Source organism: Kitasatospora sp. NPDC059646, assembly GCF_042734615.1.
Taxonomy (GTDB): domain Bacteria; phylum Actinomycetota; class Actinomycetes; order Streptomycetales; family Streptomycetaceae; genus Kitasatospora.
On sequence record NZ_JBHWDS010000056.1, the window covers coordinates 1 to 54,618 of the forward strand.

Sequence of the window (54,618 nt, forward strand, 5' to 3'; positions counted from 1 at the left end):
ACACCCCCCCGTGACCCCACCCCCCCCACACCCCGCCGCCGCGGGGGGGGGGGCCCCCCCCCGGCCCCGCCCCTCGGCCCGTTGCCGCGCACCCCGTCCTGCGCGCCGCGACCGGGCCGCGCCCTACACTGCGCGCCATGACCGACGAACGCACCGACCCCGCAGCCGCCGAGCGGGAGGCCGCCGCCGCCTTCGGCGCCGAACTCGCCCGCTCCGCCGCCGGCCTCGGACTGCCGCTGCCCGCGCCCGAGCAGCTCGGCCGGTTCTCCGCCCTGTTCCGCGACGCCGGGACCGCCGACGCGGCGTGGATCCGCACGTTGGTGCCGGACGCGGGTCCGGCCCTCTCGCTGCACCGCGGCGACGTCGCCCTGGTCCACGGCCACGCGCCCGACCTGACGGCGGCGGTGCGCGCCGTGGCGACCTGGCTGGCCGGCGCCGACCTGGCCGCCCTGCGCGCCGCCGCGCCGTTCCTGACCGTCCACGACTGGGCGTTCGCGCACGAGCGCGCGCCGCTGGACGAGGTCGAACTGGCCTGGCGGCAGCAGCTGGGCCACCTGGAGCTGCACGAACCCCACCCGTACCCGCCGGGCTACCGGGCGATGTTCCGGGCGGCGTTCGCCGAGCCCCGGCTGCGCCGGCTGACGCCGGTGACCAGCCACCACACGCTGTGGTTCTCCACCGTCCCCCGGTTCCCGTTCCACCGGGTCGGCCCGGCCGTCTGCCCGCTGAACGACGGCGCGTTCCTGGTCCGTCAGCGGGACGGGGAGCCGGTCGAGGTCGCCACCGCGGAGCAGGCGGTCGCCCTCGCGGTGGCCGGCCTGCCGCCCGGCTGCTGACGGAACGTCAGAGCAGGCCGTCCCAGAGCTGTTCGACCACGACGGCCCACCAGTTCTCCGGGTCGCCGAACACCGTGCCGTCCAGCGCGGCCAGTTCGCGCTGGAAGGCCTCGACGGCGAGGCCGGCGGCCTGCGGGTCGAGGCCGCGCAGCGCGGGGTGGCGGGCGGCGAGCAGGGACAGGCAGCGCAGGTAGGCGGCGAGGCCGGTGTTGAGGTAGCGGCCGGAGCCGGTGTCGGGGTCGACGGCCCAGATCCGGCCGACGCCCGCCCCGGTGCCGGTGCCGCCGTCGCCGCACTGGACGGCGACCAGCGCGCGGCCGTCGTCGCCGAGCACCCGGTAGTCGGCGAGCACGGCGCGGGTCCGTTCGGGGACGCGGGCGCCGCGGCCGGTGGCGGCCAGGTGCTCGGCGACGTCGGGCAGGCCGGGCAGGTGGTGGAAGAACCCGGGGACGTCGGCGGGCAGTCCGGCTTCGGCGAGGGTCGCGGCGGTGGTGGCGGGCAGCGCGGCAGGGGTGTCGTCCTGGACGCGGACGATCCGCTCGGCGCCGAACTGGGCCGCCAGCCGGGTGCCGAGTTCGCGGTCGCTCTCGGGGGCGGCGGCGGGCACGGCGCGCGGGAACGGGATCCGGTTGGGCCGGGGCGGGGCGGGGCGGCCGGCCCGGCGGAAGGTCTCCTCGGTGGCGTCGGTGAGGGCGCGCACGGCGGCCGCCCGGCGGTCGTAGCGCGGACCGTAGTCGTGGCCGTAGTCGAAGGTGGCGGTGGGGAGTTCGGCGAGCAGCACGGGCGCGCAGTAGCCGCCGGGCAGTTCGCAGGGCCGCAGGTCGGTGTAGACGGACAGCACGTCCTCGGGCCGGACGCCCTGCTGCTGGAGGGTGCGCCAGGCGCGGACCTCGGGGTGGCCGAGGCCGGGGCCGGAGAGCTGGAACAGGCTCTGCTGCTCGCCGTCGGCGTCCCGGTAGGTGAGGACGGCGGAGTTGCCGGGGCCGGTCACCGGCGGGCGGGACGGGTCGTGGGTTCCGGCGCCGAGCTTGTCGCGGTAGAGCTGGACGACCTCGTCGACGGGCACGGAGGGCCAGTGGGTGAGTTCGCCGGTCTCCCGGTCGACGACGGCGCAGGCGGTGCCGATCTCGGCGGGCGCGCGGCGTTCGCCGACGGGCCGGTCGGCTTCGGCGTCGGGGATCGGCCACAGCACCCAGCCGAGGTCGAACTCGTGCACGCCGATCCGGTGCCACTGGTCCTCGGGCCGGGCACCGTTGATCCACTGGTGGGCCGCCTCGATGGCCTGCTCACGGGTCGTCACGCGCTCGTTCTCCTTCGGGGCCGGTTGGTCGGTGTTCACAGTAGTCGACGGTCGCCGGTCAGTGGCCGGTCGGCTGCGGGGCCTCGGGCAGCACCGGCTGGAGCGCGGCGATGCCGTGCGCGTCGGCGATCAGCAGCAGGCCGTCGGGGGTGAGGTCGGCGCCGGCCAGCGGTCCGTCGGAGAGGAACGCGGCGATCGGCCCGGTGACGGTGCCGTCGGGGTGGCGCTGCCAGAGCCGGACGTAGTCGCTGCCGGTGCTGAGGCCGAGGGCGCCGGCGGCGCGCTGGCCGTCGTCGGGGCGGGCGAGCTGTTCCGGCGCGGTGTGGTCCGGCTCGCCGGTGCGGGCGTCGTGGGCCGCCAACTCCGGTTCCTGGCCGGGTCGGTGGGCGACCAGCAGGTGGCTGCCGTCGGGGCGGACGGCGGCGGTGACGGCGCCGACGCCGGTGAGCGGCCGGGCCCACAGGGTGCGCCACGGCACATCCAGCCCGGTGGTGTCGATGCCGGGCAGGCCGTCCAGTCGGGCGGCGTGGTCGAGCAGCGCGGCGCGCAGTTCGATGCCGAGTTCCTGCCGGGTGAACAGCGGGGCCAGGCGCAGCCAGGTGCGGCCGAGCGGCGGCAGTTCGGCGCCTTCGGCGGCGAGCCGGTCGACGGCGGCGCGCAGCCGGTCCTGTTCGGCGTGCAGCAGGAAGCCGGGGTCGGTGAGGAGTTGGTCGAGCAGGCCGCCGTGGAGGGCGTGTCCGGCGAGCTGTTCGCGGACGTAGGGCGCGGCGGCGGCCCAGCGGGCGGGCCGGTCGCCGTCGAGGGTGGCGAGCAGGGCGGTGGCGATCCGGCGGTGGACCTCGCGGGCGGTCCGGCCGAGGCGTTCGCGGATCTCGTCGGCGACGGCGGGGTGGACGATGCGGACGCCGGGCGGCCGGTCGTCGTCGGCGACCAGGTCGAAGAACGGCAGCAGCAGGTCGCGGCCGGCGGCGAGGACGGGGCCGAGGTCCTTGCCGGCGACGGCGGAGGCGACGGGGGCCCACAGGTCGAGCGGGAGGGGTTCGCCGGGGCCGGCGAGGGCGAGCGGGGCGAGCAGCCGGCGGAGCGTCAGTTCGTCGCTGCCGCAGCGTTCGGCGTGCAGGTCGAGGGCGTCGCCGGCGCTGCGGGGCAGCGGCAGCAGGCCGGTGGGGCGGGCCTTGAGCGACCAGCCGGCCAGTTGGACGACCAGCGGGGTGCCGGCGACGGCGGCGAGTTGGCGGGCCGCGGTGGGTTCGGCGACGGCGAGTTCGGCCTGCCGGAGCAGGGCGTCGGGGTCGCGCCACGGGTCCTGGTCGAGGTCGAGGACCAGCAGCTGTCCGTCGGGGACGTCCTTGGCGAGCCGTTCGGCTTCGGCCCGGGGCAGGTCGGCGAGCAGCCGCACGCCGGGGTTGAGGGCGAGCGGCAGCAGGACCTCGCCGGTGATCCGGGAGGTCTCGTCGGTGTCGGGGAGCAGCCCGGCCCGGTCGGTGTCGGCGATCACCACGGTCTGCGGCTGCCCGTCGGCGCCGAGTCCGGCGAGCACGGCGGGGAGCCGGTCGGCCCGGTCGGTGCCGGGGGCGAACAGGTCGGCGAGCAGCCAGCGGAGCTGGACGGCCGTGACGCCGGTGGCGTCGAAGACGGGGGGTGCGGGCAGGTCGGCGGGCGGGACGGTGGCCGGGTCGAGGGCGGCGGTGTCGATGGCGGCGCGGTGGCCCGGGTCGCAGAGCATCAGGAAGGCGGTCAGCAGCCGGGTGCGGCCGCTGCCGCTGTCTCCGGTGATCAGCACCGTGCGCGGGACGTCGGCCGTGCCGGCCCGCCAGGCCGCCAGGGTGCGCAGCGCTGCCGCCCGCCCGCCGAGGTGCGGGTGGGGCTGGTGGGCGGCGGTGGTGTCGGTCACGTGGGTCTCTCCGGTCGGGGGCGGGGGCGGCGGGGGTCAGGCCCAGGTGTCGGGTTCGAGGACGTACTGCCAGCTGTCGGTGGCGGCGGCGTCGGGGTCGATCCCGGCGATCCGGGTGCGAAGTTCGGTGAGCAGGTCGTAGCTGTCGGCGGCACCGGTCCAGTAGACCGTCAGGTACTGGGTCAGCACGCCGATCATGGTGAGGAAGCTCTCCAGGCTGCTGCCGATCAGCGGCTCGCTCGGCGGGGTGTCGGCGGGCCAGTTCGCCGGCCGCGCCCGCAGCACCCGGCCGTTGGAGCCGTCGAGCACCAGGTCGGCTCCGACCCAGCCGCCGAGCAGGTGGAACGGCCCGGTGCCGGCCGGTTCGACGCCCTCGGGCCAGGGGCGGGCGGGCAGGCCCTCGTCGGGGGTGAGCCAGTAGCCGGTGCGGCTGTCGACGGCGGGCAGGCCGACGGTGGCGAGCAGTTCGCGGGTCGGCCGGTGCGTGATGCCGTCCGGGACGTTCTCGATCCGCCTCAACTGCCCGGCGCCGAAGGCCTGTTCGAGCAGCTGGCGGAGGTCGGGCGTCTCGGCGGGGTCGTAGCGGCGGGGCAGTTGCCAGCCGAAGCCGCCGACCAGCGGGACCAGGCGGTGCTCGGGGGCGTCGCGGAGCAGTTTGACGTCGGGTCGGACGGCGTAGGCGCCGCGCGGCCCGGCGAGCACCAGCAGGTCGCCGACCGCGCCGGCGGTGTCCGCGTCGGGGTGGTGGAACAGGCCGAGCGGGGCGCCGTCCGGGCCGTCGAGGACGATGGCGTACTCGGTGCGGGCACGGACCGTCAGGGTGGCCGTGCCGGGCTCCAGTTCGTCGTTCGCCTCGCCGAGCAGCTCCCCGGTGGCGGCGTCGCTGACGTAGCCGTTCTCGTCCTCGTCCTCGGTGACGACGACGGGCCTGCCCTGGAGCTCGGCGGGGTACACCCGGTCGATCTCCTCGGTGTGCCAGGGGCCGGTGCGGGGGGTGAACGCGCCGACGGGGCTCCAGCGCGACCACACGGTGCGGAACGTGAGCGGCTCGGGGCAGGCGGCGGCCAGCGTCTCGGCGCGGTCGAACTGGCCGCGGGTGTGGGCGTCGTGGGCGAGCCAGGCGACCCATTCGCCGTGCGGCGCCCCGGTCAGGCCGTAGCCCTCCAGGTAGTGCAGGGCGGCGGCGTGGGTGCCGTGGCGGAACCCGTCGACGTCGCTGTAGGCGGCGTAGAAGCCCTCGGTCAGCACGTCCTGCGGGACGTGTGCGAGGGCCCGGGCGTCGGCGAGCAGCTCGTCGAAGCGCCCGGCCGCGGCGGCGTGCCCGGGCAGCGAGCGGGCCGCCCACGGCTCGGTCAGGTCCGCTGCCAGCAGACGGTCCGTCATCCGGTCGTGGAACGCGGCGGTTTCGGCGGCCGGCCGGCGCAGCTCCTCGACCAGGGCGGGCCGGTCGAAGCCGACCGTGCCGTCCGGCTCGCGCACCAGCGGCTCGGCGGTGACGGCCGCCAGTTCGGCCTCCGTGAGGTCGAGCCCGGCGGCCCGGCACAGCTCGGCCCAGGCGGCGACGGGCACCCGGCGCAGCTGGGCGTCGGCCAGCACCCGCAGCGCGGCGAGCGTCCGCTCGGGGACGGCCGCGGTCAGTGCCGCGAGCTCCTCCGGGCCCTGGCCGGTGGGCAGGTGCAGCACGTCCAGCCCGTACGCGGTGGGCTCGGCGGCGGACCGCTCGGGCGGCTGCGGCTGCTCGACGACCAGTTGCAGCGCGCCCTCCTCCGCGGCGATGCCGATGGCGTCGCCGACGGCCCGGACCCGGTCGGCCCCGCCGCCGCAGGCCAGTGATCCGGCCAGCTGGGTGTTGGCGAGCAGCACCGTGCGGGCGGCCCGGTCGTTGCGCATGGCGCGCCGCAGGTCGTTCAGGGTGCCGTAGCCGCGCTCGCTCAACAGGCCGGTGCGGTCGATCAGTTCCTGCACCACCGACTCGGCGGTGCGCCCGGCGGCGTCGATCAGGATCGCCTCCGGGCGGGCCTCGGCGATGCCGGCGAGCACCGCGCTGCGACCGCTTCCGGCCGGGCCGGTCACGTAGAGCCGACCCCGCCTGCCATCCGCCAGCCGCTCGGTGGCGGCACCGATCGCCGCCGCCACCGCCGCTTCGTCGCGCCCGGTCATCCGGCCACTCCCTCACTCACTCGCTCGTGCTCACTCGCCCGTGTCCATCGCCGTGGCGGCGTCGGCCATGCGCTTCTTCTCCATCGCCAGCCAGACCCGGCCGACCTTGGCGACGTGGTTGCCGAAGTCCCGGTCCATTTCCTGCTTCGGCGTCAGCTGGCCCACGCCCGGCTTCACATCGGACCCGGGGCCCTTGCGGTACCCGGTCGCATAGTAGACCGGCACGCCGGTGTGTTCGCGCGCCAAGTACCCGGAGCAGTCCGCGTGACCTTGGGTTTTCTTGCTGCCGCAGGGCTCGCGCTCGGTGTACAGGCTCAGCACCTCCGGCTGGTCCTTCGGGTCGCGGGTGGCCTTCAGGTGGTCCATCCACGTGCCGAGGTGCGTCTCGGAGTGCAGCGGCGTGATCCCGGCGCGCGGGCCGCTGGGCGGCACCGAGTTGTCCACGACGAAACTGACCTGCTTCGTCTTGGGGTCGTACACCTCGATCACCGCGTAGTTGCGTGCGCTCAGGTCGGGGCGGTGGGCGGCGACCTCCGCCGCGCCCTTGATGCTGCGCTTCTCGAACGCCTCCCTGACCTCCTTGCGGACGTCCTTGAGGTCGGGGGACAGCTTGAGTCCCTCCTCGCCCTTGGACGTGGCGTGGTCGGCGGCGCCGCGGCTGATCGGGTCGGCCTCGCCCTTCCCGGTGCCCGCCACCCGCGGGTCGGCGTTGTACGGGTACGGCATCGACTCGGGGCTGGCGCCCACGCCGTGGTTCTTGTGGAACTCGTCGCTCATCCGGCCCATGGCCGCGACGGCGGCGCCCTGCTCGCCCGGGTTCATGTCCTTGAAGCCGGTCAGCGCGTTCTCCAGGTCCGCCCGGTGGAACGTCTTCGGGTTGCCGGCCTTGCTGCTGTCCAGCACGTGCCCGAGCTCGCCGCTGGCCGCCCACGCGTCCAGCCGCTGGTTGACCCGGTTCATGTCGACGGCGCGGACGGGGTTGGCGTCGCGCAGCGGCTTCTGGTTCTCGTCCTGCGAGATGCCGTAGATCTTGTCGTCCGGAGTCTCCTTCGGGGGGAGGTTCTCGTCCTTGCGCGCGTCCTCGTGGATCGGGTGCTCGGGGTCGTTCGCCCGCCGCTCCTCGATGATCTCCTTGTCGGTCTTCGGCTTGGACTTGTCGTCGCTCGTCGAGGACGGCCCCGCCTCGGCGTTCCCGTCTCCGTCGTCGTGCTTGCTCTTCTTCTTGGCCGCGCCGTCCTCGGGGTCGTCCTCGGCCTTGTGCTTGCCGGCCGGGTCCTCGGGCCGCCGCTCGGAACCGCCGCGGTCCGGGCCCGCGTGGTCGGCACCGCTCGGCCTGTGGTCGGTGCCGGTCGGGCGGCGGTCCGGGTCCAGGGTGATCGCGAAGACGCCGTGGTCACCGTTGTGCAGCGGCTTGTCGCTGCGCCGGCCGGTCTGGTTGTCCAGGTAGGTGATCTTGCCGTCGTGGTTGACGACGTTCCACGCGTGGGCGCGCCCGTTGGCGTCCTGCGTGATGATCACCGCCTGCGAACCGTGCCCGCTGTCCCGCAGCTGGTCCTCGATCCGCTTGAACGCCGGGTCGCCGTTGCCCATGTCCCGGAACGGCGCGCCGAGTTGGTTCTCCGCCCGGTCCCGGCCACCCCGCTCGCCCTCCGGGCCGCCGTCGCTGCGCGGCGCGGCCGCCGTCGGGTTCCCGCTGTACGTGTCCGCGGTCGACAGCGCCACGTCGAGGCAGTTGTTGTCCCGCCCCGGCGCCCGGTGCCCGTCGCCGTTGACCGCCCCCGGCCAGTCCCCGTTCGGGTCCGGATGCCGCTGCGGCGTCCCGTCCGGATTCCGCGGCACCCGGCTCTCCAGGTCCGCCTGGTGCTGCGGATCCGGCCGGTCCAACCCGCCGGGCGTGTCGTACGGCCGACTGTCCGCGAGCCCTCCGGGCGAGGAGTCGCCGTGCCCCGACGGCCCGTCAGCGTGCTTGCCGTCGCCGTGCGTTCCGTCGCCGTCGTTCGAGTCCGCGTGCGAGCCGTCCGTGTCGGGACGCGGCGAGTCGGACGTGTGATCAGCCTCAGGCCGACCCCCGTCGGGACGGCTCCCGTCCGGACGGTGCTCACTGTCGGGACGGTCTCCGTCGGGACGCGCAGCGTCAGGACGCGCAGCGTCAGGACGCGCAGCGTCAGGACGACCACCGTCGGGACGGTTTCCGTCCGGGCGCGCGGTGTCAGGACGACCCGTGTCGGGACGCGCAGCGTCAGGACGACCGCCGTCAGGGCGCGCCGAATCGGGACGGCCGCCGTCCGGGCGCGTGGTGTCAGGACGGTTTCCGTCCGGGCGCGCGGCGTCGGGACGACCCGTCTCAGGACGATTCGTGTCGGGACGCGCAGCGTCAGGACGACCGCCGTCAGGGCGCGCCGAATCGGGACGGCCGCCGTCCGGGCGCGTGGTGTCAGGGCGACCACCGTCGGGACGCGCAGCGTCAGGACGGTTTCCGTCCGGGCGCGCCGAATCCGGTCGGCTGCCCGTGGGGTGGCCGGTGTCCGGCCGGGCCGTGTCCGGGCGTCCGCCGCCGGGGCGGGCGGTGTCGGGGTTCGTGCGCTGACCGAACGCGGCTCGCGGGTCGGGACGGTTCGCGGCCGGCCGCGGGGTGAACGTGGAGTTCCCGTCCGACTGTTGCCCCTGCCGGGACGAGCCGGGGCCCGGCACCGTCGGGGTGGTGGAACTCGGTCCGGACGTCGGACGCCCGCCTCCCGGCGCGGATCCGGTGCCGCCGGTCGGCATCGCGCCGCCGCCCATCGGCATGCCGCCACCGGGGACTCCCGTCCCGCCGACGGGACCGGTGGTGCCGTCCGGACCGGACGTCGGACCCGGCCGCTGATCGGTGCCGGCGTGCGGCGGCGGCGCGGTGGCGGTGCCGCCGAGGCCGGCCACGTCCAGTCGCGGCGGTACCTGGGTGTGCGGCGCGGAGTCGGAGTCCCCGGTCCGCGAGTCGCCCCGGAACGGGGGCGCGCCGCCGGCCGAGACGGGCGCGCCTACCGGCGGCCGCATGTCGGTGCCGGAACTCCCCTGCTGCGAACCGTCCGTACCGGGCTCGTGCCGCGGCCCGGGCGTCCCGCCCGACGGACCCGGCTCACCCGGCGCGACCCCGGCCCGCTCATGGTGCGGCGTCTCACCGTGCCGCTGCCCGGGCACGTCGTTCGAACGCCCCGGATCCGCCCCGTGCGACGGACCCGACGACCCGTCACCACCATGCACGGACCCAGGCGCGGGGCTCCCGCCGTCCACTCGCGGCGGCTGATGCCCCTCCCCGGGCCGAGGCTGGTGCTCAGGCCCACGCGCCGGACCGTCATGTCCGATCGGCCGACCGGCATCCGGCTCCGTCCGATGCGACGAACCATCCTGCCCCGCCGGCCGACCCGCATCCGGCTCGGTCCGGTGCACTTGGCCCTCGTGCCCCGCCGGCCGACCAGCATCCGGCTCCGAACGATGCGACGAACCATCCTGCCCCGCCGGCCGACCCGCATCCGGCTCCGAACGATGCGACGAACCATCCTGCCCAGCCGGACGACCCGCATCCGGCTCCGAACGATGCGACGGACCGTCATGCCCGACAGGACGACCGCCATCCGGCTCCGAACGATGCGACGAACCATCCTGCCCAACGGGACGACCCGCATCCGGCTCCGTCCGGTGCGCTTGGCTCTCGTGCCCCGCCGGCCGACCCGCATCCAGCTCCGAACGATGCGACGGACCGTCATGCCCAACGGGACGACCCGCATCCGGCTCCGTCCGGTGCGCTTGGCCGTCGTGTCCCGCCGGCCGACCGCCATCCGGCTCCGTCCGATGCGACGAACCATCCTGCCCAGCCGGACGACCCGCGTCGGCCCCCGGCGCAGCGGTGCCGTCAGCACCCGTCCGCGTCGGGCCGTCGTGCGACGGTGACGGCGCCACCGAACCCGAACCGCCGTTGTGGCCGGGCGAATTGGTGTTGTCCGCGCCGCTCCGCGTCGGCCCGTCGTTGGACGGGGCGGGGGTGTTGGCGTGGTCGGGGCCGACCCGGGTGCCGAAGGGGTCGAGCGCCGGGCCGGAGGTGCTCTCGGGGCGCGGGCGGGGCGCCGTGGTCGACTGGTTGCCACCGTTCGACGCGTGGTCCGCCCCGCTGCCGGAGGACCCTGATCCGCTGAGGGTCGGGCCTTCGCCGCTCCCGCCGTGCTGCGACGAACCGCCGGTCGAACTCCCGCCGCCGGACGACGAGTTCCCGTGACCGGTCGCCGACGCCGTACCGCCGCCACCGCTCGAACCCGAACCCGAACCCGAGCCACCGGAACCCGAACCCGAACCCGAGCCCGACCCGGATCCGGCCCCCGATCCCGATCCCGATCCCGCCCCGCTCGACGACTCCCCGCCCCCGGAACGGTCGCCCCCGGAGCCGGAGTCACCGGAGCCGTGCTCGCCGGAGGAGGAGTCGCCGCGTCCGGCCGCGTGGTCGATGCCGCTGCGGGCGTGGCCGCCGGCCTTCGCGCCGAGGCCGTCGCGGAGGGACTCGGTGAAGGTCTGGCCGGAGTTCTTCGCGGCGTCGACGAAGTCCTCTGCGCCGCGCTTCGCGGTGCGGCCCAGGTCGTAGCCGTTCTGCGCGCCGAAGCCCTGGTTGACGGTCTGGGCGATCAGGTCGCTGATCATGCCCTGGATCGCCGAGACGGCCGGTTCCTTCAGGGTCTCCATGATCGCTTCCATCAGCGCTTCCCGGAGTTCCTTCAGGAGGCGTCGGACGATCATCTTGGTGGCGGTGGTCGCACCGGCCGCACCGAGTTCGGAGAGTCCGAGGGTGAACGGCGCGGCGGCCTGCGCGGCGATCAGTTCGACGGCCAGTGCGACGAGTTGCGCGATGACGGCGACCTTGCAGGTGACCACGATGACGGCCGCCGCCTCGAACGCGGCGGCGATCAGCCGGGAGGCCATCGCGGCGTCGGCGAGGTAGCCGTCCGAGCCGCCGCCGGAGAACTTCTCCCAGGTCTTGCCGAACGCGTCGATGCTGTCACCGGAGTTGGAGGACAGCACGTTGTTCGCGGCGCTCGCGCCCCGGTAGTGGAGTTCCTCGACCTGGTCGGCGAAGTCCCGCCAGACCTGGGCGGATTCCCGGAGTTTGTCCTCGTCGGCGGTCGGCCAGTCGAAGCCGAGCATCTCCAGGACCCACTCGACACTGTCCGGCAACATCAGCGACACTTCGCCAAAACCCCCTGCGCCTCACGGAAACGACCGGACAGGCCGTCGGAACGAACGAAACGAACGAACTATCGGGACGGACTGGCCGTCATGGATGGGACCGGCGGCGCGGAGATCGACAGCGCCGCCGACCGCGCCTCGCGGCGACCCGGGCCAGTGGCCCGGCGGCCGGTTGCTCAGTAGCCTCGCGGCCGGTACAGCGCCCGGACCTGGCTGCCGACCTCGCCCTCGCGGGCTTCGAGGGTGTGCAGGTCGCCCTCGGTCCGGCTCTCGTTGGACTCGTGGCTGGTGGCCATGCCCTGCAGCTTCTCGCCGATCTCGCCGATGCGGGTGCCGAGGGAGTCCATCGACTCCTTCATGCCGTCGCGCAGGCCTTCGTAGACGATGCCGAACTTCTCGCCGAGGTCGTCGTCGCCCCACGGGGGCGTGTCGCCCTGTTCGAGGCTTTCGAGCCGGCCGGAGAGGGTCTGCAGGGCGGCGAGGAAGTCCTGCCCGACGGCGGACATGTTCCTGCCCTCGGTCCGGAGGCTCTCCGGATCCACCACGATCTGCTGCGACATGCCCGCCCCCGTCTCGGACCGCCGGGGTCGTTCGCACGGCCGGCCCCGTAGTTCCGGACCCCCGGGCCGGTTCCGACAGCCGTGGGTCCATTGTGCTCACTGCATCATAGGACCCGAATTCATTGCCGAGCCACGTCCCCTACCGACTGCGCAAAAACCTGTCACCTCTCCTCCACCGCCGGGCGGTTGCGGCCGACGGCGGACGATCGGCCCGGCCAAGGGCCGGCCAGGGCCCGGCGTCCGCGATCGGAGCCGGCGGTGCGCCGGCGGGTCGCCCTTCCATCCCCTCCCCCGCCGACCCCGAATCACCACCACGCGACCACAAGTCCTTCACGATCGGGCCACGCGTCGTACAGCTGACGGTCCGTCAGGCAGCTGCCCCGCCCGCGTCCACCGGCAGATCGGCCAGTCGCCACTCCAGCATTCCGTCGTCCAACCGGATCGCCCGCCGACCGCGCGCGGTGAGCAGCCGGACGGCGTCGTAGGCGAGGGCGCAGAACGCGCCGCGGCAGTAGACGACCACCTCGGTGTGCTCGGGGAGTTCGCCGATGCGGTCGGCGAGTTCGTCGACGGGGATGGAGAGCGCGCCGGGGATGTGTCCGGCGGCGTACTCCTCCGCGGGGCGGACGTCGAGGGCGACGGCCCGGCCGGCGGCGATCCGGGCGAGCAGGTCCTCGCGACTGACGGCGTGCTCCTCGTCGGGGGCGTGGGGGGCGTCGGATCCGAGGTACGCGGTGCGGGCGGGGGCCACGGCGGCCTGGTGGCGTTCGGCGACCCGCCGCAGCAGGTCGAGCAGGTGGGCGACGTCGTCGCCGGCCAGCCGGTAGTGGATCCGGACGCCGTCGCGCCGAGTGGCGACCAGGCCGGTCTGCTTGAGGGTCTGGAGGTGCGCGGAGGCCGTGGTGAGGTTGAGGCCGGCGGCCTTGGCCAACGCGTCGACGGTGCGTTCGCCCTGGGCCAGCAGGTCGAGCAGTTCGAGCCGTTTCCCGCTGGAGAGGGCCTTGCCGGTGGCGGCGAACGCCTCGTACAGCTCGGTCTTCGCGGCCCGGTCCGCCATGCCTGCGGCACCCCTTTCTCGACAAATCTATGGAATGGAGCCTACTCCGCACCCGCCCCGCTCCGGCGCACGTCTCCAAGGGGCGCCCCGGTCCGGTGCCCCCGCGGGCGGCCGGACCGCCCTCTGCGGTGTGCAGGGCGGTCCGGCCGGGCGGCGACCCGCGCGGCAGCGGCCCGCGTGGCAGCGGCCCGCGCGGCGGCAGCTCACGCGGTGGCGGCTCACGCGGTGGCGGCCAGCACCTCCCGCAGGCTCGACGGCTTGAGGCCGAAGGTGTCGCGGATGTCGCCGTCGTCCACCCGGAACGGGAGGTCGGACATGTAGCTCATCTCGATGAACTCCCGCCACAGCGGCTCGGTGAGCGACAGCAGCGTCAAGTCCCGTTCGGTCAGCGGTTCCAGCCGCGGTTCGGGCGCGCCGTGCAGCTCGGCGAGCACTTCGGCGGCGTGGCGCGGCGTGGTGGTGATGACCGGCGCGTTCCAGGCCCGTCCCCAGGCCCGCTCGTCGCCGCCGGCGACCGCGACCAGGGCGGCCGCGGCGTCCTCGGTGGCGGAGAAGGAGTGCTCCGCGTCGGGGTCGCCGTGGAGGAGGGCGAGTTCGCCCGCCAGGACGCGCGGTGCGACGAGCAGGGTGAACGCCGAGACCGCGCCGGGTCCGAGGTACTGGCCGGCCCGTACCTCGGCGACCCGCAGCCGGCCTTCCCGGTGGGCGGTCTCGGCCTGCCGCCACAGTGCGGCGCGGACGCGGCCCTTGCGCGTGTGCGGGTCGAGCGGGGTGCGTTCGGTGACCGGCTCGGTGGTCTGCCGGTAGGCGTAGTGGTTGCCGAGCATCACGTAGTCGGCGCCGGCCCGTTCGGTGGCGGCGAGGATCGACGCGAACAGCGGCGGCAGGGTCTCCGGCCAGGTGTGATAGGGCGTCATGGCGGCGTTGACGACGGTGCGGGCGCCGGTGAGTGCCGCGGCGAGGTCCTCGGTGCGGCCCGCGTCGAGGGCGACCCGTTCGATGCGGGGGTGCTCGGGTCCGCTGCCGCTGCGCGTGACGAGACGGACGTACTGTCCGCGGTCGGCGAGTTGCCTGGCGGCGGCGACGCCGGTCGCGCCTGCCCCGATGACGACAGATGTGACGACGGTTTCGGCCATGGTGCCGGCTCCGTTCTCCGTGAGAGCTGATCAGGCTGTGCGAGCCGGCCGTTCCGGGCGGGCCGGTCGCGCCGCACGAGCTGATCAAGGCTGGGGTGTGCAGGGTGAGTTGGTGCGCGGGGCCCCACCGCTCGCCCTACTCTGCCTGCCGTCCGCGGGGTAGGGTCAGTGGCCCGATAGCCACGATCCCCAAGGATCCAGCCATGCACCGTGTTGCCGTTCTGGCCGTGCCGCCGGTCAAGCCGTTCGACCTGTCCATGCCGTCGGTGCTGCTCGAAGCGGTCGAGTCGGGTGGCCGTCCGGGCTACCAGGTGACGGTGTGCACGGCCGTGCCCGGGACGCTCGCGGCATCCGGTGGCATCGGGGTGGTGGTGGACCGCGGGCTGGAGGTGGTGGCGGCGGCGGACACGGTGATCGTGCCCTCGACCGCCAGCCGGTACGCTGCGGACCCGGCCGCGCTGGACGCCCTGCGGGCGGCGGCCGCGGCGGGCAAGCGCATCGCGTCGATCTGCAGCGGCGCGTTCGTCCTGGCGCAGGCGGGACTGCTGGACGGCCGGACGGCGACCACGCACTGGGCGCTGGCCGAGGAGTTCCGGCGCGCGTTCCCGGCGGTGCGGGTGGACGCGGACCGGCTGTTCGCGGAGGACGGGCGGATCGTCACGGGCGCGGGTTCGGCGGCGGGCCTGGATCTGTGCCTGTACCTGATCGACTCGGACTACGGGGCGGCGGCGGCCAACGCGGCGGCCCGGGCCGCGGTGGTGACCCCGGTCCGGCACGGCGGGCAGGCGCAGTTCGTGCGGACCCCGCTGCCGGCCCGGACCGGCTCGCCGTTGGACGCGGCCCGCAGTTGGGCCCTGCAGCACCTGGACCGGCCGATCTCGCTGCCCGAGCTGGCCGACCGGGCGCGGGTCAGCGTGCGGACGCTGACCCGCCGTTTCGCGGCCGAGACGGGGGTGACCCCGTTCGAATGGCTGCTCCAGCAGCGGCTGCTGAGGGCCCGTGAGCTACTGGAGACCACGGAGTTGACGGTCGACCAGGTTGCCGACCGCAGCGGCCTGGGCTCGGCCGAGTCGCTGCGCCAGCACCTGAACCGCCGGATCGGGATGAGCCCGGCCGCCTACCGCAGTTCCTTCGCCCGGCGGCGGTGACGGTCGCCGGCCGACCGGGCCGGGACGCTCAGCGGAGCGCTCGGCGAGCCAGTCGCCCGTCCGGGGTGCTCGGCGGCGCGCCCGGCGGGCCGGCCGACCGGGCCGGGGTGCCCGGCGAGCCGGCCGCCCGTCCGGGGTGCTCAGCGGCCCGGTCGGCCGGTCAGGTGGTCGCGGACCCGGTCGACCAGTCCGACGCCCGGGGCGAGGACCTTGCGGGCGGCGGGCGAGGAGGGGGCGCCCGGGTGCGGGCGGGTGGGGGCGGTGGCCTTGGCGCGGCGGATCCGGTCGCCGAGGCGGTCGAGTTCGCCGTCGTCGCAGGAGGCCTGGAGTGCGAGGAACAGCTCGCGCTCCTCCTCCTGGATGTGCGAGGTGACCTCCTCGATCAGGGTGGCGGCGAGGCCCGGCAGTGCGGGGTCGTCGGCGGCGGTGCTCTCGATCGCCTTGAGCAGCCGTTCGACCCGGGCGTGGTCCTCGACCTCCTTGTCCGCGAGCACCTCGCCGGCGGGCACGTGGGCCCGCACCGCCGGGTAGAGGTGGGCCTCCTCCGCGATCGAGTGGCGCACCAGTTCCACGGTCACGTCGTCGAGCAGTTCCTTGCGCTCGGTGCCGGTGGCGGCGGATCGGATCCGGGCGAACAGCTCTTCGATCTCCCGGTGGTCGGTCTTCAGTTCGTGGATGACGTTGCCGCCGTGGCCTGCCATGGCCTGCCTCCCGCTCGCTCCGGGCCCGCGCCGGTCGCGGGCCTCCACGGCCTCGGCTGCCCCGTCGCGCCCGGCGCACACACCGGACCGGCCGGAACGGCCGGTCGCGGGGCGGGCGGTCAGCTCTCCCGGGCGAGGACGAGCTCGTGCTCGACCGACGAGTCGTCGCCGGGGACGGGCACGGACCGGCCGCTGCGGACGAAGCCGATCTTCCGGTAGAAGGCCTCGGCGCGCTCGTTGTCCTGGTGCACGTAGAGGCGGACCCGCGAGATCCGGGGCTCGTCGAGTGCGTCGGCGAAGGCGATCGCGGCGTCGAACAGGGCGCGGGCCAGGCCGGTGCCGCGCTGCTCGGGCCGGACGAACACGCCGACCAGGTGGGCCTGGTCGGTCTCGATCCGCCCGCCGAGGACGTCCTCGGTGCCGGCCCGTTCGATCAGCACCGTGACCGACCCGTCCAGGCCGCCGTCCGGCCGCTCCGCCACGAACTGACGGGCCATCAGCTCTCCGCCGGAGGTGCGGGAGCCGGCCGCGCGCTGCTGCCAGACCTCGTCCGGGCGGGCGGCGGCGGTCTCGTACGTCTCCAGGAAGGCGATGTGCGCGACCGGGTCGCGCAGCGCGTCCAGCCGCAGCTGCTTGGTGCGCGGCCAGTCCTCGGCGGTGGTGGGGCGTATCACGTGGTCCATGCGCCGATCTTGGGCCGGTGCGGAGAACGGCGGCAAGGGGATTTCGCCGGGGGCGGACTCAGACCGGTTCCGGCAGCTCCATGGTGGAGACGTCCTTGCCGAGTTCGAGCATCTTCTCCAGGATCCAGCCCCGGTTGAGCAGGGCGTTGCGCACCCGGAGCCCGGCGGCGGTGCGCGGGGCGAGGAACGGGCCGGTGCGGTCGCCGCCGCGCTGGCAGCGTTCGGCGTACGGGCGGACGGTCCGTTCGTAGCGGGCGAAGGCGGTGCGGTGGTCGCCGTCGGCGCGGGCGAGTTCGGTGGCGAGGACGTACGCGGCGACCAGTGCGGTGCCGGTGCCCATGCCGCCGATGGTGGCGCCGCAGGCGGCGTCGCCGAGCAGGGCGATCCGGCCGTCGGACCAGGCCGGGACGTCGGCGCGGCTGATCGAGTCGAAGTAGAGGTCGTCCGCGTCGCGCAGGGTCTCCAGCAGGTGCGGGACGGGCCGGCCGAGGTCGGCGAAACGTTGCTGCAGCAGGGACTTGAGGGCGTCGGTGTCGTGCCGGTCGTGGTCGAGCTGCGGCGAGGCGAACAGCAGGAAGGCGCCGGCGCGGTCCGGGTCGCGGGGGTCGGCGCCGGCGGCGGCGAGCCGGCCGGGGGTGTTGATGCCGGTGCTGCCGGCGGGCAGGCCGAGCGTGTTGGGGAACTGCCAGGTGGCGGCGTAGTAGCCGAGGTGGCGGACGTGGTCCTGCTCGGGGCCGAAGGCGAGGGCGCGGATCCGGGAGTGCAGTCCGTCGGCGCCGATCACCAGGTCGAAGCGGCGGTCGGGGCCGTGCCGGAAGGCGACCCGGACGCCGCGGTCGTCCTGCCGGAGCGCGGTGACGGTGTTGCCGAACAGGTACTCGGTGGTGGATTCGGTGTGGCGGTGCAGGAGTTGGGCGAGTTCGCCGCGCGGGATCTCGATCTCGCCGCCGGCGAAGTCGGCGGGCAGCCGGAGCAGCGTGCGGCCGTGCCGGTCGGTGAAGGTCATCGGGTTGCCGCCGGTGTCGAGGCTGTGGAGCTCCTCCAGCAGGCCCATCCGGCGGAGGACCGTCAGGTGGGTGGGGCCGCGGAAGTCGACGGCCTGGCCGCCGGCCCGCAGCGCGGGCGCGAGTTCGACCACGGTGGGGCGGTGGCCGTGGCGGGCGAGCCAGTAGGCGAGCGCGGGCCCGCCGATGCCGGCGCCGGAGATCAGGATCTGCATGTTTCCCCCTCGGTGGGCAGGCCGGAGCGGGCCCTCCCCGGGCCCGGGCCAGAAAGTGTGTCCGATGGACACTGTTTCTGCTGTGTACGGTAGACGCAGTTTCAGGCCGGACGCAAGGCAGTTCGGCGCGTACCGGGGAGGGCCCGTGGCGGAGCAGTCGGAACAGCCGGGACAGGACGCGGCGGCGGTGCGGCTGCTGTGGGGGCCCCCGGCCCGGCCGACCCGGGGGCCGAAGCCGGCCCTGAGCCTGGAGGCGATCGCCCGGGCCGGGATCGAGGTCGCGGACGCCGAGGGGCTGGCGGCGGTGTCCATGCAGCGGGTGGCGGGGCTGCTGGACTACACGAAGATGTCGCTGTACCGGTACGTGCCGGGCAAGGCCGAGCTGATCGCCCTGATGATCGAGCACACGGTCGGCGAGCCCCCGCCGCCGAGCGGTGCCCCGTGGCGCGACCAACTCACCGACTGGGCGCACCGGATGGCCGCCCTGCTCGCCGCCCACCCGTGGGTGCTGGACGCGCTGTCCGCCCCGCGGCTCACCGGCCCGCGCGAACTCGCCTGGCTGGAGCGGGTGGTGGCAGCACTGGACGGCCAGGGCCTGAGCGGTGCGGAGCGGATGGACGCCGCCGTGCTGCTGGTCGGCCACGTGCGGGCGATCGCCGAGCAGCAGCGGCAGTCCCGCGAGGGCTCGCCCGAGGCGGAACTGCTGCGCGCCCTGGGCGGGCTGGTCATGGCGCACGCGGAGCGCTACCCGGCGCTCGCCGCCGCCCTGGCGGAGCCGGGCGACGGCCGCGACAACGCCTTCGACTTCGGCATCGAACGGATCCTGGACGGGCTGGCGGCGCTGATCGACCGCCGGGCGGGGCGGCTCTGACGGGCCGTCGGGCGCGGCCGGGCGTCAGGGCTGCGGGCGGCGCGGACCGGCGCGGTGCCGGCCGCGCCGGGCGGGGGTGCGGGCCGTGACGGCGCCGGCCAGCACGAGCGGGGTGAGCAGCAGAACCATGGTCAGGTGCATGCGGTGCCTCCGGGTGGTCCGGTTCCTGCTGGTGCCGTTCCCGTGCCGGGCGCGGACGTGTGGGCCGTTCCGCCGGGATCACCCGCCCGGACCGCCTCGCGGCCCGGATCTCCCCCGGTCGGTCGTCCCCCGGTAGTGGATCTCCCCGGGCCGACGATCCGTCAATCTGCTTCGCGGGGGCGCTCGGGCAGCACGATCGGCGCGCCCCCACGCGGGTGCGCCAGCGCCGCGACGGCGTGCCGGTACCCCCTGCGGGGCTGCTCCGCACCCGGACCGTCCCCGGTGGAGCCGCCCGACGAGGGTGCGGCCCGCAGCGCCCCGGCCGTCGTACCCGGCGGCCGGCGCGGGGTCGTGGGGCCCGGCGATCACGCCGCGCCCCACCTCCGCGCGCTCCCTCGCGATCCGCCGTTCGCCGTGACGCGGGGTCAGGACCGGTCTCGGCCCCGGCCGTCGTCTCTGTCGGCCCGCTCGCCCCGCCCCACTGCTCGGCGGCCCGGGTCCGCCGGAGGAACGAGGGCGGGCGTACCTCGCGGCCCGCTCCAGCGGGGTCGTGCCGGGGATCGGGCGGTCCTCAAGGTCCCGCGCCGTCCTCCAGCAGCAGGTCGACGAGGTCCGGTGCGCGACGGATCCGGCCGTGACGGGCGGACGGTACTCCAGCTGCCGACTCCCGGTCGCCGGTCGCCGCCACGAGCCGCTCCGCGCGCTCCGGTGCGCCGCCCCTTCGGGGCATCAGCGGATCGGGTCGGCCGGTCCGTCCTGGCCTTCGCGTTCCACCGCGAGGACGGCGAGTGCGCGCAGGCGGCTGAAGTACTCGCGCCCCTCGGCGTCGTCGGCGAGTTCCGGGAGGATCCGGTCGACGGTGGCCATGCCGTGCCGGAGGGCTTCTCGGCGCCGCCGGTCGAGCGGCCCGGTCAGCGCGGCGGACACGCAGCCGGCCAGGTGGCTGTCGAGCAGGACCAGGTCCTCGCCCGCGGGGGCCTGACGGTAGCAGCTGCGCGGAAAGGGCAGGGTGAGGAAGTCCTCCCACAGCCGGGCCAGCGGGTCGGAGTGCGTGTCGCTCATGCCGTCGATGATGCCCGAGCCGACACGGCCGCCCTCACCCCGCCCCGGCTTCGCGAACTGACGGGACGTCCGCCCGGTCGGCCCGCACCGGCGCGACACCCCGGTCCGTCGTCCGGTGCCGCGTCGGGACCCGCGCCGCGCCCCGATTCGCTCGCCGGGTCCGCCGCCGGCATGATTCGATGCCCGGCATGGACCGCTCTTTCGACGCACTTCTCGCCGAGGCCGAGGCCGCTCCGGTCGACGGCTGGGACTTCTCCTGGCTCGACGGCCGGGCCACCGAGCAGCGCCCCTCCTGGGGCTACCAGCGGCTGCTGGGCGAGCGGCTGGCCGCCGCCTCCGCCGCGCTCGACGTGCAGACGGGCGGCGGCGAGGTGCTGGCCGGGGCGGCGACCGGAGGCTTTCCGCGCACGATGGCCGCCACCGAGGGCTGGCCGCCGAACGCGGTGAGGGCCACCCGACTGCTGCATCCGCTCGGCGCGGTGCTGGTCGCCTCCCCGGAGGACGCGCCGCTGCCGTTCGCGGACGGCGCGTTCGACCTGGTGACGAGCCGTCACCCGGCCACCGTGCACTGGCCGGAGCTCGCCCGGGTGCTGGTGCCGGGCGGCAGCTACTTCGCGCAGCACGTCGGCGGCCGCACCAACGTCGAGTTGAGCGCGTTCTTCCTCGGCCCGTTCGAGGTGGGCGGGGCGCGCGAGCACGAGGTGGAGGCGGCGCAGGCCCGGGCGGCCGGCCTGGAGGTGGTGCAGTGCCGCAACGAGCGGCTGCGCCTGGAGTTCTTCGACGTCGGCGCGGTGGTGTGGTTCCTGCGCAAGGTGGTCTGGACGGTGCCGGGCTTCTCGGTGGACCGCTACCGCGAGCGCCTGCGCGACCTGCACGAACTGATCGGGCGCGAGGGCGTGTTCGTCTCCACCATGTCCCGCACTCTGATCGAGGCCCGCAGGCCCACCGCCTGATCGGGCCCCGGCGGGGCGCCCGTGGCGGCGCGCGTCCCCCGCCCGGCCCGCCCGAGCGGCTATGCATGGGCCGGGCGGGGTCCGAGGGAGCGCGGGAGGCGGTCGCGGTGGTGCAGGACGAGCAGGAGCAGCGCACGGAGCTGGACCGCAAGGGCGGTCCGGGCCACACGGTGTTGCTGGCGCTGGTGGTGGCCGTCCCGCTGGTGAAGATCGCCTGGACGGTGGGCGGCGGCTCGCACACCCGCGAGGTGGTCGGCGCGATGGGCGTCCGGAACCTCGGCGAGGTGGTGGTCGGCATGGTGACGACCCGTCCGCTGCTGGGCGGTCTGGTGGCGGTGGTGACCTCCCGGGTGGTGTTCGCGCTGTTCGCGGCCCGGGGCGCGGTGCCGGGCGGCCGCTCGCCGGGTTCGACGGCCCGGACGGTGGCGCTGACGCTGGTGAACCCGCTGGCGATGGGCGTGCTGTGCTGGGTGTTCTACGGCCCGTGGTGGGGGCTCGCGGTGACGCTGGTCGCGCTGATGCTGCGTCAGGGCATCGTCTGGGAGTACCGGGCGGGCCGCCGCGGCCACCGCCCGGCCCGTACCGGCCTCGCCCCGTGGCAGGTGCGGTTCGTCGCGGCCGAGCAGTGGGCCGCCGTGCTGCTGACGGTGGTCCTGCTGCCGCTGACGGCGTTCGCCACCGCCCTGGACGGCCTGGCCTGGGACACGGTGCTGCACTGCCAGGTGGCGACCGGCGCGCAGACCGAGGAGTCCCGGCTGATCGAGCTCGACCGCAAGGGCAACGGCGTGGTCGGCTGGGACCTGCACGCCGAGGAGATCGTCAACGGCCTCGGCTGTGTGAAGGAGGATTCGTTGCGGGTCCGCCCGGCCTGGTGGAACTCCTGACCGGCGAAGCGCCCGGGGCGGCGTGGGAGCTCCTGACCGCTCAGCGGGCGAACCGGCGCACGGGGTGGCCGGAGGGGCCGGTGGTGAGCCAGCTGCCGTCGCCGAGCGGCTGGAGGTCGTAGGGGCCCGTGGCGTGGGTGGTGAACTCGCCGAGGATCCGGCCGTCGTGGGCGTCGACGCGGTACGCCTGGAACCACTCCTGCTCGTCCTCGGTCTCGCCGGTGAGGACGAGCAGCAGGGTGTCCGCGTCGAGGTGGCCGCCGCTCCACTCCACCATCGCCTCGTGTTCCTCCGGCGCGTCGCCGAAGTCGGCGAGGGTGACGGTGAGTTGCACCTCGCCGTCGGGGAGGGCGAGCACGGTGGCGTCGTCCTGGCCGTGATCGACCGTCAGCAGGCGGCGGCCGTCGGGCGACAGGCCGATCGGGCACCGGTCGTCCCAGGGCAGGCGTTCCACCTCCAGTCCGTGCTCGCCGAGCCGGCCCCGGTACACGGCGGTGCCGTCCTGGCCCTCGCCGATGTCGAGCAGCATCGCGCCGCCGGTCCGGTCCGCCCAGTGCTCGCCGCCGTGGCCGACGGTGTCCAGGTCGGCCCGGCCGAGCAGTGCGCCGGTGGCGGCGTCCAGCACCTCCCACCGGTCGGTGTCGCCCCGCCCGGCCATCGCGTCCGGCCGGTACACCCACAGGCGCCGCCCGTCGGGGGACAGCGCGCAGTTCGCCGTGTGGCCCCACTCCTCGGTCTTCTCGGGCGTGAACGCCGAGCGCCACAGCTGTTCGCCGTCGGCGGCGACGCACACCACGGCGTCCGGGGTGGCGTAGTACGCGCGGGAGAGGTCGGCCGGCACCGTGCGGCTCACCACGGCGTCCCCGTCCACCGGTCGGAACACGGCGGCGGGCCGGAGTTCGCCCGGCTCGTCGCCGGTCGGGCGGTAGGCGCAGATCGCGCCGTCCACCAGGCGCGTGACGACGGGGCGGTGGGCCGGGGAGTCGGTCATGCGCGCCACGACAGCCCTCGGCGGTGACGGCCCCCGCCGGTGGGCGGGGTGACGGGGCGTCGGCTTCCGTCTCCGGGTGTATCCGCCGGGCCGGGTCTCCTCCTGGCGAGGGATGCCGCGGGGCGGCCGGACGGTGAGGCTGGCGGGCGACGAACCCCTTCTGTCCGAAGTGTGTGTCGAAGGAGAATCGTGTGAAGAAGTACCGATCCGCGCTGCGGCTGGCCGCGTCGCTGGTGGTCGCGGGCGCGTCGGTGTTCGCCCTGGCGCCCTCGGCCGGCGCGGCCGCGCCCGGCGCGCCCGGGTTCGCGCCGGTGCCCCGGCGGGCCGCGCTCCAGCAGGGGCTGGACGCGCTGACCGGCCGGGCGGGCGCGAGCGGCGCGATCGCCGAGCTGCGCGACCACGGGCGCGCGGTCTGGCGCGGCAGCTCGGGCGTGGCGGACCTGACGACGCGGCGGCCGGCCCCGGTGGACGGGGAGTTCCGGGCGGGCAGCGTCACCAAGACCTTCGTGGCGACCGTGGTGCTCCAGCTGGTCGCCGAGCACCGGGTGGGCCTGGACGACCCGGTCGAGCGCCACCTGCCGGGCGTGGTCCCGAACGGCGCGAACGTCACGGTCCGTCAGGTGCTCAACCACACGGCGGGCCTGTACGACTACACCGAGGACCCGCGGTTCGCGTACGACTCGGACGAGGCGATGCGCCGGCTGCTCGCCACGGACCGGTGGAAGTCCTTCGAGGCCCGCGACCTGATCGCCGTCGGCGTCTCGCACGAGCCGTACTTCGCGCCCGGCCGGGGTTGGCACTACTCGAACACCGACTACCTGCTGATGGGCGAGCTGATCCGGCAGGTGACCGGCAACGACTGGCGGGCCGAGGTGCGCGAGCGGGTGCTCCGGCCGCTGGGGCTGCGCCACACCTTCCTGCCGGGCGACGCCACCGCCGTCCCGGGGCCGCACAGCCACGGCTACCTGCCGCTGTCCGACGGGCCGGCCGACATCACCGAGCTGAACCCGTCGGTGGCCGGCCCGGCGGGTGAACTCATCTCCACCACGGACGACCTGGCCCGGTTCGACGCGGCGCTGCTGGGCGGCCGGCTGCTGCCCCCGGCGCAGCTCGCGGCGATGACGGAGACGGTGGCGGCGGACGCGCAGCCGCCGTCCCGCTACGGCCTGGGCCTGATGCAGCTGCGGCTGTCCTGCGGCGAGGTCTGGGGGCACCCGGGCGGCATCTACGGCTACGTCACGTACCTGTTCGGGGACCGCTCCGGCACCCGCCAGTTGGCGATCTCGGCCAACCCGTACGACCAGCGGAAGGGCGCGGAGCTGGTGCCGGCGGTGATCGACCTGATCGACCTCGCCTTCTGCGGCCCGGAGTCCGCTTCCTGATCCGGCGTCACCTCCCGGTCCGCCGGCCGAGTGGCCCCGCCGGACCGGGAGGTGGCCCGCTCACTGCGGCAGGGCGCCGTCCCGGATCACCTGCCGGTACCAGTGCGCGCTGTCCTTCGGGGTGCGGCGCTGGCTGGCGAAGTCGACGTGCACGATGCCGAAGCGCTTGCTGTAGCCGTACGCCCATTCGTAGTTGTCGAGCAGCGACCACAGGAAGTAGCCGCGGACGGGCGCGCCGTCGGCGATGGCGCGGTGCACGGCGGCGAGGTGGGCGTGCAGGTAGGCGATCCGCTCGGGGTCGTGGACGGCGCCGCTGGGGTCGCTGTAGTCCTCGTAGGCGGCGCCGTTCTCGGTGACCAGCAGCGGGACGCCCGGGAGGTCGTCGCGCAGCCGGGTGAGGAGTTCGTACAGGCCGTCGGCGTCGACCGGCCAGTCCATGGCGGTGCGGGTGCCGGGGGCGGGCAGGAAGCGGATGCCCCGGTCGGCCGGCCAGGGGCTGCCGCCCTGGTGCCCGTCGCCGCGCGGGGCGCCCTCGGCGGGCTCGGCGGCCTCGGCCGCGACGACGGTCGGCGTGTAGTAGTTGATGCCCAGCGAGTCGACGGGGCGGGAGATTTCGGCGAGGTCGCCGTCGCGGACGAAGGACCAGTCGGTGATCTGCGCGGTGTCGGCGAGGACGTCCTCGGGGTAGCTGCCGCGGAACACCGGGTCGAGGTAGATCCGGTTGGCGAGGCCGTCGATCCTGCGGGCCGCGTCGAGGTCGGCGGGGCCGGCGGTGAGCGGGCGGACGGCGGCCAGGTTGAGGGTGAGCGACACCTGTGCGCCGGCGGGGAGTTCGGCGCGCAGCGCGGCGGTGCCGAGGCCGTGGGCGAGCAGCAGGTGGTGGTGGGCGGCGAGGGCGGCGGCGTGGTCGGTGCGGCCGGGGGCGTGGACGCCGTTGCCGTAGCCGAGGAAGGCGCTGCACCAGGGCTCGTTGAGGGTGGTCCAGGTGGGGATGCGGTCGCCGAGGCGGCGGGCGGCGATGCTCGCGTACTCGGCGAAGCGGTGGGCGGTGGCGCGGTCGGTCCAGCCGCCCTCGTCCTCGAGTTCCTGCGGCAGGTCCCAGTGGTAGAGGGTGGCGACGGGGGTGATGCCGGCGGCGAGGAGTTCGTCGACCAGGCGGTCGTAGAAGTCGAGTCCGGCCTCGTTGGCGGGGCCCCGGCCGCCGGGCCGCACCCGCGGCCAGGCGAGCGAGAACCGGTAGGCGCGCAGGCCGAGTTCGCACATCAGGGCGACGTCCTCGCGGTAGCGGTGGTAGTGGTCGGCGGCGATGTCGCCGGTGTCGCCGTTGCGGACGGCGCCGGGGCGGCGGGCGAAGGTGTCCCAGATGGACGGGGTGCGGCCGTCCCGGTCGGCGGCGCCCTCGATCTGGTAGGCGGCGGTGGCGGCGCCCCAGACGAAGCCGGCCGGGAACCGGGCGGGTGCGGCCGAGCCGGTCGCGGGAGGAGTGTCGACGGTCATGTGGTCTGCCATCCAAACGGTTCGAGGGTGCGTCGGCGGGGGGGGGGACGGCCGGGTCAGCCCTTGACGGCTCCCTGCATGATGCCGCCGACGATCTGCCGGCCGAGCAGAGCGAACACGGCCAGCACGGGCAGGGTGCCGATCAGGGTGCCGGCCATCACCACGGACTGGTCGGGGACGTAGCCCTGCCCGAGCGACTTCAACGCGACCTGCACGGTGGGGTTCTGGGAGCTGAGGGCGACGATCGGCCAGAAGAAGTCGTTCCAGGTGGCCATGAAGGTGAGCATGCCGAGCACGGCCATGCCGGGGCGGGCGACGGGCAGCACGATGGACCGGAAGATCCGCAGCAGCGAGGCGCCGTCGGTCCGGCCGGCCTCGACCAGTTCGTCGGGCAGCGCCTGTGCCAGGTACTGGCGCATGAAGAACACGCCGAAGGCGGAGGCCAGCGAGGGCAGGATCACCGAGGGCAGCTTGTTCTGCAGGTCGAGCCTGGCGATGACCATGAACAGCGGGATCACGCCCAGCTGCGGCGGGATCATCATGGTGCCGACGGTGACGGCGAGCAGCGCGCCGCGGCCGCGGAACCGCAGCTTGGCGAAGGCGAAGCCGGCGAGCGTGGAGGAGAGCACCACGCCGGCGGTGACGGTGCCGGACACGATCAGCGAGTTGACCAGTGCCTTGCCGATCTCGGCCTGCCGGAGCGCCTCGCCGAAGTTGTGGAACAGCTGGGGCCCCGGGGTCAACGCGGGGGTGGCGGAGCTGAGTTCGGCGTTGGAGCGGCTGGCGGCGACCAGTGTCCAGTAGAACGGGAAGACGGCGAGCAGCGTGGCGCCGATCAGCACGGCGTGGGCGAGCGGTCCGCCGTGCAGCGGCGGTCGCGCCCGGCGGGGCGAGCGGCGGGCCGAACTGCGGGGCGCGGCCGCGGGCTTGTCGAGCACCTGGGTCGGGTGGGTCATCGGGTCACCGGTCCGTGCGGTTGCGGCGGGCGGCGATCGCCGCGTTGAGCAGGGCGAGTACGACGATCAGTAGGAACATCACCCAGGCGACGGCGGCGGCCCGGCCGAGGTGGAAGAAGGTCCAGCCCTGCTCGTACAGGTAGAGGCCGAGGGTCTGGTACTGGTGCGAGATGCCGCCGCCGGAATTGCCCTCGTAGAGCAGGGGCTCCCCGAACAGCTGGGTGGCGCCGATGGTGGAGACGACCACGGTGAACACGATGGTGGGGCGCAGTCCGGGCACGGTGACGTGCCGGAACTGCTGCCACCGGGAGGCCCCGTCGACGGCCGCGGACTCGTACAGCTCGGCGGGGACGGACTGCATGCCGGCCAGGTAGATCAGCGCGTTGTAGCCGGTCCAGCGCCAGGTGACGACGGCCGAGACGCCGAACTGGGAGGCCCAGGTGCCGGCCTGCCAGTCGACCGGGTGGAGGCCGGTGCTGCTCAGCACCCAGTTGATCAATCCGTAGTCGCGGCCGAAGAGTTGGGCGAACACCAGGGTGGCGGCGGCGACCGAGGTGGCGTACGGCATCAGCATCGCCACCCGGTAGAAGGCGCGGCCGCGGAGCCGGTGGTTGAGCAGGTGCGCCAGGCCCAGCGCCATCAGCAGCTGCGGGACGGTGGAGAGCACGCCGATGGTGAAGGTGTTGCGCAGCGCGTTCCAGAAGAACGGGTCGGAGAGCAGTCGGCTGTAGTTCTGCAGGCCGAGCCAGTCCGCCCGGTCGGAGGTCTGGAGTTCGACCCGGTGCAGCGACACCCAGGCGGTGTACAGCAGCGGGAACAGTCCGAACGCGGCGAACAGCACGAAGAACGGGGCGAGGAAGCCGTACGGGGCGAGGCGGCGGCGCGGGCGGCCGGGCCGCTTCGCGGGCCCGGCGGCGGGCAGCCGGGCGGTGGAGCTGAGGGCCATGGGGCGGGGTCCTTCGACGGGGCGGCCGGTCCCGCCGCCGCGTGGGCGGCGGGGCGGGCCGGCGGGGTTCGACTGCCTGGATCCGACGGCCCGTCAGTTGCCGTCGGCCTTCTTGATGTTGTCCAGGGCGTGCTTCCAGGCGGTGTCGGGCGAGGTGCCGGTGCGTTCGACCTCGCCGAGGGCGTCGGTGAACGCCTTGCCGATCACGCCGTCGTCGGTGCCGAGCACCTGGGCGGGCATCGCCTTCGCCGATTCGCTGAAGATCCGGCCGATCGGCGCGTTGTTGAAGTACGGGTCGGTGGCGTCCTTGATGGCGTCCTGCGCGCCGGTGGAGGACGGGAAGGAGCCCTGCTTGGTGAACAGGGCGGCCTGCTGTTCCTTGGCGGTCAGCCACTTGATCAGCTGGGCGGCCTCCTTGGGGTGCTTGGCGGTGCGCGGGACGGTCAGGTAGGAGCCGCCCCAGTTGCCGGTGCGGCCGGGTCCGGGGGCGATGTCCCACGTGCCGGCTCCCGCGTCGCCGGCCTGGCCCTTGATGTAGCCGATCATCCAGGCGGGGCAGGAGAGGGTGGCGAACCTGCCGGTGGAGAACGCCTTGTTCCACTCGGGCGTCCACTGGGCGAGCTTGGCGGACAGGCCGTCGGCGACCAGGGCGGTGGCGTCGGCCCAGGCGGTCTTCACGGCCGGGCTGCTGTCGTACACGGGCTTGCCGGACTCGTCGGCGTAGCGGACCTTCTGCTGGCCGACCTCGGCGGTGAACATGCCCGCGGCGCTGTCGGTCCAGGCGTGGCCGGCCCCGGCCTTGGCGGCGTACTGCCTGCCGAGGTCGAGGTAGCCCTGCCAGGTGGACCACTTGGCGGCGAGTTCGGTGCGGTCGGTGGGCAGCCCGGCGGCCTTGAACAGGTCGGTGCGGTAGCAGATCGCCTCGGGGCCGATGTCGGTGCCCGCGCCGAGCACCTTGCCGTCCGCAGTCCGGATCGCGGCGCCCTTCCACTCCACCAGGCCGTCGTTGACGTCGCCGATGCCGAGCGTCCGCAGGTCGGTGAACCGGTCGGCCTGCTTCTGCACCACGCCGGCCACCCGGCCGACCTCCAGGCCCTGGATGTCGGCGAGGCCGCCGCCGCCCGCGAGCTTGGTCTGCAGCGCCTGCCAGTACTGGCCCTCGTCCTGGGTGTCGGTCTGCTTGACGGTGATGTTCGGGTGGAGCTTCGTGTACTCGTCGTAGAGCCCGGCCTCCTTGAACCCGAAGGTGCCGAACAGGTCCACCGTGAGGGTCACCTTGCCGTCGGCGGAGTCCGCGGCCCCGGTGCCGCCGGAGCCGCAGGCGCTGAGCAGGAGGGCGGTGGCGAGGACGGTACTGCCCAGGGCAGCGGTGGAGCGGCGGACTCTCGGGGTAGCCATGCGAAGGCCTCCAGGGCGGGGCGGGTGCGTGGGTGGGGTACCAGAGCGGAGGCGGCGGGCGCCCGAATTTCTGAGAGCGCTCTCAACCGATGCCGAGAGAGTGCCGGGCCGGAACTCCCCCGTCAAGCCCTCGAAACCTGAACGTGATCTCGCACGGACCGCCACCTGGGCTTTCGACTTCTGAACGCAACAGTCTCCGTCACGGCGGTTGACACCCTTTCGGGCCCGCCCGTACGGTCCGCTGGCTGAGAGCGCTCTCATACTCCGCCCGCCCCCACTCGAAGGTGGACCCGACCATGAAGCTCCGCTCCCTGCGCGGCCCCACCGCGGCCCTGACCACCCTGGCGCTGGCCGCCGCCGCGACCGTCACCGCCGCCCTGGGCACCGGCACCGCCTCCGCCGCCACCGTCCGGGTCGGCCTCGGCGGCTACAGCGACGCCCGCCCCGCCGGCACCGTCGGCCCGAGCAACGCCGACGGCGCGCCCGTCACCCCGAAGACCACCCCGCGGACGGCCGGGCAGGCCGCTCCCACCAACGACTGGTGGTCCTCGCTGATCTACCAGCGCTACGCGGGCAACCCGTACTCGGAGAACCTGTACGCCCACCCGATGACCTTCAAGGCCCGGGCCGCGGGCCTGGAGGTCGGCTACCCGACCGCGCCGACCGTCACCCCCGACGGCCGCCAGTACGACTACACCCACACCCAGGACCTCACCCTGGGCGTGGCCGGCCTGAACTCACCCGACACCAGGGTCGACGGCTGGTCGGACTGGACCGTCACCCCCTTCTGGGCGGACGGCGCGCACACCTTCAGCGCGACGATCGGCCACGGCCTGCCGTACGTCTTCGCGCACGCCGCCGGCGGGGCCGCGCAGGTCACCACCGCCTCGGCGCCGACCGTCTTCAGCAACCAGGGCAGCGTGCTCGGCATCACCGTCGCCGGCCACTCCTACGGCCTGTTCGCGCCCACCGGCAGCAGCTGGAGCGTCAACGGCAGCACCCTGACCGCGAACCTCGGCAGCAAGGACTACTACTCGGTCGCGCTGCTGCCCTCCGCCGCCGACCTCGCGCTGTTCCGCACGTACGCCTACAACTTCGTCACCGACACCAGGGTCGGCTGGGCCTACGACGAGGCCGCGGGCCGGCTCACCACCACCTTCACCGCCACCACCGCCGCCCAGGAGGGCGCCGCCGGCGGCACGCTCCTCGCGCTCTACCCGCAGCAGTGGCAGGCCACCCCGGACACGCTGACCTCCCTCGCCTACACCTCCCCGCGCGGCACCATGAAGGTCCGTCAGGGCTCGTCCTTCTCCACCGTGCAGTCCGTCACCGGCGTCCTGCCCTCGCTGCCGGACGCGGGCGGGTACGACCGGGCGGCGCTCGACGGCTACGTGCACCAGGTCGCCGACGCGAGCGACCCGTTCAACGGCGCCACCGACACCTACTGGGTCGGCAAGGCGCTCGGGCGGCTGGCCCAACTGGTGCCGATCGCCGACCAGTTGGGCGACACCGTGGCCCGCGACAAGCTGCTCGGGCTGATCAAGGGCAAGCTCCAGGCCTGGTTCGCCGGCACCGGTTCACCGGGCTTCGCCTACGACTCCACCTGGAAGACCCTGATCGGCTACCCCGCCTCCTACGGCACCGACGCCGAGCTCAACGACCACCACTTCCACTACGGCTACTTCGTGCAGGCCGCCGCCACCGTCGCCCGCTACGACACCGCCTGGGCGGCCGACTCGCAGTGGGGCGGCATGGTCAAGCTGCTGGCCAAGGACGCGGCCAACACCGACCGCGCCGACGCCCGGTTCCCCTGGCTGCGCAACTTCGACCCGTACGCGGGCCACGGCTGGGCGTCCGGCCACGCCGGCTTCGCCGCCGGCAACAACGAGGAGTCCTCCTCGGAGTCGCTGAACTTCGGCGCCGGCCTGCTGCTGTTCGGCGCCGCGACCGGCGACACCGCGCTGCGCGACCTCGGCGTCTACCTGTACACCACCGAGGCCAACTCCGTTCAGCAGTACTGGTTCGACGCCGACCACCGGGTCTTCCCGGCCGCGTTCCAGCACGCCACGGCCGGCATGGTCTGGGGCTCCGGCGCCGCGTACTCCACCTGGTGGACGGCCGCGCCCGGCATGATCCACGGCATCAACTTCCTCCCCGTCACCTCGGGTTCGCTCTACCTCGCCCGCCGCCGGGACGACCTGGCCGCCAACCTGGCCGAGCTGAAGAGCAACAACGGCGGCGCGTTCACCGACTGGCGCGACCTGCTGTGGGAGGCCGAGGCGCTGACCGACCCGGCCGCCGCGAAGGCCGACTGGGACGCCGGGAACGCCGGCTACACCCCGGAGGAGGGCGAGTCCCGGGCGCACACCTACCACTGGGTCTACGACCTCGCCGCCCTCGGCACGCTCGACCCGGCGGCCACCGCGGACACCCCCACGGCCGCGGTCTTCGTCAACGGCGCCACCCGCACCCACGTGGCGCACAACTACACCGCCACCACCCGCACCGTGCACTTCTCCGACGGCTACAGCCTGACCGTCCCGGCCCGCTCCACCGCCTCCGAACGCGGCAGCAGGCCCGACGGCGGCAGCGGCGGCGCCACCGGCTCGCCGTCCCCGTCCGCCCCCTCATCGCCCTCGCCCTCCCCGACCGTCCCGCAGACCCGCGCGAACACCCTCTACCTGTGGCCCGACGGCACCCTCTCCCCCGCCTTCGGCACCGGCGCGACCGGCAGCACCGTCCCGGCCGGCGACGGCGCCAACCACGACGGCACGCCCTACCGGCCGGTGACGTTCACCCTCGGCCACCTCACCGGTGCCGCCCGGACCGGCGGCAGCACCGACTTCGACCTGTACGTCGACGCGGGCACCACCGTCGCGCTGGCCCAACAGGCCCGCGTCTCCTACGACTTCGACGGCAACGGCACCGTCGACCGGACCGAGACGTACCGCTACTTCGCCACCGACCCGGTCCCCGGCTGGGAGCGCTACAGCGCCACGGCCGCCGGGCTGCGGTCCACCACCGGCGGGCCGCTCGCCGACCTGCGCGACGGCACCGTCACGATCGAGGTCTGGCCCGCCCTCGGCAGCGCCCCGGCCCAACTCCGCACCGGCGCCACCTCGTCCCAGGGCAGCGCCTCCGTCCTGCGGATCCCGTTCGACTGACCGGGCCGGCACCGCGAGCGCCTCCCGGGCCGGCGCGGCCCCCGACGGGTCCGCACCGGCCCGGGAGGCGGCCCGTCAGGCCGACCCGCGCACCACCAGCCGGGTCGGGATGATCACCGAGGACGGTGCCGAGGCCTTCGGGTCGTTGAGCCTGCGCAGGAGCTGACGCGCCATCAGCCGGCCCATCTCCTCGATCTCCTGGTGGACGGTGGTCAGCGGCGGATCCGTCCAGGCCGCGATCGACTCCACGTCGTCGAAGCCGACCACCGCGACGTCCTCGGGGATGCGCCGCCCGGCCGCCCGCAGGACCCGGATCGCCCCGGAGGCCATCGAGTCGGAGGCCGCGAACACCGCGTCCAGGTCCGGGCGGCGGTCGAGCAGTTCGGTCATCGCGCGGATGCCGCCGTCGGCGGTGAAGTCGCCGACGGCGATCAGGTCCTCGTCGCCGTCGGGGAGCAGGTCGCGGTAGCCGTCGAGGCGGTCGATCGAGGAGGTCTGGTCGAGCGGCCCGGTGATGGTGGCGATCCGCTCGCGGCCGAGGGAGCGCAGGTGCTGGACGGCGAGCCGGGCGCCGCCGCGGTTGTCGTTGTCGATGTAGACCACGTCGCGGTCGGACTCGGCGCCGGACCAGCCGGGGCGTCCGCCGACCACGAAGGGCAGCCCGAGGCGCTGGGCGGTCTCGGGGGTGGGGTCGGAGCGGTGCAGCGAGAACAGCAGGACGCCGTCGACGTGGCCGCCGGCCAGGTAGCGGCCGATCCGCTCGTGGTCCCGCTCGTCCTCGGCCAGCAGCAGCACCATCTGGTTGTCGGCGGCGGCCAGTTCGCGGCTGATGCCGCGCAGGTGCTGGGCGAAGAACGGGTCGGAGAAGAACCGGGCCTCGGGTTCGGCGACGACCACGCCGATCGCCCGGTTGCGCCGCGTGACCAGGGTGCGCGCGGCCGGGTTGGGCACGTAGCCGAGCTCGGCGACGGCCCGTTCGACCTTCTCCCGCAGCGGGGCGCGCACGCCCGCACCGCCGTTGACCACCCGGGAGGCGGTGGCCCGGGACACGCCGGCCAGCTCGGCCACCGACTCCAGGGTGGGGCGCCCGCCCGTTCCCGCCTCGGCCTCGCCCACCCTGCACTCCTCTTCGCCGCCGTACGCCCACGCACCAGGCCGTGATCGCGCTCCTGCTGCCAGCAGCCTAGCGCCCGCCGCCCGTGTCGAGAGCGCTCTCAGAACTCGGCCGCCGGCAGGGTCACGGTGAACACCGAGCCCGCGCCCGGGGTGCTGGCCACCTGCACGGTGCCGCCGTGGAGTTCGGCGATCTTGCGGACGATGGCGAGGCCGAGGCCGCTGCCGCCGGTCTGCCGGTTGCGGGACCGGTCGGCCCGCCAGAAGCGTTCGAACACCAGCGGCAGGTCGGCCGCGGCGATGCCGCGGCCGGTGTCGGCGACCTCGACCAGCACGGCGCCGTCGGCGGCGCGGGCCCGCAGGGTGACGGTGCCGCCGGGCGGGGTGTGGCGGACGGCGTTGGAGACGAGGTTGCCGAGGGCCTGCCGCAGTCGCACCGGGTCGGCGAGGACCTCGGGGGCCGCGGCGGGGGACGGTTCGACGGCCAGGGCGACGCCGGAGGTCTTCGCCTGCGCCCCGTGCGCGTTGGCGACCTGCGCCAACAGGTCGTCGAGGTCCACGGGTTCGGGGTGCAGGACGAGTTCGCCGGCGTCGGCGGCGGCGAGGTCCCGCAGGTCGTCGATGAGGTGCTGGAGCTGCATGGCCTCTTCGAGCAGCGAGCTCGTCAGGGCGCGGTCGGCGGTGGCGACGCCGTCCTCGACGGCCTCCAGCCAGCCGCGGATGTTGCTGAGCGGGGTGCGCAGTTCGTGGGCGACGTCGCCGACCATGGCCTTGCGCAGTTCCTCGAGTTGTCCGCGCCGCTCGGCCATGGCGTTGAAGGCGGCGGCGAGTCGGGAGATCTCGTTCCGGCCGGTCACCCGGACCCGGGCCGAGAGGTCGCCGTCGGCCATCCGCCGGGCGGCGTGGGTGAGCGCGTGCAGCGGCCGGGAGAGCCGCAGCCCGACCGCCACCGTGACGGCCACGGTCACCGCCAGCACCAGCGCGGCGACTTCGGCGACCCGCCCCGGGTGGGCGGCGGTCAGCCCGGGGGCCTGGCCGGCGGGGGCGGCCGGGGTGCCGACGAACAGCAGCACGGGCGGCGCCACGTACGGGACGAGTTGCTGGCGGCGGGCGTTGGTGAGGCACTCGGTGGCCGCCCGGTCCTGGCGCGGCTCGCCGGTGGGGACGCCGTCGGGTCCCAGCGAGAGGGTGACGGCCCGGACCTGCTGGCGGGCCAGGCAGGCGTTGACCAGCGCGCCGAGGTCGGCGAGGGCGACCGCCGCGGTGCTGTCGGGGGCGCTGGCCACCATCGGGGTCTCGCAGCGCCGGCCGGTCGGGCGGCCGTCGGCGGTGCGCAGCTGAGGTCGTCCGGCGAGGTCGTCGGTGACGGTCGCCTCGATGCCGAGCGTCGTCCGGAGGCACTCGGCCTGCTGCGTGAGTTCGTTGGCGCGGGCCCGGTGTTCCTCCGGGGTCGGCCGGAACGGGCCCGCCGCGCGGGCGTCGATCCGGTCGGCGGGTGCGTCGGGCAGCAGGGCGAGGTCGACCGAGAGCGGGTCGACGATGGCGGTGGGCGTCCGGGCGAGGGGCGGCCGGTCGGCGGCGGGGTCCGGCGGCGGGACCGTGGCCGGGGCGGCGGAGTCGACGACGGGTTCGGAGCGGGGGGTGGTGAGGACGATGCGCTGGCCGGTGGCGGCGGCGAGCTGCCGCACGGTGTCCTGGGCGCCGCTCCAGTCGGGGTGGGTGGCGGCGTAGCCGAGCAGTTGGTGGTAGATCCGGGTGTGGTCCGCGACGGCCTGGGTCTGTTCCTGTCGGATGGCGCCGGTGGTGGTGCGGGCGGCCAGCCAGGCCGTCGCGGCGATGGAGCAGAGCGAGACCAGGGCGGAGAGCGCGAGCAGACGGGCCGTCAGGCTGCGGCGCAGCGGGGTGTCACGGGGCAACGCGCGGTTCCTCCGCGAGCTTGTAGCCGATGCCGTAGACCGTCAGGAGGGTGGCGGGGCGGCGCGGGTGGGGTTCGATCTTGCGGCGGAGGTTCATCACGTGGGTGTCGACGGTGCGGGCGGTGGTGTACCGGTCGATGCCGTGCAGGTGTTCCAGCAGTTGGGCCCGGGTGAAGACCCGGCCGGGCTGGGCGGCGAGCACTTCCAGCAGGGTGAATTCGGCGGGGGTGCAGCTGACGGGCCGTCCGTGGGCGGTGACTTCGTGGCGCAGCGGGTCGACGGTCAGGGGTCCGGCGGTGAGGGCGGCCGGCGGTGCGGCGGTGTCCCGGGGGCGGGCGGGCGGGGTGCCGCGGCGGAGCAGGGCGCGGACCCGGGCGACGAGTTCCCTGGGGCTGTAGGGCTTGGTGAGGTAGTCGTCGGCGCCGAGGTCGAGGCCGAGCAGCAGGTCCTCCTCGGCGGTGCGGGCGGTGAGCATCAGCACGGGCAGGGCGGATTCGGCGCGCAGGGCGCGGCAGACGCCGAGGCCGTCCAGTTCGGGCATCATCACGTCCAGGACGAGGAGTTGCGCCGGTTCGCGGCGGGCTTCGCGCAGGGCGGCGCGGCCGTCGTGGACGACGACCACGTGGTGTCCTTCGCGTTCCAGGTACCGGCGGACGAGGTCGGCCTGCTTGGGGTCGTCCTCGGCGACGACGACGTGTGCGCACATGCCGATGATCGTAGAACGCCCGAGCGGGCCGCTGACCTGTCGGTCTGTCGGTTCCGGGCGATCGGGGACCACTTCCCCACCGGTTCCTGACAACTTCCTGACACCGGGCGGCGAGGGTGGCGGGGTCCGCCGGGCCGCGGTCCGGTTCCGCTCCGAAAGGTCTCCGCGTGAAGTCCTCCCTCCGTCAACTGCCGTTCGCCGCCCGGGTCCTCGGGGTGGCCCTGGTCCTGTCCACGCTCCCGGCCGCCGGCTCGGCCGCGGCCGCGCCGGCCGGGGGCGTGCCCCCGACCGTCGCGGAGCAGGACGTGATGCCGCACCTGGCCGCCCTGCAGCGGATCGCCGACCGCAACGGCGGCAACCGCGCGCACGGCACCTCCGGGTACGCGGAGTCGGTGGCGTACGTGCGGCACGCGCTGGACCGGGCCGGGTTCCGCACCGAGCTGCACCGCTTCGAGCACGACGGCAGGGCGGGGTACAGCCTGGTCGCCGACTGGCCGGGCGGCGACCCGAACCACGTGCTGCTGACCGGTGCCCACCTGGACAGCGTGGTGGAGGGGCCGGGCATCAACGACAACGGGTCGGGTTCGGCGGCGGTGCTGACCACCGCCCTCAAGGTGGCCGAGGCCCGGCTCAAGCCCGCACGGCACCTGCGGTTCGCCTGGTGGGGTGCGGAGGAGGTCGGGCTGGTCGGTTCCGCCGACTACGTCAAGGGCCTGTCCGCCGCCGACCGCGGGGCGATCGACCTCTACCTCAACTTCGACCAGGCGGGCAGCAGGAACAAGCGGCAGTGGCTCGTGGTGAAGGACGGGCCGCAGGTCGACGCCACGGCCGCGCGGGCCTTCGAGTCGTGGTTCACCGACCGGGGGTTCGACACCTTCGACATCGGCGTGGGCGGCTCGGACAACGAGTCCTTCGGCAATGCCGGCATCCCGTCGTCCGGTTTCAGCACCGGCATGTCGGACTGCATCCACGAGGCGTGCGACGACCTCGCCAACGTCGATCCGGCGACGGAGACCACCAGCACCAACGCCCTGATCGGCGTGCTGTGGCAGCTCGCGGCCGCCCGTTCCTGACCGTACGTCACCCCGAGGAGATCCCGGAGATGCGCACCCGACGCACCGCCACCACGCTCGCGCTCGCGACCGCCGTCGGCGTCGCCCTGACCGCCCTGCCCGCCTCGGCGGCGACCGGGGTGGGCGACCCGTACTTCCCCGACGACGGCAACTGCGGCTACGACGTGGCGCACTACGACGTCCGGATCGCCTACGACCCGGCCCGCACCGACCACTTGGACGGCGACACCACCGTCACCGCGCGGGCCACCCGGGCGCTGGACCGGTTCAGCCTGGACCTGAAGGGCTTCACGGTCGCCTCGGTCGTCGTGGACGGCGTGCCGGCGCGGTCCTTCTCGCGGTCCGGCGCGCACAAGCTGGACGTGGTGCCGGCCCGGAAGCTCGCCCGGGGCGCGGTGTTCACCGTCCGGGTGGCGTACGCGGGGACGCCCGACGCCGAGGGCTGGCACACCCTGGCCGACGGCGGCGCGAACGTGGCGGGGGAGCCGCACTCCGCGACCTCGTGGTACCCGTCCAACGACCACCCCTCCGACAAGGCCACGTTCGCCCTCACCGCGACCGTCCCGGACGGCTGGACCGCCATCGGCAACGGCCGCCCGGGGCCGACCACCGCCGGCAACGGCAGGACGACCTTCCGGTGGAACGAGGACCGCCCGATGGCGACGTACCTCAGCACGGTCGCCGTCGACAGGTTCACCGTCCACCGGGCGCAGCTGCCCGACGGCACGCCGGTCATCACGGCGTACAGCCCGGACGCGGTGATCGACCCGGCCGCGGAGGCCGAGCAGCAGGACGTCCTGGCCTTCCTGGCGTCGAAGTTCGGCCCCTACCCGTTCTCCTCGGCGGGCGCGATCGTGGTGGGCGCCCAGAAGGATCCCGGCCTCGGTCCGATCGCCCTGGAGACGCAGAGCCGGCCGACCTACAGCGGCGGCATCTTCGACGCGCCGGTGGTGCACGAGAACGCCCACCAGTGGTTCGGCGACAGCGTCTCGTTCACCGACTGGCGCGACGGCTGCCTCGCCGAGTGCTTCGCCCAGTACGCCAACCAGTTGTGGGAGGAGCACAAGGGCGCCGACCTCGACACCGGTTTCTACGCCGCCGAGGTCGCCGCCAACCGGGACGACCCGTCGTACTGGTCGACGCGGCTCTACGACCCGGGCGCGGGCCGGGAGCTCGACGCCGCCCTGTACTTCAAGGGCTCGCTGATGCTGCACGCCCTGCGGCGCACCGTCGGTGACGAGGCGTTCTTCGCCACGCTGCGCCGGTGGACCGCCGAGCACGCCTGCGGCAACGCCTCCTTCCCGCAGTTCGAGGCGCTGGCGGCGCGGGTCTCGGGCCGGGACCTGACGGGGTTCTTCGACGCCTGGGCGCACGGGACGACGGTCCCCGCGAAGGAGTTCCTGTACCCGGGCCCGCTGGCGCCCCTGGCCGGGCGGTAGCCGGCCGCCGGGTCGGTGGTCCGGCTCAGTCGGGCTGCGGCCAGGCCCACACGGCGCCCTCGTCGGGGGTCAGGACGGCGAGGGTGTCGGTGGTGCGGGCGGTGGACAGCAGGCGGTCCCAGGACGGCCGTCGGGCGAGCAGGCCGCCGATCGGGACGGGGCGGTCGGTGAGGTTGAGCGTGACCAGCAGGTCGGGTCCGGCGCCGGCCGAACGGGTGTAGGCGAGCACGCCGTCCGGGGCGTCGAGGAGGGTGAGGGTTCCGGTGCGCAGGGCCGGGGTGGCGCGGCGCAGGGCGAGCAGGTCGCGGGTGAAGGACAGCGGGGAGCCGGGGTCGGCCTCCTGCTGCTGCACGGTCCCGGCGGGCGGGACGGTGATCGGGAGCCAGGGTTCGACTTCCGGGGCGGTGAAGCCCGCTGACGGTGCGTCGGAGGTCCACGGCATGGGCGAGCGGGCGTGGTCGCGGCTGAGGGCGGGGGTGCGCAGGCCCCAGGGGTCGCGGATCCGGTCGGGGGCGATCTCGGCGTCGGGCATGGCGAGTTCGTCGCCGTTGTAGAGGATCGCGGTGCCGGGCAGGGTGAGCAGCAGCAGCATCGCGTTGGCGGCCTGGGCGGCGCCGACCCGGGAGGCGACCCGCGGGTCGTCGTGGCTGCCCGTCACCCAGGTCGCGGCCGCGCCGGGCGGGACGGCGTCGAGGACGGCGCGCACCGTGCGGGCGACCGGTTCGGGCCGCCAGTCGACGCCGAGCAGGCCGAAGCAGATCGGCAGGTGGAGTTCGTCGAGGTCCTGGCCGAAGTAGCGGCTCCAGGCGGGCCAGTCGTACTCGTGGACCTCGCCGAGGGCGACGGCGCCGTAGGTGTCGAGCAGGGCGCGGAAGTCGCGGTAGCGGGGGTGCAGGTCGGGGTGGCCCTGGTCGTGCAGGTGGATCTGGTCGTCGAAGCCGCCCATCTCCCGGTGGTGGGCCGAACTGCCGCCGGGGGCGGGCGGGTTGTCCCGCAGCTGCGGGTCCTTGGCGATGAGCGGGGCGCAGTCGACCCGGAAGCCGTCGACGCCGCGGTCGAGCCAGAACCGGGCGACGTCGAACATGGCGTCCTGGACGGCGGGGTTGCGCCAGTCGAGGTCGGGCATGGACGGCAGGAAGGAGTGCAGGTAGTACTGGCCGCTGGCGGGGTCGAGGGTCCAGGCGCGGTCGCCGAACAGGGTGATCCAGTTGTTCGGCGGTCCGCCGTCGGGGGCGGGGTCGCGCCAGACGTACCAGTCGCGCCGGGGGCCGTGCGGGTCGGCGAGGGCGTCCCGGAACCAGCGGTGCCGGTCGGAGGTGTGGTTGGGGACGTAGTCGACGAGGACGCGCAGGCCGTGCCGGTGGGCGGCGTCGAGGAGTTCGTCGAAGTCGTCGAGGGTGCCGAACAGCGGGTCGACGGCGGTGTGGTCGCTGACGTCGTAGCCGAAGTCGGCCATCGGCGAGGCGAAGAACGGCGACAGCCACAGCGCGTCGACGCCGAGCCGGGCGAGGTGCGGCAGCCGTCGGCGGACGCCGGGCAGGTCGCCGACGCCGTCGCCGTCCGTGTCGAGGAAGCTTCGCGGGTAGACGTGGTAGATGACGGCGTCGTGCCACCAGGGTCGTTCCATCACCGGTCCGTCGGTCGGGGGCCAGTACGGCGCGGTACGGGGGTCAGTAGGACTGGGTCTCGCAGAGCCGCACCCAGTGCGTCGCGGCCAGGCCGTACACGGGGTCGGGGCTGAGGGCGTCCTCGCGCCGGCAGGCCTCCACGTACTTGATGGCGTGCGGGTCCTCCGAGGCCAGGGCGCGTTCGGCGAGCGTGGCGTAGTCCCGGACGGGCTCGAACGGCCGGTGCTCCTTGCGGCCGGTGCCGTAGGCGCAGCGGATGGCGGCGCTGAACCGGACGGCGGCGGCGACGCTGGGCCAGTGCAGTTCGGCGGGCAGGTGCGGCAGGACCAGGCGGACGGCGGCGGGGGTGGTGAGCGCGTGGACGAAGGCCATCGGCCGGTCGTGGTCGTCCGTCAGGTAGCTGGTGGCGGTGGTGCGGGTCAGCCGGCTGAGCATCTGCCCGGGGTCGCCGTCGAGGCGCAGGGAGTCGACGGCGGGGGCGAAGTCCGGTTCCAGCCAGAGGGATTCGAGCCGGATCCGGAAGATCATTCCGTCGCCCTGGCCGCTGCGCAGCTTGGGGACGGCGGCCCAGGCCTGGTCGAGGTCGCGGTCGTGGGAGGCGGTGCCCTCCGGCAGTTCCTGGAATCGGGCGGCCCAGTAGCCGAGGCCGCGGGCGAGTTCCTCGATCCGCCACGGGGTGTGCGCCTCGTCGAGCATCCGGACGGCGTGGCCGGTGCGGATCACGCCGTGGCCGCCGCCGGCGGAGAAGCCGGGCAGCAGGCGGGGCCACCACTTGGCGAGGACCTCGGTCCACGGGGCGCCGTCGAGTTCGCGGCGGAAGAACTCCACCCAGTCGCCCATCAGCCGCATGTTGCCGAGGGCCTGGCGCCAGTTCTCCTCGGTGAGGGTGTCGAAGTGGCTGTAGGTGTCCTGGTAGAGCAGTTTGCGGTAGGAGCTGACCCAGGACGCGATGGCGTCGGCGTGCCCGAGCCGGGCGAGGGCCTCGGCGGCCATCGGGCCGTGGTTGCTGACTCCGGGTCCGAACTCGGGGCCCGAGTCGTCGAGGAACTCCAGTGCGCCGTCCAGTTCGTTCACTGCGCCTCCTTGGTCGATTCCCTTTCATCGAATGCGTTCTGACGTTGTTTCAGCAACCCGGCCTCGGCGGTTTGGCTCGATCGGTGCCCTGTCCCGGGTGGTCGGGGGGTGTTCCGGGTGCGGACGGGACTGCTCCGGAATCCGCCGGTCATGGCGGGGATCGGAGCGGTCCGGCCGGGGTGCGCGTTCATGCCGGCGTCGGCCGGCCGTCACCCGGGAGGGTGGGCGAGCGGTCGGGATCAAGACATGTCCGCCGCATTGTTGACGGGGACATGCACGCGAACTAGCGTCCTTCCTTGGCCCCGTCGTGGGCCGTTTCCGTCGGCCTGCGATCCGGCGATCCTCACCGGCCCAGCGGCCGGCGTTTCCTGTGTCGACCGCCGGTCGGCACCGGGCCCCCGTCACCGGGATGCCCGGCGCGACCGGCCGTTCCACCGCACCAGGCTGATCCCGCGTCACCAGGTCGGATCCCACCGCGCCTTGCGCCGAGGCGCCTCGTCACGCCCACTCCACGGACCGCGCCCGGTCGCGGCCACGCTCCAACGAGCCCAAGGAGACCCTTGTGATCAAGCACTCCTCGCCGATCAGCGGCATCGACGCGCACGGCGGTCTCGTGGTGACCGCCGGATACGACAACCGCGTCGTCCTGTGGGACGCCGCCACCCGCACGGCCGTCGCCGAGGCCCGCCACGACCACCTCGCCAACCAGTGCCGCTTCTCCGCCTCCGGCCGCATCGTGGTCACCTCCAGCAGCGACTACTCCGCCCGCCTGTGGTCGGTGCCGGACCTGCGTCTCATCACCGTCCTGACCGACCACAAGGACGACGTCGAGATGACCGTCGTCTCCCCCGACGAGACCCGTGTCGCCACCGCCTCCCGCGACCACGTCGCCCGCGTCTACGACCTCGACGGCCGGCTCCTGCACCGCCTGGAGGGCCACGAGGCGGACGTGCTGTCGGTCGAATGGGTGCGCGGCGGCGCCGAGTTGGTGACCACCAGCGACGACGGCACGGTCCGCCGCTGGAACCCGGAGACCGGCGCCCTGCTGAGCACCGTGGACCTCGGCGACATCGAGACCGACACCGTCGCCGTCCTCGGCCCGGACAGCTTCGCGCTCGGCAACGACGAGGGCGAGCTCATCCTGATCGACCCCCGGGGCACCCGCCGCCACCAGGTCCACGACGCCGGCATCAAGCGCCTCGCCTGGGACGCCGACCACGGCATCCTGCTCAGCTCCAGCTACGACCGCACCGTGCGGCTGTGGCAGCTGGACCCGGGCGCCGACCCGGTCCACCTGCTGACCAGCGAGGTGCCGGCCGACGTGTGGCTGCGCTCCTGCGCCAAGCTCGACGACACCCGCTGGGTGTTCGGCACCTTCGGCTCCGGCTACGCCGTCTTCGACCGCGAGGACGGCAGCTGGGACCTCACGGGCGTCGAACCGACCCCCGGCCTGAACGCGGTCGCGCTGACCGCCGAGGGCCGCTACACCGTCGGCGACAGCGGCACGGTGAAGCGCGACGGCCGGGTCGTCGCCGAACTCGGCAGCTGCTGCAACTTCGTCACCCAGGTCGGCGACGCCGTGGTCAGCGGCGGCCAGCTCGGCACCGTCTTCGACGCCGCCGCCGGCACCGCCCTGCACCAGCACCGCTCCCCGCTCAACTGCGCCGCCGTGCACAGCTCCAGGACCGGCGACGCGCTGATCGTCGGCACCTACACCGGCGAGGTGCTGGTCCTGCGCGACGACACCGGCGCCGGCCTGCGGCTGGCCGCCACCCACCGCATCCACGACAACGCCATCAAGGGCATCGCCGTCCGGGGCGACGTCCTGTTCAGCGTCTGCGCCACCGGCGCCGCCGCCTGGCACGCGCTGCCGTCCATGGAGCCGATCGCCGTCGACGAGCACGCCCACGCCCGGATCGCCAACGGCGCCGCCGCGCTGCCCGACGGCCGGTTCGCCAGCGTCGGACGGGACCTGACGCTGCGGATCTGGAGCGCCTCCGGCGAGCAGCTGGCCGCGGTGCCCACCCCGCACCGCAACAGCATCAAGTGCGTCGCCGTCGACCCGCTCACCGGCGTCGTCGCCACCGGCGGCTACCACGGCCGGGTCGCCGTCTACGACCCGGAGACCGCCTCCTGGGTGGCCGACCTGCGGCCCACCGTGGCCGGCATCTCCTCGCTCGCCCCGGCCGGCGCGCCCGGCCGCTTCCTCGCCTCCTCCTACGACGGGCGGGTCTACGAGATCGACGCCGACACCACCCCGCACTCGAAGCGATAGGGGACACCATGACGACGACTCAGGAAACCGCGGACACCCTGCTCCGGCTGGCCAGCGCCCCCGTGCCGGTCGGCTCCACCCTGATGCAGCTGACCGTCTTCGGCCGGCCCGGCACGGCCGGGAGGGAGGACACCGAGGAGGTCGTGACGCTGCGCACGATCGCCCCGCACAGCGAGTCCGACGAGCCGCCCATCGTGCGGATCCACAGCGCCTGCTTCACCGGGGACGTCCTCGGCTCGGAGAAGTGCGACTGCGGACCGCAGTTGGCCGCCGCGGTGGACGCCATCATCGCCTCCCGCAACGGCGTCCTCGTCTACATGCTGCGCCAGGAGGGCCGGGGCATCGGCCTGGCGAACAAGATCCGCGCCTACGCCCTCCAGGCGGCCGGGCACGACACCATCAGCGCCAACCTCGCGCTGGGGCTGCCCGCCGAGGGGCGGGACTTCACCTCGGCCGCCGACTGCCTGCGCCAACTCGGCGTCTCCTGGGTGCGGTTGATGACCAACAACCCGGAGAAGGTGGAACAGCTCACCGCCCAGGGCATCGTGGTCAAGGACCGGGTCCCGATCGGCGGCTTCCGCACCCCGTTCAACGAGGGCTACCTGGAGGTCAAGGACCGCCGGATGGGCCACCTCGGCGCCCTCGGCCTGCCCCTGCACACCGCCGACCGGGGCGCCCGGTGACCCCGGCCGGGGCGCGCCCGCCCGGTGCCGGCCCGCGCCCCGCACCGGAGCCACACCCGACCGCCAAGGAGGGCCCGTGACGTCCCACATCGCGCACCGCAACCTGGTCGACGCCGACATCAACGCCCTGACCGACCGGGCCGCCATGGGCCTGCCCGAGGGCTACGTCGAACCGCGGGCCGAGCGGCTGGAGTTCACCGGCCTGCTCGGCGGGCCGGACACCGGCAAGCTGGCCGCCGCCGCCGAGGACCCGTCGCTCGCCCTGGAGGACCGCCTGGCGGCGGCCACCGTGCTCGCCCTGGCCGGCGACCCGCGGATCCGCTGGGACGACCCCGCCATGGTGGACGTGCCCGCCGGCCGGGCCCTGATCGGCACCCCGGACGACGAGGTCGACGAACTGCACCGGGACGCCGAGCAGTTCGGCGTGCAGCGGTCCTGGGTGCAGAAGGAGTGCCCGCGCCACCCGGTGGACGTCGCCGCGTTCCGGCTCGCCGTGTACCCGGTGACCAACGCCGAGTACGCCGTCTTCCTCAAGGACACCGGCCACCACGAGCTGCCCAGCGGCTGGAGCTACGGCCGCTTCGCGCCGTCCGCCGCCAACCACCCGGTGCACACCGTCACCGCCGACAGCGCCGACGCCTACGCGGCCTGGCTGAGCCGGCGCACCGGCCGCCGGTTCCGGCTGCCCACCGAGCAGGAGTGGGAGTACGCGGCCGGCGGACCGGAGGGCCCGCGCTACCCGTGGGGCGGCGACTGGAACGCCGAGGCCGCCAACACCCTGGAGTCGGGCCTGCTGATGACCAGTCCGGTGGGCGTCTTCCCGCGGGGCCGCGCCTGGTGCGGCGCGCTGGACCTGGCCGGCAACGTCGAGGAGTACACCAGCAGCACCTACCGCCCCTACCCCGGCGGCGCGCTGGTGGAGGACGACCTGTACCTGCGGATGGGCGCGTACCGGATCGCGCGCGGCGGCGCGTTCAACCGGTTCCGCGACCTCGCCCGCTGCCAGCGCCGGCACGGCCCCTACCCGCGCTCGCTGTACGCGATGGGCTTCCGGCTCGCCGAGGACGTCCCCCCGCACGGGGAGGGCTGAGCCCGGTGCGCATCGTCCACCTGCACTGGACCGGCCTGCCGGTCACCGGCGGCGTCGAGACCCACCTGAACGCGCTGGTCGGCCAACTCGCCGCGCTGCCCTGCGAGGTGACGGCGGTCGTCGGCACGCCGGACTCGCCGGGCTGCGCGCACCACCCGGCCCTGGACATCGCCCGGCCGTCGTCCCCGGAGCTGAACGCCGACCTCGCGGACCGCCTGCGGGGCGCCGACCTGGTGCACTGGCACAACCCGCAGTGGCACAAGCCCGAGGTGGTCACCGCCGTCGTCGACCTGCTGCGCGGCCGCGGCTGGCGGGGCCGGTTCGTCTTCGACCTGCACAACATCGACGACGACCCCGGCCAGTGGGCGTTCCTCGCCGGCCTGCCCGGGACGGTCGCGGCGCACTCCGCGTTCGTGGCCGGCGAGGTCCGCCGCCGGCTCCCCGCCGCCGGCGCCGTCACCCTGCCGCTGGCGCTGCCGCTGGCGGAGGAGCCGTTCGCGCTGCCGGGCGGCGGCGCCCCGACCGTGCTCCAGCCGAGCCGGCTGACCCGCTGGAAGGGCTCCCACCTGAGCCTGGAGGCCGCGCTGACCCTGCTGGACGAGGGCGCCGACCTGCACTTCGTCCACGCCGGCACCCGCCACCTGATCTGGCCGCCGGGCATCCCCGACGCCCTGATGCAGCGGGCCGAGACCTGGCGCGACAAGGGCCGGGTGCACTTCACGCACTACCGTCCCGAGCAGAGCTGGGCCGCCGTCCGGGCCGCCGACGTGATCCTCCATCCGACCGTCGACCGCGGCGCGCACGGCGAGCCGTTCTCGCTCTCCGTCGCCCAGGCCGTCATCTGCCACCGCCGCATCGTGGCCAGCGACTCCGGCAACCTGCCGGCGCTGCTGGCCGGTTACTCGGCGGCGGAGGTCGTCCCGGCCGGCGACGCGCGGGCCGTCACCGAGGCGCTGCGCCGCGCCCTGGACGCGCCTCCGGTCGAGCCGACCCCGGCCGACCTGGCCCTGGCCGGGCGTCTGCGGGAGTCGTTCGCCACCGCCGGCCGGCAGCACCTGTCCTTCTACCGCACCGTCACCGCCACCACCTGATCCGGAGGTTCCCGTGCCCACGCCCATCATCCTGGACTGCGATCCCGGCCACGACGACGCCATGGCCATCCTGCTGGCCGTCGGCGACCCGCGCGTCGAGCTGAAGGCCGTCACCACCAGCGCCGGCAACCAGACCGTCGAGAAGACCGCGTTGAACGCCCGCCGGATGTGCTCGCTCGCCGGTGCGCTGGACGTCCCGGTGGCCGCCGGCTACCCGAAGCCGCTCACCGGCACGCTGCTGATCGGCGACGACGTGCACGGCGAAACCGGCCTGGACGGCTGGGAGTTCCCGGAGCCGGAGGTCCCGCTGCAGTCGGCCCACGCCGTCGACCTCATCCACGACCTGCTGGTGGACAGCCCCGAGCCGATCACCCTCGTGGTCACCGGCCCGCAGACCAACATCGCCGGCCTCTTCGCCCGCCACCCCGACGACCGGGCGCGGATCAAGGAGATCGTCTGCATGGGCGGCGCGACCCACCGCGGCAACACCACGCCGTACGCCGAGTACAACATCCTGGTCGACCCGGAGGCCGCCCACGAGGTGCTCAGCAGCGGCGTCCCGATCACCTACTGCGGCCTGAACGTCACTCACCAGGCGCCGGTGACCGCCGAGGTGATGAAGCGCATCCTCGACGTCGGCACGCACATCAGCAAGGTCTCGGCCTCCCTGCTGGGCTTCCGCTCCAGCACCTACGACCAGATCTGGGACCTGCCCGACGCGCCGCTGCACGACCCGGTCGCCATCGCCCGCGTCCTCGACCCGACGCTGGTCGACTGCGTGGAGGCGCCGGTCTCCATCGAACTGCGCGGAGAGTTCACCCGGGGCGCGACCGTGGTCGACCTGTACGGTGTCACCGGACGGACCCCCAACGCCAAGGTGGCGACGCACCTGGACACGGAGCGGTTCTGGGACGTCTTCATGAAGGCACTCACCGCTCTGGGCTGACCCGACGACTCTCCCTGGAGGCTGACCCGCAGTGCACGCTTCTCCCGGACCGATCCCGGGCCCCCGCCTGCTGACCGCGCTCGCCGGCGCGCAGCTGCTGGTGGCACTGGACTTCTCCATCATCTACGTCGCGCTCCCCGACATCGGGGGAAGCCTGCACTTCTCCACCGTCGCCCTGCAGTGGATCGTCAGCGCCTACGCCATCTTCTTCGCCGGGTGCCTGCTGCTGGGCGGCCAGCTCTCCGACGCCTTCGGCGCCGGCCGGGTCTTCCTCGCCGCCCAACTCCTGTTCGCGGCCTCCTCGGTGGGCGCCGCGCTGGCCGGTTCCGCGGCGCCGCTGATCGCCGCCCGGGTGGGGCAGGGCGTCGCCGCGGCGCTGCTCGTCCCGTCCACCCTCGGGCTGCTCAGCGCCGCCTATCCGGCCGGTCCCGCCCGGGACCGCGCGGTCAGCGTGTGGGGCACCACCGGGGCGGTGGGTCTCGCGCTCGGCGTCACCGCGGGCGGCGGGATCCTCTCCGTCGCCTCCTGGCCGTGGATCTTCTGGATCAACCTGCCGATCGTCGCGGTCTGCCTGCTGGCCGCCGGCCCCGCCCTGGGCGCGGCCGCGGACCGCGCCCGCACGCCGATCGCCGCCTCGGCGACCTTCGCGGCCTGCACCGCCGTGGTCGCGGTGGTGCTGGCGTTCACCGAACTCTCCCGCGCCGAGCCGTCGGTGCCGGTGATGGCGGTCTCGGTGGTGACGGCGCTGGCCGCCGGCGCCTTCCTGGCCGCCGGCCGCAGCCGCCGGCGGCCGCTGGTGCCCGGCTCGCTGCTGCGCGTGCGCACCCTCCAGGTCGCGTGCGTGGTCGCCGCGTTGTACATGGCCAGCTTCGGCGCGGAGTTCTACCTGGTCACCCTCTACCTGCAGGACGTGCGCGACTGGAGCGCGCTCGCCGCCGGCATCGCCTTCCTGCCGCTGGCCGGCACCATCGTGGTCGGCAACACCCTGGCCGGGCGGCTGGCCGGCCGCCTGCCGCTGGGGCGGCTGCTGGCGTCGGCCTTCGTCCTCGGCGCCGCCGGACTGGCCGTCCTCGCCGTGGCGGTCGGCGTGCACGGCGGCTACGCCTCCGGCGTCCTGCCCGGCCTGCTGCTCAGCGGCCTCGGCCAGGGCATGGCGTTCACCGGCATGTTCATCACCGGCACCCGCGACCTGCCGCCGCAGAGCAACAGCACCGGCAGCGCCCTGGTGACCACCGCGCAGTACACCGGCGGCTCCGTCGGCCTGGCGGTGCTGGTCCTGCTGCACGGCGAACACCCCGGCACCGCCGACTTCACCCGCACCTTCCTCGTCACCGCCGCGGTCGCCACCGCGGCCGCACCGCTGGCGCTCGCCCTGCTCGCCCGCGACGGGAGCGCCACCACCACGGAATCCCACCCCGCGATCCCCGCGGAAACCCGGTCCGGAGGACAGCAGTGAACCGCTCCCACCTGATCGACCGCTCCGAACTCCCCGCCGACGTCCAGCAGTCGGTCGCCGGGTTCGAGAAGCACTACAACACGTACTTCGGCAGCCTGGTGCACTTCGGCGGCCCCGCCCTGGCGGAGCTGCACCGGCCCGGGCCGCTGCCCGCCAACGTCAGGGTGGCCTCCGCCGAGCGGCCGGCCGTCCTCGACCGGATGGCGGCCATCGCCGAGATCGCCAACCTGACGGACCAGCAGGAGGCGGACCGGACCCGCTACTTACGGGCACTGCTCGACATCTACGCGCTGCTGCCGGTGCAGGCCGCCGAGCGGGCCGCCGAACCCGGCACCGCCGTGATCGCCCCCGAACGCGAGGGCCGCATCCTCGCCGAGCACCTCGGCGTCACCGACCGGCACGGCTACTGGACCCCGCAGGCCAAGCGCATCCCGATGGCCGACGGGCTGATCGTCGGCGTCGACGAGTGGCTGCCCTCGCGGGCCGAACGGGTCGTCGTCATCGACGGCGTGGTGGCCAGCGGCGTCACCCTGATGGCCATGATGCAGCTCGCCCTGCAACCCGGCGCCGCCGTCGACGTGTTCACCTGCCACTCCACCCACCAGGGCGCCCTGGCCCTGGCCCGGCACGCCGAGCAGCTCGGCCTGCGGCTGACCCTCCACATCGGCCACGTCTCGGGGGTGCTGAACCGCAAGTTCTACGCGGTCAGCCCCGACGACGACGGCACGCTGGTCCTCGGCGACGTCGGCGACACCATCGCGCCGGTGGCCGCGGCCTTCCCGCCCCCGGGCGCCCGGCCGTGACCACCACCGGGGCCGACCGGGCGGGCAGACGCCCCGTCACCGGCCCGGCCGCCGTCCTCGACCGCCACTTCGGACTCACCGCCCGCGGCACCACCTGGCGCCGCGAGGCGCTGGCCGGCGCCTCCACCTTCCTGGCGCTGTCCTACATCGTCATCGTCAACCCGGCCGTCCTCGCCCAGGCGGGCATCCCGCGCACCGCCGCGTTCCTCGCCACCGCCGCGGTCGGCGGCCTCGCCACCGTGGCGATGGGCCTGTGGGCCCGCCTGCCGTTCGCCGTCGCGCCCGGCATGGAGATGAACTCCGTCATCGCCTTCTCCGTGGTCGGCACCCTCGCCTACAGCTGGCAGCAGGCGCTCGGCATGGTGTTCTGGTCGGGCGTCGCCATGCTGGTGGTCTCCCTGCTGCGGGTGCGCGAGGCCGTCATCGACGCCATTCCCGCCGAGCTGCGGTCGGCGCTGGCCGGCGCCGTGGCGGTGTTCATCGCCCTGATCGGCCTTCAGATCGGCCACCTGCTGCGCACCTCGGACGGGCACCTGGCCGGGGTCGGCGACTGGACGGGCGCGCCCGCGCTCGCCCTCGGCGCGGGTCTGGCCGCGTCGCTGCTGGTGGACCGGTTCGGCGGCCGGGCCCGGGCGGTGGCCGTCCCGGCCGGCATCCTCGTCTCGGCCGTGGTCTGCACGGTCGGCGGCGTCCGCGCCGCCGACCCGGGCCACGGCCTCGACGGCGGCGCCGCCGCGCTGTTCCGCCTCGACCTGGCGGTGGTCGCCGACCCGCGGGCCTGGGGCGTGATCCTGGTGCTGTTCGCGCTGGACTTCTTCGGCAGCATCGCCAAGGTCGTCGGCCTGACCGCGCACACCCCGCTGCAGGACGGCGCGGGGAAGGTCCCGGGCATGCGGCAGGCCCTGCTGATCGACGCGGGGGCGACGGTCGCCGGCTCGGCCGTCGGCTCGTCCAGTTTCGTCGCGTTCGTGGAGAGCGCGGTCGGGATCCGGGCCGGGGCCCGCAGCGGCCTGTCGTCCGTCACCACCGGGCTGCTGCTGCTCCTGTGCCTGTTCTTCGCCCCGTTCCTCGCCCACCTGCCGGTCGAGGCGACCGCCGGCGCGCTGGTGTTCGTCGCGGTCCGGATGCTCGCCGCGCTGCGTCCCGCCCGCGGCGACCGGCTGACCCTGGCCGCGGTCGCGGTGGCGGCCGCCGTCACCGTCGCCACCCTGGCCATCGACCAGGCGATGGCCGCCGCGTTCGCGACCAGCGCGGTGCTGCGCGCGGCGGGCCGGCGGCCGGTCCACCCGGCCCTGTGGATCACCACCCTGGTGCTCGCCGCGAGCGTCCTGCTCCAGTACCTCCAGTTCTGACACCCCATCAGCACCTGCCCGAGGGAGCGCCCGATGCCCCGTGACGACCGGACCCCGGCGTTCGCCGGGTCCGTGGAACAGCCCGGCTCCACCCCCGAACGGCTGCGCCGCCGGATCGAGTTCGTCATCGAGGCCGACCAGCTGAAGAACGTCTTCCGGCGGAGCCCGCTGCTGGCCGCCGACCGGCGCGAGAACGACGCCGAGCACTCCCGGCACCTCGCCCTGATGGTCCTGGTCCTCGCCGAGTACGCGGACCGGCCGGTCGATCCGCTCAAGGCGCTCGCCATGGTCGTCCTGCACGACCTGGTGGAGATCCACGCCGGGGACGCCTTCCTGTACGACGCCGCGGCCGCCGCCGACCAGCCGCAGCGCGAACGCGCGGCCGCCGACCGGCTGTTCGCGGTCCTCCCCGACGACCAGCGGGACCGGCTCCGGGCGGTCTGGGACGAGTTCGAGGCGCAGGCCGGCCCGGAGGCGCGGTTCGCCAAGGCGATGGACCGCCTCCAGCCCCTGCTGCTCGACTACGGCAACCGCGGCGGCACCTGGCGCACCCCGGGGGTGACCGAGGCGGACGTGCCGGCCCGCAAGTCCGTCATCGGCGAGTCCTCCACCGCCCTGTGGGAGTACGCCGAGACGCTGATCCGCACCGGCGCCGACAACGGCTGGGTGCCCCGGGCCGGCACGCCCGCCCGGTCATGACCGGGCTGGTCCTGTTCGACCTCGACGGCACCCTGCTGGACACCGCGTCCACCGTCGTCGGCACCAGCACGGCCGTCCTGGCCTCGCTCGGCGTCACCGGCATCGACCCCGAGGCGGTCCGCGCCACCATCGGCCGCCCGCTGGCCGAGTCCTACGCGGCCCTCCTCGGCGCGCCGGCCGACTCGGCGGACGTGGCCGCCGCGGTCCGCGCCTACCTGGCGCTCTACCGCGAACGGACCGTGCCCCGGGCCCGCGAACTGCTCTTCCCGGGCGTCGCGGACGGCCTGGCCCGGCTGCGCTCGGCCGGCCTCACCCTCACGGTGGCCACCAACATGCTCACGGCCAGCGCCGAGGCCCTGCTCACCGCGGCCGGACTGCGCGGCCGGTTCGCCATGGTGGTCGGCGCCGACGCCGTCGCCCGCCCCAAACCCGCCCCGGACGTCGGCCTGTTGATCACCACCGAACTGTGCCACCCGCCCGCCCGGGCGGTGATGGTCGGCGACACCGTCCACGACGTCCTGATGGCGAACGCCGCCGGCCTCTCCTCCATCGCCGTCACCTACGGCCTGCACTCCGAGGCCCGCCTGCGCACCGCCGCCCCGACCTGGCTGGCCGACGACTTCCCGGCGGTGGTCGCCCGGCTCCTCGCCCCGGCCTGACGCCCCGCCGAACCCGTGGGGCCTCCGGCAGGTCTCCGCGTCGGAGGATCTGCCGGAGGCCCGAGCCGTCCCGCCGGGCGTCCGGTCAGGCGGGCCGGATGCCGGGGTTGCCGGCCTCCGAGACGAACGACGCCGCCGTGAGCACGGTGCCGCCGGGCCGGGTGATGTGGCTGACGACCCGGTAGTCGGCGCGGGCGTGCCGGCGGTCGAGGGTGACCAGGGTGTAGCCGCGCCGCCCGTCGTAGAACTTCATGTGCGGGTTGGCGGCGGTCAGCGTGGCCCAGTTCGACGGGTGGGCCTCGCCGTCGCCGTCGCTGCTGATCGAGGTGCCGACGAACTCGACGCCCACGGTGCGGGAGTTCGGGTCGTCGAAGTTCCGCTTGACGTCGAGTGCGTACGCCACGTGCACGTCGCCGGTGAGCAGCACCAGGTTCTTCACGCCGGCCTGCTCGACGGCGGTCAGGAAGCGCTCGCGGGCGGCCGGGTAGCCGTCCCAGGCGTCCATGGAGAGCTTGGAGGCGGCGGCGGTGGTGTTCTTGCGGCGGGAGAACACCACCTGCTGCGGCACCACGTTCCACAGCGCCTTGGAGCGGCGCAGCCCGTCGGCGAACCAGCGTTCCTGGGCGGCGCCCATCAGGGTGCGCTTCGGGTCCTCGGAGGCGGGGGTGGGGTACTGCCAGCCGTCGCCGTTGGCCTGGTCGTCGCGGTACTGGCGGGTGTCGAGGATGTCGAACTGCGCCAACTGCCCGTACTGGAACCGGCGGTAGAGGGTCAGCTCGGTGCCGTTCGGCTTGGGCATGCGCAGCGGCTGGTTCTCCCAGTACGCGCGGTAGGCGGCGGCGCGGCGGGCGACGAACGGCGCCGGGTCCTGGTTCTTCTCGGGGATGCCGGCGGCGTAGTTGTTCTCCACCTCGTGGTCGTCCCAGGTGACGTACCAGGGGTGGGCGGCGTGCGCGGCCTGCAGGTCGGCGTCGGTCTTGTAGAGCGAGTACCGCAGCCGGTAGTCCTCCAGCGTGGCGGTCTCGTGGCCGAGGGCGGCGGGCAGCACGCGGTCGGTGTACTTGCGGTCGCCGCCCGCCGGGTCGATCCCGTACTCGTAGATGTAGTCGCCGACGTGGAACACCGCGTCCAGGTCCTCCTGGGCGAGGTGGCGGTAGGCGGTGAAGTAGCCGTCCTCGTACGCCTGGCAGGAGACCAGTCCGATCCGGGTGCGGTCCAGCTTGCGGCCGTGGCCGGGGGCGGTGCGGGTGCGCCCGACGGGGCTGCTCCACTGGCCGACGGTGAACCGGTACCAGTACTCGCGGCCGGCGTCCAGGCCGTCGACGTCCACGTGCACCGACCAGTTGAACTCGGCGTGCGCCCGGGCGGTGCCGCGCCGCTCGGTGCGCCGGAACCGCTCGTCCCGGGCGATCTCCCAGCCGACCCGGACGCTGCCCGCGGGCGGCATCCCGGCGCCGGGCTCCAGCGGGCGGGGGGCGAGCCGGGTCCACAGCACCACGGCGTCGGGCAGCGGGTCGCCGGAGGCGACGCCCAGGGTGAACGGGTTCTCGCCGAGGGTGCGGGGCGCGAGTTCGTTCTCCTCGGCGTGCGCACCGGGCAGGTTGACGCCGAAGGCGAGCGCGGCGGCGGCCGAGGTCACGGTGAGGAACCGGCGGCGGTCGAGCCGGGACGCGGCGGCGCGCAACTGCTCGTCGGGGGTGGGGCGGTCGGCAGGGCTGCTCATCGGAGTGGCGCCTTTCGCTGAATGGGCGGGTGTGCGAAGGAAATTCGATCCGTTCAGGTGGTCCGCCCGTGGTCCTCACTCCGGCAAACGAATGATCATTTGATGGCAAAGTCGTGAAGTCACTGGTCGACGGTGAAGACCACGGCGTGCCCCTGCTCGGCCGCCCGCCGGTAGAACTCCCGCAGGTCCGGCAGGAAGCACACGGTGTACACGAGGTCGTCCTCGCCGCGGACGCCCTGGTAGTCCTCGAACTCCAGCTCCGCGTACCGCGTGCGCAGCCACGGCTCGTCGACCCGGGCCAGCGCGTCCGCGACCGCGCGCACCTCGGCCGGGTCCAGGTGGCAGACCAGGCGGTCGTCGCCGTCCAGCAGCGGCCGGCGCCGAGGACGGCCTGCGACAGCGGGAACTCCCCGTCGCCGCACTGCAGTCGACCGTCCGTCAGGCACCGGTGCAGCGCGTCCCACGCCTTGTCCGGCTCGCACACCCGGGGCTCGTCCCAGGCCTCCTCGACCTCCTCGACCAGGGCCATCACCTGCTCGTCCCCGTCGCAGCCCAGCAGCCGCGCGCCTTCGTCGGCCGTCAGCGCGAACAGCACTCCCCGGCACCCCGTCGCGGCGCCTCCTTCCGTGTTCCGGCCGCTCCGAGCGGACGGCACTGACATTGATGCTGATACTCAGGTTCCGGTGGTCGTGGCTCGGGCACTGACTGACGCCCTGCTGGGTTGTCCTCAAGCTGTTCTGTCCGA

General features: G+C 74.5%; 42 protein-coding genes and 1 pseudogene. 19 read left to right on the plus strand and 24 right to left on the minus strand.

From position 1 onward, the window contains the following. Positions 1-137 precede the first annotated feature (137 nt). Positions 138-836 carry a DUF6193 family natural product biosynthesis protein gene (locus ACFV1L_RS30025; RefSeq protein ID WP_380371716.1) on the plus strand — a complete coding sequence of 233 codons (699 nt, stop codon included), beginning with the start codon at positions 138-140 and terminating at the stop codon, positions 834-836. 7 nt (positions 837-843) lie between these two features. Here the strand turns inward: ACFV1L_RS30025 and ACFV1L_RS30030 are convergent, their stop codons facing one another. From ACFV1L_RS30030 to ACFV1L_RS30060, 7 genes are all read right to left on the minus strand, one after another. Next, entirely contained in the window at positions 844-2,136 is a 1,293-nt protein-coding gene (locus ACFV1L_RS30030) for an SUKH-4 family immunity protein (RefSeq protein ID WP_380371719.1), read from the minus strand. 58 nt (positions 2,137-2,194) lie between these two features. Continuing rightward, positions 2,195-4,030, minus strand: a complete 1,836-nt coding sequence (locus ACFV1L_RS30035) for an ATP-binding protein (protein ID WP_380371722.1) — start codon at positions 4,028-4,030, stop codon at positions 2,195-2,197. Positions 4,031-4,066: 36 nt separating this feature from the next. After that, entirely contained in the window at positions 4,067-6,190 is a 2,124-nt protein-coding gene (locus ACFV1L_RS30040; RefSeq protein ID WP_380371724.1) for an SUKH-4 family immunity protein, read from the minus strand. 30 nt (positions 6,191-6,220) lie between these two features. Next, the gene (locus tag ACFV1L_RS30045) at positions 6,221-11,356 is read right to left on the minus strand and encodes a toxin glutamine deamidase domain-containing protein (RefSeq protein WP_380371727.1); all 5,136 of its coding nucleotides are present in this window, start codon (positions 11,354-11,356) and stop codon (positions 6,221-6,223) included. A gap of 218 nt (positions 11,357-11,574) precedes the next feature. After that, positions 11,575-11,958 carry a hypothetical protein gene (locus tag ACFV1L_RS30050; RefSeq protein WP_380371730.1) on the minus strand — a complete coding sequence of 128 codons (384 nt, stop codon included), beginning with the start codon at positions 11,956-11,958 and terminating at the stop codon, positions 11,575-11,577. A gap of 367 nt (positions 11,959-12,325) precedes the next feature. Then, complete coding sequence (locus tag ACFV1L_RS30055) at positions 12,326-13,015, minus strand: ArsR/SmtB family transcription factor (RefSeq protein WP_380371732.1); 690 nt, start codon at positions 13,013-13,015, stop codon at positions 12,326-12,328. 218 nt (positions 13,016-13,233) lie between these two features. After that, entirely contained in the window at positions 13,234-14,151 is a 918-nt protein-coding gene (locus ACFV1L_RS30060; RefSeq protein ID WP_380371735.1) for an NAD-dependent epimerase/dehydratase family protein, read from the minus strand. Positions 14,152-14,354: 203 nt separating this feature from the next. Between ACFV1L_RS30060 and ACFV1L_RS30065 the strand changes: the two genes are divergently transcribed. Then, positions 14,355-15,299, plus strand: a complete 945-nt coding sequence (locus ACFV1L_RS30065; protein WP_380371737.1) for a GlxA family transcriptional regulator — start codon at positions 14,355-14,357, stop codon at positions 15,297-15,299. A 140-nt stretch (positions 15,300-15,439) separates the two neighbouring features. Here the strand turns inward: ACFV1L_RS30065 and ACFV1L_RS30070 are convergent, their stop codons facing one another. From ACFV1L_RS30070 to ACFV1L_RS30080, 3 genes are all read right to left on the minus strand, one after another. Further along, a complete protein-coding gene (locus ACFV1L_RS30070) occupies positions 15,440-16,000 on the minus strand; it encodes a hemerythrin domain-containing protein (protein WP_380371740.1) in 561 nt (186 codons plus the stop codon). A 119-nt stretch (positions 16,001-16,119) separates the two neighbouring features. Then, a complete protein-coding gene (locus ACFV1L_RS30075) occupies positions 16,120-16,683 on the minus strand; it encodes a GNAT family N-acetyltransferase (RefSeq protein ID WP_380371743.1) in 564 nt (187 codons plus the stop codon). Positions 16,684-16,741: 58 nt separating this feature from the next. Beyond that, on the minus strand, positions 16,742-17,902 hold the full coding sequence (locus ACFV1L_RS30080) for an FAD-dependent monooxygenase (RefSeq protein WP_380371746.1): 1,161 nt from the start codon (positions 17,900-17,902) through the stop codon (positions 16,742-16,744). 145 nt (positions 17,903-18,047) lie between these two features. Here ACFV1L_RS30080 and ACFV1L_RS30085 point away from each other — a divergent pair, with 145 nt between their 5' ends. Continuing rightward, the gene (locus ACFV1L_RS30085) at positions 18,048-18,773 is read left to right on the plus strand and encodes a TetR/AcrR family transcriptional regulator (protein WP_380371747.1); all 726 of its coding nucleotides are present in this window, start codon (positions 18,048-18,050) and stop codon (positions 18,771-18,773) included. Between the two features lie 870 nt (positions 18,774-19,643). Here the strand turns inward: ACFV1L_RS30085 and ACFV1L_RS30090 are convergent. Continuing rightward, positions 19,644-19,976, minus strand: a complete 333-nt coding sequence (locus ACFV1L_RS30090; RefSeq protein ID WP_380371750.1) for a hypothetical protein — start codon at positions 19,974-19,976, stop codon at positions 19,644-19,646. Between the two features lie 188 nt (positions 19,977-20,164). Between ACFV1L_RS30090 and ACFV1L_RS30095 the strand changes: the two genes are divergently transcribed. Both ACFV1L_RS30095 and ACFV1L_RS30100 read left to right on the plus strand, forming a co-directional pair. Then, positions 20,165-20,929: a methyltransferase domain-containing protein gene (locus tag ACFV1L_RS30095; protein WP_380371752.1), complete on the plus strand. Its 765-nt coding sequence runs from the start codon at positions 20,165-20,167 to the stop codon at positions 20,927-20,929. 107 nt (positions 20,930-21,036) lie between these two features. Next, entirely contained in the window at positions 21,037-21,813 is a 777-nt protein-coding gene (locus ACFV1L_RS30100; protein ID WP_380371755.1) for a hypothetical protein, read from the plus strand. Between the two features lie 40 nt (positions 21,814-21,853). On the opposite strand, the gene ACFV1L_RS30105 is transcribed toward ACFV1L_RS30100, so the two are convergent. Next, positions 21,854-22,804, minus strand: coding sequence for a hypothetical protein (locus ACFV1L_RS30105; RefSeq protein WP_380371757.1), 951 nt, complete (start codon positions 22,802-22,804; stop codon positions 21,854-21,856). A gap of 191 nt (positions 22,805-22,995) precedes the next feature. On the opposite strand from ACFV1L_RS30105, the gene ACFV1L_RS30110 reads away from it, so the two are divergent. Beyond that, positions 22,996-24,186 carry a serine hydrolase domain-containing protein gene (locus ACFV1L_RS30110; protein ID WP_380371760.1) on the plus strand — a complete coding sequence of 397 codons (1,191 nt, stop codon included), beginning with the start codon at positions 22,996-22,998 and terminating at the stop codon, positions 24,184-24,186. Positions 24,187-24,246: 60 nt separating this feature from the next. Here the strand turns inward: ACFV1L_RS30110 and ACFV1L_RS30115 are convergent, their stop codons facing one another. From ACFV1L_RS30115 to ACFV1L_RS30130, 4 genes are all read right to left on the minus strand, one after another. Next, on the minus strand, positions 24,247-25,695 hold the full coding sequence (locus ACFV1L_RS30115; RefSeq protein WP_380371763.1) for a GH1 family beta-glucosidase: 1,449 nt from the start codon (positions 25,693-25,695) through the stop codon (positions 24,247-24,249). Positions 25,696-25,739: 44 nt separating this feature from the next. After that, a complete protein-coding gene (locus ACFV1L_RS30120; protein WP_380371765.1) occupies positions 25,740-26,639 on the minus strand; it encodes a carbohydrate ABC transporter permease in 900 nt (299 codons plus the stop codon). Between the two features lie 4 nt (positions 26,640-26,643). After that, complete coding sequence (locus tag ACFV1L_RS30125) at positions 26,644-27,585, minus strand: carbohydrate ABC transporter permease (protein WP_380371768.1); 942 nt, start codon at positions 27,583-27,585, stop codon at positions 26,644-26,646. 93 nt (positions 27,586-27,678) lie between these two features. Beyond that, a complete protein-coding gene (locus tag ACFV1L_RS30130) occupies positions 27,679-28,983 on the minus strand; it encodes an extracellular solute-binding protein (protein ID WP_380371771.1) in 1,305 nt (434 codons plus the stop codon). 296 nt (positions 28,984-29,279) lie between these two features. Here ACFV1L_RS30130 and ACFV1L_RS30135 point away from each other — a divergent pair, with 296 nt between their 5' ends. Continuing rightward, positions 29,280-32,147, plus strand: coding sequence for a glycosyl hydrolase (locus ACFV1L_RS30135; RefSeq protein ID WP_380371774.1), 2,868 nt, complete (start codon positions 29,280-29,282; stop codon positions 32,145-32,147). 75 nt (positions 32,148-32,222) lie between these two features. On the opposite strand, the gene ACFV1L_RS30140 is transcribed toward ACFV1L_RS30135, so the two are convergent. From ACFV1L_RS30140 to ACFV1L_RS30150, 3 genes are all read right to left on the minus strand, one after another. Beyond that, the gene (locus ACFV1L_RS30140) at positions 32,223-33,263 is read right to left on the minus strand and encodes a LacI family DNA-binding transcriptional regulator (RefSeq protein ID WP_380371777.1); all 1,041 of its coding nucleotides are present in this window, start codon (positions 33,261-33,263) and stop codon (positions 32,223-32,225) included. A 98-nt stretch (positions 33,264-33,361) separates the two neighbouring features. Further along, entirely contained in the window at positions 33,362-35,176 is a 1,815-nt protein-coding gene (locus ACFV1L_RS30145; RefSeq protein ID WP_380371779.1) for a sensor histidine kinase, read from the minus strand. Beyond that, positions 35,166-35,882, minus strand: a complete 717-nt coding sequence (locus tag ACFV1L_RS30150; protein WP_380371782.1) for a response regulator transcription factor — start codon at positions 35,880-35,882, stop codon at positions 35,166-35,168. Before ACFV1L_RS30150 ends, ACFV1L_RS30145 begins: the two co-directional genes overlap by 11 nt. 167 nt (positions 35,883-36,049) lie before the next feature. Here ACFV1L_RS30150 and ACFV1L_RS30155 point away from each other — a divergent pair, with 167 nt between their 5' ends. After that, a complete protein-coding gene (locus tag ACFV1L_RS30155; protein WP_380371785.1) occupies positions 36,050-36,955 on the plus strand; it encodes a M28 family peptidase in 906 nt (301 codons plus the stop codon). Positions 36,956-36,984: 29 nt separating this feature from the next. Next, positions 36,985-38,394, plus strand: coding sequence for a M1 family metallopeptidase (locus ACFV1L_RS30160; protein WP_380371787.1), 1,410 nt, complete (start codon positions 36,985-36,987; stop codon positions 38,392-38,394). Between the two features lie 25 nt (positions 38,395-38,419). On the opposite strand, the gene ACFV1L_RS30165 is transcribed toward ACFV1L_RS30160, so the two are convergent. Both ACFV1L_RS30165 and ACFV1L_RS30170 read right to left on the minus strand, forming a co-directional pair. Beyond that, entirely contained in the window at positions 38,420-40,021 is a 1,602-nt protein-coding gene (locus tag ACFV1L_RS30165) for an alpha-amylase family glycosyl hydrolase (protein ID WP_380371790.1), read from the minus strand. Between the two features lie 43 nt (positions 40,022-40,064). Beyond that, positions 40,065-41,096: a questin oxidase family protein gene (locus tag ACFV1L_RS30170; protein WP_380371792.1), complete on the minus strand. Its 1,032-nt coding sequence runs from the start codon at positions 41,094-41,096 to the stop codon at positions 40,065-40,067. Between the two features lie 562 nt (positions 41,097-41,658). Between ACFV1L_RS30170 and ACFV1L_RS30175 the strand changes: the two genes are divergently transcribed. The 10 genes from ACFV1L_RS30175 (at position 41,659) to ACFV1L_RS30220 (ending at position 52,150) form a co-directional block, all read left to right on the plus strand. After that, positions 41,659-43,371, plus strand: a complete 1,713-nt coding sequence (locus ACFV1L_RS30175; RefSeq protein ID WP_380371795.1) for a WD40 repeat domain-containing protein — start codon at positions 41,659-41,661, stop codon at positions 43,369-43,371. 8 nt (positions 43,372-43,379) lie between these two features. Continuing rightward, on the plus strand, positions 43,380-44,054 hold the full coding sequence (gene ribA / locus ACFV1L_RS30180; RefSeq protein ID WP_380371798.1) for a GTP cyclohydrolase II RibA: 675 nt from the start codon (positions 43,380-43,382) through the stop codon (positions 44,052-44,054). Between the two features lie 76 nt (positions 44,055-44,130). Beyond that, positions 44,131-45,144: a formylglycine-generating enzyme family protein gene (locus ACFV1L_RS30185; protein ID WP_380371800.1), complete on the plus strand. Its 1,014-nt coding sequence runs from the start codon at positions 44,131-44,133 to the stop codon at positions 45,142-45,144. 5 nt (positions 45,145-45,149) lie between these two features. Then, the gene (locus ACFV1L_RS30190; protein WP_380371803.1) at positions 45,150-46,235 is read left to right on the plus strand and encodes a glycosyltransferase family 4 protein; all 1,086 of its coding nucleotides are present in this window, start codon (positions 45,150-45,152) and stop codon (positions 46,233-46,235) included. Between the two features lie 13 nt (positions 46,236-46,248). Continuing rightward, positions 46,249-47,181 carry a nucleoside hydrolase gene (locus tag ACFV1L_RS30195; protein ID WP_380371806.1) on the plus strand — a complete coding sequence of 311 codons (933 nt, stop codon included), beginning with the start codon at positions 46,249-46,251 and terminating at the stop codon, positions 47,179-47,181. A gap of 31 nt (positions 47,182-47,212) precedes the next feature. After that, positions 47,213-48,637 (plus strand): MFS transporter, encoded by a 1,425-nt coding sequence (locus ACFV1L_RS30200; protein ID WP_380371809.1) that lies wholly within the window; start codon positions 47,213-47,215, stop codon positions 48,635-48,637. Next, positions 48,634-49,440: a hypothetical protein gene (locus tag ACFV1L_RS30205; protein ID WP_380371811.1), complete on the plus strand. Its 807-nt coding sequence runs from the start codon at positions 48,634-48,636 to the stop codon at positions 49,438-49,440. Before ACFV1L_RS30200 ends, ACFV1L_RS30205 begins: the two co-directional genes overlap by 4 nt. Then, positions 49,437-50,792 carry a solute carrier family 23 protein gene (locus ACFV1L_RS30210; protein ID WP_380371814.1) on the plus strand — a complete coding sequence of 452 codons (1,356 nt, stop codon included), beginning with the start codon at positions 49,437-49,439 and terminating at the stop codon, positions 50,790-50,792. The genes ACFV1L_RS30205 and ACFV1L_RS30210 overlap by 4 nt, the downstream gene beginning before the upstream one ends. 33 nt (positions 50,793-50,825) lie before the next feature. Beyond that, positions 50,826-51,491 (plus strand): HD family hydrolase, encoded by a 666-nt coding sequence (locus tag ACFV1L_RS30215; RefSeq protein ID WP_380371817.1) that lies wholly within the window; start codon positions 50,826-50,828, stop codon positions 51,489-51,491. After that, positions 51,488-52,150, plus strand: a complete 663-nt coding sequence (locus ACFV1L_RS30220; protein ID WP_380371820.1) for an HAD family hydrolase — start codon at positions 51,488-51,490, stop codon at positions 52,148-52,150. The genes ACFV1L_RS30215 and ACFV1L_RS30220 overlap by 4 nt, the downstream gene beginning before the upstream one ends. Before the next feature lie 85 nt (positions 52,151-52,235). Here ACFV1L_RS30220 and ACFV1L_RS30225 read toward each other — a convergent pair whose 3' ends face one another. The 3 genes and pseudogenes from ACFV1L_RS30225 to ACFV1L_RS30235 all read right to left on the minus strand — a co-directional run. Continuing rightward, positions 52,236-53,873, minus strand: coding sequence for an alkaline phosphatase D family protein (locus ACFV1L_RS30225; RefSeq protein ID WP_380371822.1), 1,638 nt, complete (start codon positions 53,871-53,873; stop codon positions 52,236-52,238). 119 nt (positions 53,874-53,992) lie between these two features. Beyond that, positions 53,993-54,295: a DUF1877 family protein gene (locus ACFV1L_RS30230; RefSeq protein WP_380371825.1), complete on the minus strand. Its 303-nt coding sequence runs from the start codon at positions 54,293-54,295 to the stop codon at positions 53,993-53,995. A gap of 14 nt (positions 54,296-54,309) precedes the next feature. Further along, positions 54,310-54,534, minus strand: a pseudogene (locus ACFV1L_RS30235) (DUF1877 family protein); the annotation flags it as partial. Between the last annotated feature and the right edge of the window lie 84 nt (positions 54,535-54,618).

Coding starts and splice junctions, on each gene's coding strand:
- ACFV1L_RS30025 (WP_380371716.1), top strand. CDS start 138: ATGACCGACGAACGCACCGACCCCGCAGCCGCCGAGCGGGAGGCCGCC.
- ACFV1L_RS30040 (WP_380371724.1), bottom strand. CDS start 6,190: ATGACCGGGCGCGACGAAGCGGCGGTGGCGGCGGCGATCGGTGCCGCC.
- ACFV1L_RS30045 (WP_380371727.1), bottom strand. CDS start 11,356: ATGCTCGGCTTCGACTGGCCGACCGCCGACGAGGACAAACTCCGGGAA.
- ACFV1L_RS30050 (WP_380371730.1), bottom strand. CDS start 11,958: ATGTCGCAGCAGATCGTGGTGGATCCGGAGAGCCTCCGGACCGAGGGC.
- ACFV1L_RS30055 (WP_380371732.1), bottom strand. CDS start 13,015: ATGGCGGACCGGGCCGCGAAGACCGAGCTGTACGAGGCGTTCGCCGCC.
- ACFV1L_RS30060 (WP_380371735.1), bottom strand. CDS start 14,151: ATGGCCGAAACCGTCGTCACATCTGTCGTCATCGGGGCAGGCGCGACC.
- ACFV1L_RS30065 (WP_380371737.1), top strand. CDS start 14,355: ATGCACCGTGTTGCCGTTCTGGCCGTGCCGCCGGTCAAGCCGTTCGAC.
- ACFV1L_RS30070 (WP_380371740.1), bottom strand. CDS start 16,000: ATGGCAGGCCACGGCGGCAACGTCATCCACGAACTGAAGACCGACCAC.
- ACFV1L_RS30075 (WP_380371743.1), bottom strand. CDS start 16,683: ATGGACCACGTGATACGCCCCACCACCGCCGAGGACTGGCCGCGCACC.
- ACFV1L_RS30080 (WP_380371746.1), bottom strand. CDS start 17,902: ATGCAGATCCTGATCTCCGGCGCCGGCATCGGCGGGCCCGCGCTCGCC.
- ACFV1L_RS30090 (WP_380371750.1), bottom strand. CDS start 19,976: ATGAGCGACACGCACTCCGACCCGCTGGCCCGGCTGTGGGAGGACTTC.
- ACFV1L_RS30095 (WP_380371752.1), top strand. CDS start 20,165: ATGGACCGCTCTTTCGACGCACTTCTCGCCGAGGCCGAGGCCGCTCCG.
- ACFV1L_RS30105 (WP_380371757.1), bottom strand. CDS start 22,804: ATGACCGACTCCCCGGCCCACCGCCCCGTCGTCACGCGCCTGGTGGAC.
- ACFV1L_RS30115 (WP_380371763.1), bottom strand. CDS start 25,695: ATGGCAGACCACATGACCGTCGACACTCCTCCCGCGACCGGCTCGGCC.
- ACFV1L_RS30120 (WP_380371765.1), bottom strand. CDS start 26,639: ATGACCCACCCGACCCAGGTGCTCGACAAGCCCGCGGCCGCGCCCCGC.
- ACFV1L_RS30125 (WP_380371768.1), bottom strand. CDS start 27,585: ATGGCCCTCAGCTCCACCGCCCGGCTGCCCGCCGCCGGGCCCGCGAAG.
- ACFV1L_RS30130 (WP_380371771.1), bottom strand. CDS start 28,983: ATGGCTACCCCGAGAGTCCGCCGCTCCACCGCTGCCCTGGGCAGTACC.
- ACFV1L_RS30135 (WP_380371774.1), top strand. CDS start 29,280: ATGAAGCTCCGCTCCCTGCGCGGCCCCACCGCGGCCCTGACCACCCTG.
- ACFV1L_RS30150 (WP_380371782.1), bottom strand. CDS start 35,882: ATGTGCGCACACGTCGTCGTCGCCGAGGACGACCCCAAGCAGGCCGAC.
- ACFV1L_RS30160 (WP_380371787.1), top strand. CDS start 36,985: ATGCGCACCCGACGCACCGCCACCACGCTCGCGCTCGCGACCGCCGTC.
- ACFV1L_RS30165 (WP_380371790.1), bottom strand. CDS start 40,021: ATGGAACGACCCTGGTGGCACGACGCCGTCATCTACCACGTCTACCCG.
- ribA (WP_380371798.1), top strand. CDS start 43,380: ATGACGACGACTCAGGAAACCGCGGACACCCTGCTCCGGCTGGCCAGC.
- ACFV1L_RS30215 (WP_380371817.1), top strand. CDS start 50,826: ATGCCCCGTGACGACCGGACCCCGGCGTTCGCCGGGTCCGTGGAACAG.
- ACFV1L_RS30220 (WP_380371820.1), top strand. CDS start 51,488: ATGACCGGGCTGGTCCTGTTCGACCTCGACGGCACCCTGCTGGACACC.
- ACFV1L_RS30225 (WP_380371822.1), bottom strand. CDS start 53,873: ATGAGCAGCCCTGCCGACCGCCCCACCCCCGACGAGCAGTTGCGCGCC.